This window comes from Amycolatopsis regifaucium, assembly GCF_001613935.1.
GTDB lineage: Bacteria > Actinomycetota > Actinomycetes > Mycobacteriales > Pseudonocardiaceae > Amycolatopsis > Amycolatopsis regifaucium.
This window is the reverse complement of the sequence record NZ_LQCI01000012.1, coordinates 115,343-172,137: the sequence shown is the minus strand read 5'-3', so window position 1 is coordinate 172,137 and position 56,795 is coordinate 115,343. Positions and strand designations below refer to the sequence as shown.

Below are 56,795 nucleotides of genomic sequence, written 5' to 3'. Positions count from 1 at the left end.
GGCGGATCCGCGGCAGCTTCCTCGACGCCGTGCTCGGCTACCTGGTGATGCTGATGTTCGCCTGGGCGCTGTCCTGGGTCGGCGCGTGGATCGGCCTTGTCGCGCGCAGCGTCGAGGTCGCGCAGAGCGCCGGGCTGATGTGGATGTTCCCGCTGAGCTTCATCTCGACGGCGTTCGTCCCGGCGGACAAACTGCCGGGCGTGCTGAAGACGATCGCCGACTGGAACCCGTTCACCGCGGTGATCAACTCGGCACGTGACCTGTTCGGGAACCGCTTCGGCGCGGCGCCAACGGGGTGGCCCGCCGAGCACGCTTCGCTGTACGCGATCCTGTGCTGCATCGCGATCATCGCGATCTTCGCGCCGCTGGCGACGGCCCAGTACAAGAAGGTCGCGAGCCGCTGAAAATATTTTCGGCGGCTGAACCATTTTTTCCGAACGAAATGTCGAACCGCCGTCGAGCCGCTCGACGCGCTGGTGAAGGCCGGGTAGAAACAGGCCCGCCAAGACACTGAGGAGCAACGATGCGGTTTCTGATGATGCACCGGCTCGACGAGAGCGCCCCGGAAGCCTGGAACCCGAGCAAGGAGTTCATCGAGCAGATGGGCGCCTTCATCCAGGACTCGTTCGAGAAGGGCATCCTGATCACGGCGGAGGGGGTGCACCCGTCGGAGAAGGGTGCGAAGGTCCGCAAGGTGCGCGGCGGCAAGATCACCGCGACCGACGGCCCGTTCACCGAGGCCAAGGAGGTCATCGGCGGGTTCGCGCTGATCAACGCCAAGGACCTGGCCGAAGCCGTCTCGTTCGCCGAGTCCTACGCCGCGCTGTTCGACGAGATCGAGGTCGAGATCCGGACGGTCGTCGAGGAAGAGGACATCGCCGCCTTCACCTCATGACCCCACGCGTTTAGTCCTCTGGATGCGAAGCGCATCCAGAGGACTAAACGCGGGTCGTCACTTGGTGATGGCCTTCTCGGCCTTCTTCGCCAGCTTCTCGGCGTGTTTCTCCGTCTTGGAGGCGGCCCGCTTGGCGCGCCAGCCGAGCGACGGCTTGCCCGCGGTGTCGGCGGCGGCCAGCAGCAGCCCTCCGGCGAGGCCGGCGTTCTTGATGAACTGGATCTGCTGCTGCTGACGCTCAGCGGGCTCCTGGATTTCCCAGAACCGGTGCGTGGCGAGCGTCGTCGGGACCAGACTGCCGAGCAGGAGCAGCGAGGCCAGCCGCGGCGCCCTGCCGGTGGCGAGCGCGAGTCCCGCGCCGACCTTCACCGCCGCGTCGATCCGGACCAGGGTGGCGGGGTCGCGCGGCACCGATTCCGGCAGCACGCCTTCCAGCTTGTCGAAGGACTCGGTGAAGAACGGCTCCGCGGCCTTCGCGTGGCCCTGGGTGTCCTTCAGCGCGCCGATCCCGCCGGAGATGAAGATCGCGGCGAGGAGCGGACGTGCGACGCGGCGGAGAATCACGGTCGTAGCCTTTCTGATCCGGACCCGGGACAGCAAACCTATCCCCAGTCTTCCCGTCCGCCAGGCCGCCGAACCGCCCTAACGGAGTATCCGTGAATATTTCTCTGACGCTAGAAAGCCCTAGATTTCGTTAGCGAACCCGATACGCCTTCGGCAGCTTGAACCCGCGGTCCGCCGCGACCTCCCGTAGCCGGTCCGGGTAGTCGGTGATGATGCCGTCCACGCCGTCGTCGATGAGCTTGTGCATCGTGGCCGGGTCGTCGATCGTCCAGGGCACGACCTTGATCCCCGCCCGGTGCGCCTCCGCGACCAGCGCCTTCGTGGTGAACGGCCGGTAGTCCGGGTCACCGACCTTGCCGCCCTGCGGATTGCCGTGCACCGGCGAGAGCGCGCTCGCGCCGAACGACTTCACCGCGCGGACGGGGCTGCCCCCGAAGTCGTCGATGTCGAGGCCGCCCAGCCACGGCGATTTGCCCGGCTGCCCGGCCTGAAGGAATTCCGGCTGGGTCAGCGCGACCACCGGAAGCCACGGCGCGACCTCGCGCAGCCGCATCAGCGTTCCCCAGTCGAAGCTCTGGACGGTGACGTTGTGCGCGAAACCCGAGCGCAGGATCTCGCGCACCGCCCGCTGGACGAACTGCTCACGCGGCGCCGTCTCGTGCGGGGCGGCGGCCTCGACCTTCGTCTCGATGTTGAACTTGATCCCCCAGGCGTGATGGTCACGCGCCAGCTGGAACAGCTCGGCGAGCGTCGGCATCCTGGCGCCGGGGGACAGCGTCTGGCCGGGGTGGGCAGGCTGGCGGATCGATCCGCAGTCCAACGTGCGGACCTGCGCGAACGTCAGATCCTTCACGTACTTCCCGACGTACGGATACGCCGGATCGCCCAGTGTCGCCGGGGCGGTGTCGCGGCATTTCGACGGCGTCGTCTTGCGGTCGTGAGTGATCACCTCGCGACCGTCCTTGGTGATCTGGAGGTCGAGTTCGAGGGTGGTCACCCCCAGTTCCATTCCCTTGCCGAACGACGCGAGCGTGCTCTCGACCGTGAGGCCGAGCCCGCCGCGGTGGGCCTGGATGTCGAAGGTGCGGCGGGGGTGCGCGTCGGCGACCCCGGCCGTGGTCAGGGTGAGCGCGGTGGCCATGACCAGCGCAAAGGTCTTCATGGCGGAACCATGACACAGCCGGGTGAACTTCGATTGACTTTGACGCAACGTCAACCTCTACCGTCGTGGACATGCCGAACGAGCAGGAGTGGTCGATCCAGGACATCGCCCGCTCGGCCGGGACCACGAGCCGCACGCTGCGCCACTACGGCGACATCGGGCTGCTCGAACCGAGCCGAGTGGGGAACAACGGATACCGCTACTACGACCAGCACGCGCTGGTGCGGCTGCAACGGATCCTGCTGCTTCGCGAGCTGGGGCTGAGCTTGCCCGCGATCGCCGAAGTGCTCGAAGGGGAGCAGGACACGGCAGCGGCGCTGCGCACCCACCTGAAGTGGCTGGAGCAGGAGCGACAGCGACTCGGACGGCAGATCGAATCGGTCAGGACGACCTTGAGGAAGACGGAGAGAGGTGAGCAACTGATGGCAACGGAAGTGTTCGACGGCTTCGACCACACGAAGCACGAGAAGGAGGTCACCGAACGCTGGGGCGCCGACGCCTACAAGCAGGGTGACCGGTGGTGGAAGTCGCTGAGCGCCGAGGACAAGAAGGCGCATCAGCAGGAGCAGAAGGACATCGCGGCCGCGTTCGGCGAGGCCCACGCCAAGGGGCTGCCGGTCGACGGCGACGAGGCCCAGGCGATCACGCGGCGGCTGTACGAATGGCTCCGGCCGGCCGTGCGGACGGTGTCGAAGGGCTACTTCGCCGGTCTCGGGCAGCTTTACGTCGACGACCCGCGCTACGGGCAGTACGACGAGAAGTACGGCACGGGCACCGCGGAGTACATCCGCGACGCGATGGCGGTTTACGCCGAGCGCAACCTGCGTGAGTAAGGACGAGGGACGGGGCTGCAGACCCGTCCGCTCGGAGCCACCAGGACGCTATGAAGGACGCTTTCATCGCAAAATTTGCGATGAAAGGCCCCTTCATCTCACGCCGGTCGGAGTAACCCGCGCGACACGCCTATCCCTCTATGGCGGAATATCGGCTCCACGCTAGAAACGCCGATAGCGTGGGAGAGTGGATCCCATCCGCAACCCCTTCGCCCCGGGCGCCGGTCAACGGCCGCCCGAGCTGGCCGGTCGTATGCGTGAGCTCCAGGCCTTCGAGGTCGTTCTCGAACGGGTGGCGCGCGGGAGACCGGAACGCAGCCTGATGCTCACCGGCCTGCGCGGCGTGGGGAAGACCGTGCTGCTGGGCGAACTGCGCTCGAAGGCCATCAAGCACGGCTGGGGCGCGGGCAAGATCGAAGCCCGCCCCGACACCGAACTCCGGCGGCCGCTTTCGGCCGCGTTGCACCGCGCTATCCGCGACCTCGCCGTGCGCCACCGCGCGCCGGACCGGGTCGAGCAGGTGCTGGGGGTGCTCAAGGCGTTCGCGCTGCGCGTCAACAAACCGGACGCGAAACTCCGTGACCGCTGGCAACCCGGCATCGACGTGCCCGCCGCACAAGGGCGCGCCGATTCCGGCGACATCGAGATCGACCTGGTCGAACTGTTCACCGAGGTCGCGGAACTGGCCGCCGACGTCGGCACCGGCGTCGCGCTGCTGATCGACGAGATCCAGGATCTGCTCCCCGAGGACGTCTCCGCGCTCTGCGCCGCCTGCCATGAGCTCTCACAGTCCGGGGCCCCGCTGGTCGTGGTCGGCGCGGGACTGCCGCACGTACCCGCCGTCCTTTCGGCGTCGAAGTCGTACTCGGAACGCCTCTTCCGCTACGCGCGCATCGACAGGCTCGAACGCGAAGACGCCGACCTCGCGGTGATGGCACCCATCGAACGCGAAGACGCGGGGATCGAGCCGGAGGCTTTGGACGCGCTGTTCGACGCGTCCGGTGGCTATCCGTACTTCATCCAGGCGTACGGCAAGGCCGCCTGGGACGCGGCCCCGGCCGATCCGATCACCGTGAAGGACGTCCAGGTCGCCGCGCCGGAAGCCGAATCGGAACTCGCTGTCGGCTTCTTCGGTTCCCGCTACGAGCGCGCGACACCCGCCGAACGCGAGTACCTGCTCGCGATGGCCGAGCTGACCCAAGGCCGGGACGAGGCCGCCGGGACCGCCGATGTGGCCGTCTACCTGGGGCGGAAACCGTCTTCGCTGTCTCCCGCGCGCGACAGCCTGATGAAGAAGGGGCTCGTGTACTCCGCCGAGCGCGGGCACATCGCCTTCACCGTCCCGCACTTCGGCCACTACCTGCTCGGCCGGGACTAATCCTCTCGGACCTTCTCTAGCTTTGGAGTTATAAAGCGGTAGAAAGCTCTACCGTCGGCTTCATCGCGCCCTCTTACGCCGTATGGCATGGACGCTAGAGAACGCCAGCGTTACCAAGAAGTGACCGGCGACACCAAATCTCTCCGGATTTTCCTTCCCGTTGCCGATGATTCATCGGCAAGTGTGCCAAGTCACCGGATAATCGTTGGCGTTCTTGTGAAAAAAGGCGCATACTAGGTGCACAGCCACTAAGACACAAGACCCTCAAGGGGATGACTTAAACCGATGAACAACATCGCCGCCAAGCTCCGTGCCCGTCGCGCCGAGGCTCGCACTCGCCGGGCCCTGAACCGGGCGATCGACACCGCGGCCACCGCGACCGTTCGTCAGGAGCTCATCGCTATCTCGCAGGCGCGTCACACACACATGCGCTGATTCGACGAAGCACCATGTGAGTGTCGCCCATTCGAGTGACCTACGACACATAGTGCGTGGGCTGTAACGCCGCGGAAAGCAGCGTCGATACCCACTACGACCCCGTGATGCTGGCGGACCCCCGACCTGGCAGCATCACGGGGTTTCCATATGTCCGGATCCTTTTCCTCGTGAACTTCTTTCCGTCACCGCATTGCCGCTAATCTTTGACCCAGTCAACGAATCTGTTGAGGTGGTCAAATGACCGGATCCGCGGCCCGCGTGGCGACCGTCCGGGCGTTCAACCGGTTGTACACCGGCGTGATCGGAGTCCTGGACGAAGGACCGGCCGACGCCGAGTACTCCCTGAGTGAAGCCAGGGTTCTCTTCGAACTCGCGCAGCAGGATTCGACTCAGGTCACCGATCTGCGCAAACGCCTCGATCTCGACGCGGGGTACGCGAGCAGGCTGCTCGGCAGGCTCGAAGGACGCGGCCTCCTCACTCGCGAACGCAGCGACGAGGACGCCCGTCGCCAGGTCATCAAGCTGACTGAGGACGGCCGGAAAGCCTTCGCCGTCCTCGACGCGCGCTCGGTGGACCGGATCGGTTCGCTGCTCGGCCGCTTCGGCGACGACGAGCAGGAGCGGCTGCTCGGCGCGATGGGCGCGATCACCTCGCTGGTCGGCGAACGCCGATCGAATCCCACGTTGGTCCTGCGCCCGCCCCGGCCCGGCGACTTCGGCTGGGTCGTCCACCGCCACGGCGCCCTCTACTCCCGCGAGTACGGCTGGGACGAACGCTTCGAAGCACTCGTCGCCCGGGTCGTCGCGGACTACGTCGACCGTCGTGGCGACCCTCGCCAGGCCGGGTGGATCGCGGAACTCGACGGAGAGCGGGTCGGCAGCGTCTTCTGCATGCCTGCCGAAGACGGGCGCACCGCGAAGCTCCGGCTGTTGCTCCTCGAACCGGCCGCCCGCGGACGTGGTGTCGGGAAACGCCTGGTCGCCGAATGCGTCGAGTTCGCGAGGGCGTCCGGCTACGCGGCGATCGAACTCTGGACGGTGTCGTTGCTGGATTCGGCGAGGGCGATCTATCAGAAGGCCGGTTTCCGGCTCGCCGAGGAGGAGACGATCCCCGGCTTCGGCTACGAGCTGACCGGGCAGACGTGGCGGCTGGAGTTGTGAGCCGCCGTTGTCCCGGACGGTGTCGATTTGCGGCGGGCTCGTTCGTCTAGGGACCATCGATCCCAGGGAGGACACCATGCCCCAGTACATCGGATTCATCCGCGCGACCAAGGATGCGCACGACCACCTCGGCCCCGACGAGGCGCAACGCGTCCTCGAGAACTACCTGGCGTGGGCCGACGAGCGGACGAAGGAGGGGCGGTTCGTCGGCGGCGGCGGGCTGTCGAAGAGCGGTCGGGTGCTGCGCGGTTCCGGCGGCACGGTCGGCGCGACCGACGGGCCGCACACCGAAGCCACCGAGATCGTCGGCGGCTACCAGGTCATCGAGGCCGACGACTTCGATCAGGCGGAGAAGATCTTCGCGACGCACCCGCACCTGCGGTTCGGGCCGATCGAGGTGCGCAAGGTCGGCGAACGCGGTTGTGAGGACTGACCGATGCCGAAGTTCGTCGGTCTGATGACCTTCCCGCGGCACGTCGAGTCCACGGGTGAACCCGCGGAGAACGGCATCGACCGGTACTTCGCGTGGCAGGAGGAACTGCGGGCGTCGGGCAGGCTGATCGCGGCCGCCGGGCTCGATCCGGAATCGCGGGTGGTGCGCGCCGGGACGATCACCGACGGGCCGTTCACCGAGGCGAGCGAGATCATCGCCGGGTATCTCGTGGTCGAGGCCAATGACCTCGACGAAGCGGCGAAGCTGTTCGAGACGCATCCGATCGCGGTGGACGGCGTCGGGATGTTCGTGGTCAGCGAGGTCACTCTCGATCTCGACACCCCGCGCGAAGAACACTTGAGCCGCTTTGGGTTGTCATGAGCCGCCCGGCCGGCGTGGTGGAGCATCTGTTCCGGCACAGCGCCGGGCGGATCGTCGCCACGCTGGCCAGGGCGCTCGGCTCCGAGCGGCTCGACCTCGCCGAGGAAGCCGTCGCGGACGCGCTGGAGCAGGCGTTGCGCAGCTGGCCGCAGTGCGGGGTGCCGGACAATCCGCAGGGCTGGCTGTTCCGGGCCGCGTGGAACCGGGCGATGGACGTCGTCCGGCGGGAGCGGACGTTGCGAGCGCTCCTGCCGCACCTGGTGGAACTCGACGGCTACGACGTCGACCGGCGTACGGACGACGAACTCGTGCTGATGCTGCTGTGCTGCCATCCCGCGCTGCCGACGGTCTCGCAGGTGGCGCTCACGCTGAAGACCGTCGGCGGGCTCGGAGTGAACGAGATCGCGGCGGCTCTGCTGACGAAACCCGCGACGGTCGCGCAACGGCTGGTGCGCGCGAAGAGGTGGCTGCGGCAATCCGGGAAGCCGCTCACCCTGCCGGGGCCGGACGCACTGGAGTCCAGAGTGGACAGTGTGCTGGCGGTGCTGTACCTGCTGTTCAACGAAGGCTACGACGCGACGACCGGTGAGGTCGCGGTGCGCGGGGAGCTGTGCGGTGAGGCGATCCGGCTGGGGCGGCTGCTGCTGGCCGAGCCGAAGACGGATCTGCCCAGGGTGCGGGCGCTGGTCTCGCTGATGCTGCTGCAGGCGAGCAGGCTGCCCGCGCGGGTCGACCGGGACGGCGATCTGCTGCTGCTCGACGAGCAGGACCGCGACCGCTGGGACCACCCGATGATCGCCGAGGGGACGCGGCTGTTCGGGCTGGCGTGCACCGGTCCGGAGACGTCGGCGTACCACGTCGAGGCGGCTATCGCGGTGTGCCACAGCACCGCTTCACCGCCCGATTGGCGCCGGATCGTCGGGCTGTACGACGACCTGCTGGCGCTGCGACCGTCGCCGGTGGCGCGGCTGAACCGGGCGATTGCACTGTCCATGGTGGACGGTGCCTTCGCCGGGATCGCCGAACTCGAAGCCCTCGAGGCGGACCTGCCGGATTACACCCTGCTGCCCGCCGTCCTCGGCGCACTGTGGCTGCGCGCCGGCGACCCGGCGCGCGCGGCCGGCCACTACCGGCGGGCGCTGGCGCTGCCGTGCTCGGAGCCGCAACGCCGTTTCCTCACCCGGCGCCTGGCGGGCTGCACCCCCTGACCCGTCAGGTAGGTCAGGCGCCCTCGACGCCCGTTCGGGGCGCGCTGGCCCGTCGAGGGGTCGATGGTTCCGTGAAGGCCTCCTTGACGGACTCTGAATACCTCAAGGACGCCTTCACAGACTTGAGAAACGGGTCCCAGCGAAGCGCGGAACCCATCCCCCACCCGTCCCAGGGGGGCGCGCCCCGCTCCAGCGTATCGGGAGGGGGTGTCGGAGAGCGGGATCGTGGGGGATCGGGGGCCGAGTTGTCCACAACGGCGGTGGGGTGTGGACAACCGGGAGAGCGTGCGGATCGGTGCCACACATCGCCGTAGGTTCGCACTCGCCGCGGCGGTCTTCGGGGTGTCGCTCGCGTTCCGGTCGGCCGACCACGCCGTCTGCGGGAACTTCCCCGCCGGGACGCACTTCGTCTGGCATCTGCTGAACGGTCTCGTGCTCTGCCTGACGGCGGACGCGGCCATGAGAAAGGCCGCGTCCCGGCAGGACGCGGCCCATTCCCAGAGCGGGAGCTAGTGGACGCCGATCTCGCGGAGATCTTTGTCGTGCTCGTCGGCGTGGTAGTCCTCGGGCTCGGTGGAGTCCGTGCCGTTGAAGACCTTCAGCTGCCGCGCGATCACCGTGAAGATCACCGCGACCAGCAGATTCGCCACCAGCGCCACAAATCCGACGTAGATCTGCAGCTGTGAGCCGCCGAACGGGTGCCAGCCGAAGATCGACAGGTTGCCCATCGACAGCGCCGAGCCGCCGAAGTGCGCCTTGCCCGTCGCCGCGTTCGGGATGCCGTACAGCATGATCAGGCCCCAGCCGATGCCGACGACCCAGCCGGCGATCAGGCCCCAGCGGTGGAACCACCGCGTGTAGAGCGAGATCGCCACCGCGGGCAGCGTCTGCAGGATCAGCACCCCGCCGATGAGCTGCAGGTCGATCGAGAACTGCGGGTCGATGAACAGGATGAACGCGACCGCGCCGAACTTCACGATCAGCGAAGCGAGCTTGGCCTGCTTCGCTTCCTGGCCCGGCGTCGCGTTCTTCTTGATGTACTCCTTGTAGATGTTGCGGGTCCACAGGTTGGCCGCCGCGATCGACATGATCGCCGCGGGCACCAGCGCGCCGATGCCGATCGCGGCGAACGCGATCCCGGCGAACCACGACGAGAACTGCGAGTCGAACAGCACCGGGACGACGGTGTTCGTGTCGGGTTTGCCGGTGGCGTTGTTGGTGATCGGTGAGACCGAGGCGCTGATCGCCACGTAACCGAGCAGCGCCAGCAGGCCGAGGACCAGCGAGTACGCCGGAAGCGCGACCATGTTCCGCTTGATCACGCTACGGCCTCGCGAGGCGAGCACGCTGGTGAGCGAGTGCGGGTACAGGAACAGCGCGAGCGCGGAACCGAGCGCCAGCGTGGCGTACTGCAGCTGGTTGTTGGCGGTGAGCAGGATGCCGTCCGCCGGGTTCTGCGTCTTGTCGAACTTCGCGTCCGCCGCGTCGAAGATCGCCGACCAGCCGCCGAGCTTCGAGGGCAGGTAGATGATCGCCACGATGATCACGAGGTAGATCAGGATGTCCTTGACGAACGCGATCAGCGCGGGCGCGCGCAGGCCGGACTGGTAGGTGTAGACCGCCAGGATGATGAAGGCGACCAGCAGGGGCAGGTGCCCGACGATGCCGGAGCCGTTGATCCCCATGGTCCGCAGCACGGCTTCGAGGCCGACGAGCTGCAGCGCGATGTACGGCATCGTCGCGATGATCCCGGTGATCGCGATCAGCAGTGCCAGCGTCGGCGAACCGAACCGGCCGCGGACGAAGTCGGCGGGTGTGACGTAGCCGCGAACGCGGGAGACCGACCACATGCGCAGCGCCGGCATCAGCACGATCGGATAGACGATGATCGTGTACGGCAGTGCGAACATGCCCATGGCGCCGGCGCTGAACATCAGCGCGGGGACGGCTACGAAGGTATAGGCCGTGTAGAGGTCACCGCCGAGCAGGAACCAGGTGATCCACGAACCGAACTTGCGGCCGCCGAGGCCCCATTCGTCGAGGTGGTCGAGGGTGTTGCCGGCCTTCCAGCGCGACGCGACGAAGCCGAGGACGGTGACCACCGCGAAGAGAATCGCGAAGATGATCAGCTCGGGCCACTGGATGTTCGTCACTTGAGGTCCCCCTCGTCGAGCTCGTCCACGGACAGCCGGTCGGGACGCTCACTGGTCGGCTTGTCCTTGGTCATCACGAAGACAATCCAGGTGCACAGGACGCCCACGGCCACGAACACGAATTGGAACCAGTAGAAGAACGGCATCCCGAACAGCCGAGGGCCGTCCGAATTGAACAACGACGTGATCAGCACCAGCAACGGGATGATCAGCAGGAGGTTCCAGGGGCTGAACTGAAAGCCCCGCACCTTCCCGTCTGCCTTACCTGACGCCATCGGACCTCACCTAACACTCCCGTAACCCCGGATGGTCCCGATGACCCTAGAACCTCTCCCCCACTTGGGTCACGCGCGTCCGATATCGATTTGATCAGCACCGTCGTCCCGACGAAGGGCGGTTGCCGCCCGCATCCCTGAGCGGATATCAATAGCCCGCAGTGGCGAACAGGAACTTCGCACGCAAGACCAAAGGGGCATCGGATGAAGAAACTCCGCTATGCGGTGGTGATCCCGGCTGTCGCCGGCACCATGCTGGCCGGGTTCACTCCTGCTTTCGCAGGACCGGAGGCGGCCACGCAGCAGCCTCTGAACTCCACCAACATTCCGGCGAAGTACGCGGGCCAGAAGCTGGACTGGCACAAGTGCACGGCCAATGAGCTGCCGTCGGCGCCGCCTCCGGGTGCCGAGAACATCGAGTGCGCCACCTACCTCGCGCCGCGCAACTGGTACAAGCCCGGCGAGAACATCGACCTCACGATCGCCGTCAGCCGGCTCGCCGCGACCAGCGGCAAGGCGACGGCCAGCGTCGTCACGAACCCGGGTGGCCCCGGTGCTCCGGGCCGTAACTTCCCGGCCCGTCTGCGTAACCAGACAAAGCTGCGCGCGAACCAGGAGATCATCGGTCTCGACCCGCGCGGCACCGGCAAGAGCACCAACATCACCTGCGGCAACGCGATCGGCACCGGCTCCGACCTCGACCCGCGCGACCGCAGCCGGGCGAACCTCAACCTGATCCTGGACGCCACCAAGTACGCGGCGGACTCGTGCCAGGTGAAGTCCGGCGAGCTGGGCCCGCTCATCAACACCGCGCAGACCATCCGCGACATCGACCTGCTGCGTGTCCTGCTGGGCCGCGACAAGATCAACTGGGTCGGCTACTCGGCGGGCACCTGGATGGGCGCGCACTACGCGCAGCAGTTCCCCACCCGGACCGGCAAGTTCCTGCTCGACTCGTCGACCGAGTTCACCACCACCTGGCAGAACTCCTTCGACGGGCAGCCGCTCGGCTTCGAGCGCCGCTGGCGCCAGGACTTCCTGCCGTGGATCGGCAAGTACGACAAGGTCTACGGCTTCGGCAAGACCGGCGAAGCCGCACGCCAGACCTACGAGAAGGTCCGCTTCGCGCTGACGCAGAACCCGGTCGAGGTGGATGGCGTCCCGGTTTCGGCCAACGCCCTCGACTCGACCATCGCGGGGTACCTCTACTCGAAGCGGAACTTCCCGGCGCTGGCCGACTACCTGGTCAACCTGAAGACGCTGACCGAGGGCACCTCGACCCAGCAGCAGAAGGCCACGGCCGCGCAGAAGGTCAAGGCGGAGACGGTGGACGGTGACGGCGTCATCGGCCCGCAGCCGCTGTTCGTCCCGACCGACGGCGACTCCTACAACGCCAGCTTCTGGACCATCCCCTGCAACGAGGGCCCGTGGTACGGCAACCGGAACAGCGTGATCCGGCAGTCGCAGAAGCTGATCGACAAGGACCTGCCGCTGCTCGGCGCGGGCTGGCTGATCCAGCCGTGCATCTTCTGGAAGAACAAGCCGGTCGACCTGCCGAAGCTCGACGGTGCCGGCGTCCCGCCGGTGTTGATCGTCCAGTCGGTGCACGACCCGGCGACCCCGATCGAGGGCGCGACCCGGGCGCACCGCGGCTTCGCCAACTCGCGGATGATCACGGTGACCGGTGAGGGTGACCACGGCATCTACGCCGGCGGCAACGCGGGTGTGGACAAGCTCGTGGAGGACTTCCTCGTCGACGGCAAGGTGCCGAACGACCAGAGCGTTCCCGGACTCCCACTTCCGGTGCCCGCGGGCGCCTGAAACCCCTAGGGATTGTGGCCCCGTCGAGTTTCGGCTCGGCGGGGCCCTTTCTTCGGCCGGTCCACAGACCTGTGCACAGAGTTATCCACAGGTTGGGGGTAACTCCGGCCAGCGGCGGTATTACTATTGGACGCATGGTGCGAGTGCCGTTGACGGACGAAGAGCGCGAACGCGGCGAGCGGCTGGGGCTGACGCTCCGGGACGCCCGCGCGTCGGCGTCGCGGAGCATGGTCGAGGTCGCCGCGGAGGCCGGGATCTCAGTGGAGACACTCCGGAAGATCGAGACCGGCCGGATCCCGACACCCGCCTTCTTCACGGTGACGGCGATCGCCGACGCCGTCGGAATGCCGCTGGACGTCCTCCGGGCGACGGTGGACGGAGCCTCTGAAGTCGCCGAAGCGAGTTAGGGGCGCAAGGTGGCCAGGGTGTGTGCCCGGTCGTTCAGGTAGAGAAAGCCGTCGATCGGCAGCTCGAAGCTGTTCAACAGGCTCTCCAAGGTGGCGAATTCGTCCACCCCGAGCCGCAGGTCCTCGTTCATCGCGTGCGCGATGAGGACGTCGGCCAGCTCCTCCCACTCACCCGACCAGTGCAAGGTCCGGTAGAACGCCAGGACGTCCGGCGCGACGCGGTCGGCGATCTGGTCGAGCAGGCTTTCGCCGAAGAAGCTGATGCGGCCCGCGGCGAGGTCGGCGACGGTCGGATTCGCCGGATCGGCCGCGGTATCGGGATTGCGGACCACGCCGGGGCCCGCGACCGGATAGCCCGTCTTGACGTTCCCGTTGTCCTCGACCAGCACGATCAGGTGCACGCCGTACCGCTCGCCCGCGCAGCGCCAGCGGCCGTTGTGCTGTCTGCGCCGAGGTTCGCTCGGATCGTTCGCGACGTCCTTGATCACCGCGATGATCTGCTCGTCGGTCCAGCCCGCGGGGAATTCGCTGGTCGCCCGCCGTCCCTTTCCCGGTGCGTGCCCGCCGCCCACTCGTGCTCCCTTCGTCGCCCCGAGGGTAACTCGCGTTCGGAGTATTCGAAGGGTCCGAACGCGGGAACGGGTGAGGTCAGGTGACGACGGAGAGCACTATCGAGCCGGCGATCAGCAAATCGGCGCCTCGCAGGGCCTGCAGTCCGGCGGCCCCGCCGCTGACGTCGTAGTTCATCGGCGGACGCGTCGCCGTCCTCAGCGCGGCGGCGACGGCGAGCGGGATCGCGAGCCACCCCGGCCACACCGGCGTCACCCCGAGGGTCAGCGTCACCAGGCCGAGCGACCCTCCCCAACCGAGGCCGAGTACAGCGATCACCAGGCCGTTGACCAGCCGCAACTCCCAGTCGGACGCACCGAGCCAGCGCCTGCGGCCGGGGTTGCGCCACAGGTCACCGAGCCCGCCGGCGAACGGCACGAGCGCCGCGTACGCGCCGAGCGCGAACAGCGGCGCCACCGGGACGGCTGGGAACGCCAGGTGCCCGACGCCGGTCAGGCACGCGATCACCACACTGGCCGCCGCGTAACGCAGACGGCCGAGCACCCCGGCCCACGCGAGCCGCAGTGCCGTCGGCCGCCGCAGCGAAAGCCACGGCACCGGCCTCGCTTCCGGGATCAGCAGCATGGGATCCATGAAGACCGCGGCCATCGCCCGCAGCAGCCGCGCGTTCCAGCCGTCGACGAGTTCCTGGCGCCCGACCCCGGACACCGGCTCGCCGCCGAAAGCCATCGCGACCGCGACGAGAAACAGCGCACCGGCGAGCGCTTCGACCGCGATCGGGCCCACTCCGGCGGCGGCCACCGCCAGCCCGGCCAGCGCGAGCACGACCGGGCCCGCCGTTTCCCCGCGGATCGCCGTCCGCCGTGCGGTGACCCCGGCCAGGATCGCCCCGGAAGCGGTCAACGCCGACATCGCGATCCAGACGTCCTTCGATCCGCCGCCGATCGCGGTGACCAGCGCCCCGGTGTAGCCGACCACCACGACCAGGCCCAGCCACAACGTCCACATCCGCTTCACGACGAGGCGGCGCCTGTCGACGCCGGCGAAGTCCATCCACGTCAGCGCCGCCGGTTCGGCCCAGACGAAACCACGGCGCAGCAGGCTTCGCCAGAAGATCGCGCACAGCACGATCAGGAGGCCGAACACCGCGGCAAAGTCCACAACGGACTGTCCAAAGAGGAAATGACGCAGCTTGGGCAGGTTCTGGAACGCGGTGAACAACGCACCGAACCCGAACAGTGCCAGGAAGGTCTGGTAGTCCCCGTTGAGCACTCCACCGAAGCGCTGCCGGCCCGGAACCCGCGTGGGGGCCTTGGTGCTCACCACAACTCGAGGGTGGAATCGGCCGCTTCGAGCAGCGGGGGATGGTGCGTGGCCACGACCACCGCCGCCCCCGCGCCGGTCGAACGCGCGATCAGCGAGGTCAGCCATTCCTTCCCGGCGACGTCGAGCGCTCGCTCGGGCTCGTCGAGCAGCAGTACGTCGTGCGGCCGTGCCGTCGCGCCGAGGAGCAGCAGGCGGCGGCGCTGCCCGGCGGAGAACTTGCCGGCGGTGACCTTCGCCCGCTCGGAAAGCCCCGCGTCCGCCAGCAGCTCGCCGAAATCGCCGAGATCGGCGCCGAACGAGCCCTCCAGCAGTTCGAGATGCTGGAGCGGAGACAGTTCGGCGAAGAAATCCGAGTCGTCGAACAGCACGGAAACCTTGCGACGGAAGGAAAGATCACGTTCATCGGGTTTTCCGCCCGCGACGACCACCCGACCCCGCTGCGGGGTCTGCGTTCCGTACAGGCAGCGCAGCAGGGTCGATTTCCCGACCCCGTTCGGCCCGACGATCACCGCGCATTCGCCCGCCTCGACCTCGAAATCGAGGCCGTCGAACAACCACTGCTCCCCGGCCTGGACACCGAGCCCGCGTACGTCGATCATCGGTCGCGCAACACCTCGATCACCCGCGCGAACGACTCCATGTTGTGCTCCAGCACGGTGAAGTAGGTGAAGCCGAAGCGTTCGCGATGAGCCAGGATCTGTTCGGCGATCTGCTCCGGCGTACCGATCAACGCCGTCGGCACTTCGGCGAGCTGCTCGACGGTCAACGATCCCTTCAGCGAATGGCGGACCTGCTCCAACCCGGTCTGCCGGTCTTCGACGACACCGATGAAATGCGAAAGGATGTTCAATTCGACTTCGCGGCCGTTCAGCTTTTCACGGACGAAATTCACCCGTTCTTCGATTTCCGCGGCATCCGCGGCGACGAGCGCGCCGCCGTCGGGAACCGCGGCCGTGCCGGTGAACCCGATGATGTCGGCGTGTTCGGCGGCAAGCGTGAGCAACCTGTCTCCACGCCCGGCGATCATCAACGGCGGGCCCGGTTTCTGCACGGTTTCCGGTTTGTGCGCTTCGTCCGCGTAGAGCCGTTTCAGCTCTTTGATGGTGTGTTCCAGGTGATCGACCCGCTTGCCCGCGCTGGGGAATTCCATCCCCGCCGCTTCGAACTCGGCCTTCACGTACCCCGCGCCGAGCCCGAGTTCCAGCCTGCCTTCGGTGAACTGATCCGTGCCCGTGACGTCGCGGGCGAGCAGCACCGGGTTGTAGAAGGCGGTGTTGATGACGAAGGTGTTGAGCCGCACCCGCTCGGTCACCTCGGCGGCGAGCACCAGCGCGGGAAAGGGCGGCGCCATGCCCAGATGATCGGCGGCACCGATGACGTCGAAACCGAGTTCCTCGGCCTTCCGACATTTCCCGACCCAGGCCGCGCGGCTCTCCGGGACGATCATGTTGACCCCGAATTTGAACATACGGCCACGTTACCCAGGCGGAAAGAAGAAGGCCTCATCCTCAGGAACGACCATGAGGATGAGGCCTTCTCCGGTGTTCTGGATCAGCCGAGACGCTGCTTCAGCCCGTCCAGTTCGTCACGCAACGACGACGGGACCTTGTCGCCGATCTTCTCGAACCACTCCTCGATGAGGGGCAGCTCCTGGCGCCACTCGTCGGCGGAGACGTCGAGCGCGGCCTGGATGTCGGCCAGCGGCTCCTTGAGGCCCTCGGTGTCGAGGTCCTCGGCGTTCGGCACGAAGCCGACCGGGGTCTCGATCGCGTTGCCCTTGCCTTCGACGCGGTCGATGACCCACTTCAGGATCCGCGAGTTCTCGCCGAAGCCCGGCCACAGGAAGCGGCCGTCGTCGCCACGACGGAACCAGTTGACGTAGAAGATCTTCGGCAGCTTGTTCGCGTCGGCGTTCTTGCCGAGGTCCAGCCAGTGCTTGAAGTAGTCACCGGCGTGGTAGCCGAGGAACGGCAGCATGGCCATCGGGTCGCGGCGCACGTTGCCGACCGCGCCGGCGGCGGCCGCGGTGGTCTCCGACGACATGGTGGCGCCCATGAACACGCCGTGCTGCCAGTCGCGGGCCTCGTTCACCAGGGGGACCGTGGTCTTGCGGCGGCCACCGAACAGGATCGCCGAGATCGGCACGCCCTTCGGGTCGTCCCACTCGGGCGCGAGGATCGGGCACTGCGACATCGGCGTGCAGTAGCGCGAGTTCGGGTGCGCGGCCTTCTCGTCCGACTCCGGCGTCCAGTCCTGCTTCTTCCAGGAGGTGGCGTGCGCGGGCTTCTCGCCCATGCCCTCCCACCAGACGTCGCCGTCGTCGGTGAGCGCCACGTTCGTGTAGACCGTGTTGCCCTTTTCGATGGTGCGCATCGCGTTGGGGTTGGTGTGCCAGTCGGTGCCCGGCGCGACGCCGAAGAACCCGAACTCGGGGTTCACCGCGTACAGGCGGCCGTCTTCACCGAACCGCATCCACGCGATGTCGTCACCGAGGGTCTCGGCGCGCCAGCCGGGGATGGTCGGCTGCAGCATGGCGAGGTTGGTCTTGCCGCAGGCGCTCGGGAACGCCGCCGCGACATAGTGGACCTTGTCCTCCGGCGAGATCAGCTTGAGGATCAGCATGTGCTCGGCCAGCCAGCCCTCGTCGCGGGCGATGACCGAGCCGATGCGCAGCGAGTAGCACTTCTTGCCGAGCAGCGAGTTGCCGCCGTAACCCGAGCCGTAGCTCCAGATCTCCCGGCTCTCCGGGAAGTGCGAGATGTACTTGGTGGTGTTGCACGGCCAGGAGACGTCCTTCTGGCCGGGCTCCAGCGGGGCGCCGACGGAGTGCAGCGCCGGGACGAACTCGCGTTCGGTGCCGTCCTCGGTGACGAACTTGTCCAGCGCGGCCTGACCGGCGCGGGTCATCACGCGCATGGAGGCGACGACGTAGGCGAAGTCGGTGATCTCGATGCCGAGCTTGGGGTCTTCGGCGCCGAGGGGACCCATGCAGAAGGGGATGACGTACATCGTGCGACCGCGCATGCACCCGCGGTACAGCTCGGTCATCGTGGCCTTCATCTCGGCCGGGTCCATCCAGTTGTTGGTGGGACCGGCGTCTTCTTCGTTCTCCGAACAGATGAAGGTGCGCTCTTCGACTCGGGCGACGTCATTCGGGTCGGAAGCGGCCCAGTACGAATTGGGCTTCGCGTCGAGCTGCACGAACGTGCCGGCGGCGACCAGTTCGGCGTTGATACGCGCGGCCTCTTCGTCGGACCCGTCGACCCACACCACTCGGTCCGGAGTGGTCAGCTCGGCGACCTCCCGGACCCAGGACAGGACGCCGGAGTGCGTCGTCGGCGCTTTATCCAGTCCAGGGATGGCGACTGCGGTCATCTCTACTCCTGACTTCCGACGGCAGAAGCCCACACCGGGAACGACGCTGTTCCGATGCGGGCTTCGATGCCGGCGACCGAATGGCTTCGCACACCGGCGGGAAGGCCGGTGTGCAGGTTTTGGGATTCCCCGAGAGTAGCCGGATGACCGGCAGGTAACCGAGAGCTGACCTGTCGGTTCTCTCACAAGAACGATAAGGGAATCGATTCAGTATCACCGGAATGGGCCATCCGCAAAAATTCTTCCGGTGATCGACAACACCACGGGCGGGCGAATCGGACATGAGAAAGCCCGGTACGAGATCTCGTACCGGACTGTTCTGTGACCAGGATTACACGAATCGACTCATCAAATGGACTGAACCACTCTGATATTGGTTTAGGCCATTTCAGGGTTTAGTTGGGACTGATCCACTGGCCGGTGGCGGAATCGATCTTCGCCACTCCTTCGAGTGTTTCGGTGCCCGCGCCACCCCAGGCCGCGTCGCCCGCCGGGTCGCCGACGGCGGCCGGAGTGCTCGCGAAAGCCGAGCCGATGTCCTCGTTGACCACTCCGCTGCTGGTCTCGGTCCACTGGCCGGGGCCGGTGTGCTCGTAGGTCTTCGAGTTGCCCGAAGCATCCGTCTCGACCGCGATGTCGGCCTTGCCGTCACCGTCCTTGTCGGTGAACGCGATCGTGCGGCCGTCCTCGGTCTGGATGACGGCGGTGTCGGGGGTGCCGTCACCGTCGGTGTCGATCGTGGGCGGGCCTACCTCGACGTCACCGTTGGGCATGTCGGCGTGCATGGTGCCGCTGGTACCCGCGTCGCTGCCGCTGTCGTCGCTGCCGCCCGCTTCGACCCAGGCTCCGGATGCCTCGTCGTAGACGGCTTCCTGGACGACCTTGCCGCTCTCGTCGAGCACCGCGTACTGGTCGGCGTCGCCGTCGCCGTCGGTGTCGACGAACGCCTGGCCGGTGCCGTCGTCGTGCTGGATGACGGCGGCGTCGTTCACGCCGTCCTTGTCGAGGTCGTAGTTGAGCTCGGCCTGGTACTCCTCGCCGTCAACGTGGACCGTGACGGCCTCCGTGGAGCCCGCCTCGGTGTCCGTGCCGCCGCTCTCGTCGACCCACATGGGATAACCCCCTCGTTGACCTGCCGGTGTGTCGAAGCTTATGACTCACCGTAGGCCCGTTCGGTTCCGGTCCACAACAGCGCCACCCGGCCGAGCGCCCGGACCAGCGCGTTTCGTCCTCTGGATGCGGTAGTTGCGCGCGCAAGTACCGCATTTAGAGGACGAAATGCAGTGGTCAGGCGTCGCGTAGTGACCGAATGCGACCGAGGAGTGCCTCGGCGCGGTCGCGGCCGTCGGAGACGTCCTTCAGGCGCTTCGCGACGACCGAGATCTTCTTCGCCCGTTCCTGCGCGCCCATCTTGATCGTCTTGTCGACTTCCTTCAGCTCCGCCTCGATCGCGTCGATGCGGCGGCCGAGGGCTTCGTCGAGCGCCATCGACAGCTGCTGTTCGGCCTCGATCAGCTGCTCCGCGACGAGCTGGTCCAACGTGGACCGAGCGTCGGCGATCGCCTCGACCAGCCACTGCTTCATGTGCTGCTTGTCGGACGCGTGTTTGCGGGTCCGCGCCATCCACCAGCCGGCGCCGAGGCCGATGATGATCGTGGCGGGCAGGATCACCGGGTTCAGGATCGCGACGCCCGCCAACGGCAGCGCGGCGACCTTTCCGGCGCCGAGACCGCCGGAAACCCCCATGAAGATGAGCAGTTTGTCCTCGGCCGTCGGCGGCTTCTTGTCCGGCGGGCGCAGCACGACCGGCGGGCCGCCCGCCCTGGCGAACTGGCCTCGGATGATGTCGAGTTCCTCGGCCGAGAACAGCTCCGAAAGCGCGACGTTCGTGACCTGGTTGAGCCGCTGGGAGAGCAGCATCGAGATCCGCTGCGACGTCGTCTGCAGCGCGATGTCCACCTGCTGCGGCAGCGCGGCGAGGGCGTCACGTTTCGCGCCGTCGATCTGCTGGCGGAAATGCGTCGACGCGTCGCGCATCTGCCTGCTGGTCTCGTGGCCGACCTCGACGCGGGTGCGCTGGATCTCCGCGCGCAGTTTCAGCTGCCAGCCACGGGTCGACGAGCGACGTTCGGTGGTGAGGTCGTCGCGGCGCCGGCGCAGCTGTTCCGCCTCGGCCTCACCGGCGGACAGCGCCCGGCTTTCCGCCTGCAGCTTCGCCTTGAGTTCGGCGAGCGCGCTCGACAACGCGCGCAGGGTGTTGGCCTCACCCAGCATCGCCGAGCGGCCGACCAGCATCTCCTGCAGCGCGCCCTGAAGCGCGGCGATCCCGGCCTTCTCCCGCAGCATCATGGCCATCTGCTCGTTCGGCGCCTTGGCCGCCGTCTCGAACATGCGCGCGGACACCGGGTGGAAGACCGCGTCGGCGAACCGGGGAGCGTGTTCGGCGAGCAGCCGCCGGTCGGCTTCGAGCACCTCGCGCCAGCCGCGGAACTGGTCGGTCTTGGTCAGCGCGAACAACACGGTCTCGACGCGCTCGCCCATGTCGTGCAGGAACTGCAGCTCCGGCGCGGTGAACGGGGAGGAGGCGTCCACGACGAACAGCAGCGCGGTGGCACCGGCCGCCGCCTCCTTCGCCAGCTCGCCGTGCAGCGAGTCGAGCCCGCCGACCCCTGGCGTGTCCACAATGGACACGCGTTCGAGCAGCGGTACCGGGCCGGAGACCTCGACGTAGCGCGGCGGGATCTGCCCTTCCGGTAGTTCGTGCGCGGCCGAGACCCAGTGGATCAGCTCGTTCAGGTTGATCGGCACCGGAGCCAGCTGCCCCGGATAACAGGCCTGCGCGGACCACTGCTGGGCGTGTTCGAAGACGAGATACGTCGCCGTGGCGACATCGGCGTCCACAGGGGACAGACCGGGCATGGAGAGGAGCGCGTTCACGAGCGAGCTCTTGCCGCGGTTGGTCTCGCCGACCACCACGACCGACGGCTTCTTCGGCCGCGCCTTCCGGATGTCCTCGACCCATTTCGCGGCCTGAGGATCGGCTTCACGGACGACGGTGAGCAGCTGCTCGCGCGTGCTCTTCACGACCGCCGGCAGGTTGGCCGCCGCGCTCGGAGCGGTCACTGGGCCTTCTTCGCGTAGACGATGACGATCGGCGCGCGCAGGACCCGGTCGTGATCGGCGAAGCCGACGACCTCGGTCTCCGCGACGAGCCCTTCCAGTGCCGGATCCTCCGTCGCGACCGCGCCACCGGCCTCGTGCACGGCGGGGTCGAACCGCTCGCCGTCCGGGCGCAGGGCACGGACGCCGATACCGGCGAGACCGTGTTCGAGCCGCTCGACGACGCCGCCACTACGGGCGCGGTCGAGGGCGTACAGGCAGAGCTGGATCAACGCCTGCCGGTCGGCGAGAGCCTGTTCGAGGTCGGCCGGACCTGTGGTCGTGGACTCCACATCGGTCTTCGACGCGGCTTCGACGGCCTCGGTTCCCTCGGCGGGCGAAGTCTCACCGTCGACTTCGGCGATGATCGCGGCGATACTCGCGGCCGGAATCTGACCGGTCGGCACATCGTCCGGATTCTCCACTTCGACCGCCTTCTTGCGCAGCCAGGCACCCACCCGCATCGACCCCCGTTACTGGCGTTCTCGAGCTGCCCGATCAGCTCGGAGAGATTTCACCAGTGTCGGCTACGGCCGCGCCCTCTGGGGGTGAAATCGGCAGAACGGGACGGAGGAATCTGGCGAGGATCAGCTTCAGCACCGCGATTTCCGCGGCCGGATCGAGATCGGGATCCAGGATCACCCGGGAAAGCGGCGCGTCGATCAACGCGGTGAGCCAGTCGGCGGCGACCTTCGGTTCGACGCCGGGATCGATTCGTCCCGCTTCGATCGCCCGCTCCACGAGGTCCAGGAGGCCGTCGCGCAGGAAGCGGTCGTTTCCCTGGATCAACCTGGCCAGTTCGGCGTCGCGGGCGCACTGCGCGGCGACCTCGAGGACGAGCTTGGCCGCGACGGGGTGCAGGAGCTGCTCGGAGACGTGCACCATGACGTGGAGGATCGCCTCCCAGTGATCCTCGAGCTCCCTCGCGGCGGCGAGCAGGGCCGTGGTCTCGTCGGCGTCCTGCTCGAAGATGCCGACGAAGACCGCGCGCTTGTTCGGGAAGTAGTGGAACAGGCTGCCGGTGCTGATCCCGGCGGCGCGGCAGATCTCCGCCGTCGTGGTCTTCTCGAAACCCTTCATCGCGAAGCAGCCCGCGGCGGCGTCGAGGATCGCGCGGCGCTTCGCCTCGTGCTTGACCGGGTCGACCGTCCTCATTTCACCGCCGGCGGCTCGTCTTGCCAGGGATAGCCGTACTCGCGGAACGCAGTGGCGACGGCTTGACGATCGACGTCGGCCTTCTCCCGAACCAGCTCTCGGCCGTCGGCGGCGAGCAGGACGAGTTCCTTGCCGTCGAGGAAAACGGCTTCGAGCTTGGCCTCAAAGGCACGGCTGCGGCCTTTCGTGGTCAGCGTGATCCGCGTCGGCGTCACCTTGACGATGAGCCGCTCGTGCGCCCAGACCGCGGCGAACAGCAGGCCGAGGACCAGGCCCGCGCCGATCCCGGCGACCACGCCCCACGGGTGAGGGATGTCCGAGACGAGCTGGAACGGGCCTTTGAAGGGAACCCAGCTCAGTGAGACCACCCAGTCCGCGATCGACTGGAGGAACCAGCCGATGGCGGCGCCCGCCAGCGGGCAGCCGAGCCAGGAGGCCGTGCGCAGCCACTGGGGCTCGTCGACGATCGTTTCCATGGGCTTCATTATTAGACCGAGCGCTCGGTTTATCAAACCGGGCCGCGTTTCGTCCTCTGAATGCGGTGGTTGCGCGTGCATGTACCGCATTCAGAGGACGAAACGCGGGGAGGGGGAAGGAGAGGGGGTCAGTCGCGGATTTGTTGCCAGATGAGGAAATACGCCCGGTGCACGACGTGCGCGACGCGGCTCTGGGCGGGTGTCGCACCGAAGGACGCGAAGGAACGCCACCAGCCGGCGCGCTCCAGGGCGTGCGCCGCCAGTTCGGCACGGGGGGCGCCCGGCTTGCCGAGCTGGGCACCGATATCGGCGTTGCTCCCGACGCGCAGAACCTCCTCCGACAGGTCCTCTGGCATGTCGACCGCGCCGGACGCGACCAGCGTGAGCGCTTCGAGCAGCCGCAGCTGGTGCGCTTCGGGCTTGGCGAGCAGGACCTCGATCGCGTCGTGGACGCGCTGCCGTTCGGCCGGGTCACCCGACGCGTGGGCCAGCGCGGTGACCGAAGCCAGCGCGGCGGCCGCCTTGATGCCGTCGGCGCGGGCGGCGAAGACGATGCTCAGGCGCTGCCGAACGGCTTCGAGCCCGGAGGCGTCGAGGAGCTTCCGGCGCAGCGAACCCGCGGTGATCTCGGGTTCCTTGCGGATCGCCTCGACCGCGTACCGGACGCCGAACAGGTCCAGCTTCTCCAGCAGCCGCAGCCGGGTGCCAGCCGCCACGTCGCATTCCCAGCTGGTGAAGATGTCCGCCGAGATCAGCATGGTCTCGAGGATGTCGTCGTCCATTTCGGCCAGCTGGCGCAGCGCCTCGGCGTCGCCGGAGGTGAACCCGCCGGACTCCGCCGATTCCGCGATCAGCCCGATCACCGGCAGCACGTCGGCGACGCGGGGCTTCAGCGTCGCGGCCTGCTTCTCCGACAGCAGCGTCGCGGCCTTCCACACGTCGCCGCCCGAACCTTCGACCGACTCGGGCGCGATGGTGTCCGCTTTGTTGAGCACCGCGATCGCGTTCACGGGACCGGCTTCGCGGCTCGCGGTCGCGGCGGTGAACGCGGCGAGCGCCTGCTGGTCGTCGGCGCGCACGCCCTGCGTGACCACGTAGAGCACGGCCTCGGCGCCCGCGACGGCGTTGCGCGAAGTGTCGTCCAACTCGTCGGAGCCCTCTTCGTCCTCATCTCCGTCGTCGGCCTTGCGGTGCTTCGCCGCGCCCAGCAGCTGCTCGGTCCGCGACACCGACGCCGCGTCGAGCGAGCCGAGGCCGGGGGTGTCGATGACGGTCATCCCCTGCAGGACCGCGTTGGTGAGGTACGCCTCGATATGCGAGACCTTGTCGATCTCGATGCCGAGCTCCGCCGGGATCATCCCGTCGGCGGCGAAGGGCAGCACCTGCTTGCGGCCGTCGTTGAAGACGATCTCGACGCGGTCGACCGTGCCGTACTGGAACCGGGTCACCAGCCGGGTGCACTCGCCGACGTCGGTCGGCGCGACCCGGCGGCCGATCAGGGCGTTGACCAGCGTGGACTTACCGGATTTGATCCGGCCCGCGACGGCGACCTGCAGCGGACCGCCCAGTCTGCGCAGCACCTCGGCGAAGCCGGCGGCGGTCCGCGCGGACACCTGCGGCTGCAGGCGATGGCAGAGGTTCGCCACCGACATCGACAGCGGACCGGCGAGCCGCCCCTGCTCCGTCGGTGACGTCACGGCGCCTGCCCCTCCCAGTCGTCGAGTCTGCCGAGTCGAATCGTGCCATGCCGCTCATCCTCGGGTCGCACCGAAGGTGGTACCGGCGAACGACGCGCGAGCGGTCCAGGCCGACATAGTGTTACCAGGTGCGACGGTTGAGCCTCTGGATGCGTGCCCACCCCATGGCGGGTGACAGTTTCATCGCCGTCGTCCTGTTGCTGACCGACCTGCTGGTCTACGTCGCGGCGACCGAGACGCCGGAAGTCCCCATGCCGCCCTGGTATGTGGCGTTGCCGCTGGACATCGCCATGGTGGTGCCGCTGGTCTTCCGCCGGAAGGCGACGCTGTGGTCGGCGTACCTGGTGCTGCTGATCGGCATCCCGCACGGCGCCCTGGAGCTGGGCGTGGCCAGCGGGCTGGCGTTGATGATCAGCATCTACTCGGTGCTGGTCTACGTCGGACGCAAACAAGGACTGCTGTACCTGGTGGCGACGCTCGTCACCTCGGGGATCCAGCTGTGGGTCGATCCGCCGGAGGACGTCTGGGTACTGGCGATCATCGGCGTCTTCGCCACCGCACTGTGCTGGACGCTCGGCGAGTTCGCCGGCGCGAGGCGTGCCTATCACGAGGAGGTGGAAGCCAGGTTGCATCTACTGGAGACGGAACGGGACCAGGCGACCAGGATCGCCGTCGGCGAGGAACGCGGACGGATCGCCCGTGAGCTGCACGACGTCGTCGCGCACGCGGTGAGTGTGATGGTCGTGCAGGCCGATGGCGCGTCCTACGCGGTCGACGGGAATCCCGAGATGGCGAAACGGGCCTTGCAGACGATTTCGGAGACCGGCCGCGGCGCGCTCGCCGAGCTGCGGCGGCTGCTGGACGTGCTCCGCAGCGACGGTGACGACGAACCGCGCGTGCCGCAGCCGGACGCCAGCGCGCTGACCGACCTCGCGGATCGCATCCGGCTGGCCGGGGTGCCGGTGACGCTGGCGATCGGCGCGAACGCGCTCGACGGCCTGCCCGCCGGTGTCTCGCTCGGTGTGTACCGGATCGTCCAGGAGTCGCTGACGAACACGCTCAAGCACGCCGGGCACGGCGCGCAGGCGGAGGTACGGGTGCGCCGGGAGGCGGACGTCATCGACGTCCTGGTCACCGACGACGGTGCCGGCCACGCCAAACAGCTCGTGCCCAGCGCGACGAAGGCCGCTCCACACGGAGCGCCTACCGGGCCGCGAAGGCTCACGGTCCCCGGCGGGAACGGTTTGATCGGAATGAAGGAACGGGCGAACGTCTTCGGCGGCACGCTGGAGGTCGGCCCCGCTCCCGGTGGAGGGTGGCAAGTGCACGCGAGGCTCCCGGTTAGGTTGGCGACGTGATCCGAGTGGTGGTCGTCGACGACCAGGAATTGATGCGCGTCGGGTTCCGGATGGTCCTGGGCGCGCAGGCCGACATCGATGTCGTCGGCGAGGCCGGGGACGGCGCGCAGGCCATCCGCCTCGCCGAGGAACTACGGCCGGACGTCGTGCTGATGGACGTCCGGATGCCGGTGCTGGACGGGGTCGAGGCGACGAAACGGATCGTCGAGGCCGGAACGGCGCGGGTGCTCGTCATGACGACGTTCGATCTGGATGAGTACGTCTATTCGGCGTTGCAGGGCGGGGCGAGCGGGTTCCTGTTGAAGGACACGCAGCCGGATCACCTGGTCTCGGCGCTGCGGGCGGTCGCTTCCGGCGATGCCGTGGTCTCGCCGTCGGTCACGCGGCGGTTGCTCGACCGGTTCGTCGGCGGCGGTGGGAAGCCGATGCGGGACGCGGTCGAACTCGACGTCCTCACCGAGCGCGAGCGGGAGGTACTCGTGCTGATCGCGAAGGGTCTTTCGAACCTTGAGATCGCCGAGACGCTGTTCCTGTCCGAAGCGACGGTGAAAACGCACGTCGGCCGGATCCTGTCGAAGCTGGATCTGCGGGACAGGGTGCAGGCCGTGGTGCTCGCCTACGAGACCGGTTTGGCGCGGCCCGGCGTCACCTGAGAACTTCTGCGGAAAAGTGGTCATTCGGTGAGCACTTTGCGGCGGATCCTTGTCTCCAGAGCCACTACCGAAGGAGAAGGAAATGCTGCGAGGACTCACCACCACCACGTTCTACGCCGACGACCTGTCCGCCGCGATCGAGTGGTACACCGACCTCTTCGGGATCGAGCCGTACTTCGTCCGCGACGGTCATGACGAGAAGCCGGCGTACGCGGAGTTCCGGATCGGCGATTACCAGCACGAGTTCGGGCTGCTCCGCAGCGACTACCGGCCCGCGCTCGCCCAGCCCGGCCCCGGCGGAGCGATCGCGAACTGGGCCGTCGACAACGTCGAAGACGCCTTCGCGAAGCTGCTCGACAAGGGCGCGAAGGAGTACGAGCCGGTCATCGAGCGCGGACCCGGTTTCGTGACCGCGGCGGTCGTCGACCCGTTCGGCAACGTCCTCGGCGTCATGTTCAACCAGCACTACCTGGACGTGCTGGCCGGGAAGAAGTAGCGCTCCCGGCCAGCACGCTCTCAGCGGTACAGGGTGTGCTCCGCCGTCTCCGGATCCTTGCCCGCGTCCCGGACTTCGGCCATCCACTTGCCGAAGTCGGGACGTGAGCCGTCGATGTCGGTCAGGCCGTATTCGTTCATCAGCGTCCACGACGCCAGCGTTTTGCCCGCGAACCGCGAGACCTCCGGATCGGTCGCCAGCTTCGCGACGCCACGGCCGAGCAGCGTCGGGGTCTCCGAGATGGCGAAGTCGACCGGCGCGGACTTGCCCACCGCGTCCCGCCACGTCTCTTCGGTGACCTTGAAGTAGTCGAGCATCGCCTCCGACCGCAGGAAGCCCGGCGTCACGGTCATGCCGACGCAGCCGTACTTCTTCAGTTCGGCCCCCAGCGCCCTGCCGATCGCGCGGATGCCGCACTTCGCGAGGAAGTACGGGATCCCCGCGCCGACGTACTCGTCGTGATCGCCGTCGGTGACCTCGATGACGAGACCACCCTCGGACTTCACGACCAGCGGGAGGAGCCGGTGCAGCGCGATCAGATGGGTGTCGAGCGCGTTGTGCACCAGAGTGAGCGCGTCGTCGAGACTGGAATCCCAGTACGCCCCATCGAAGTCCGCGTACTGATCGCCGCCCCAGACGTCGTCGACCAGTACGTCGATCCGGCCGTCCACTTCGGACTCGATCCGCGCCTTCAAGGCGTCCACATCGGACACCACGGTGAAGTCGGTCCGCACGGGGACACCCCTCCCGCCCGCCGCGTCGACGAGCTCCGAGGTGTCCTCGATCGTCTCCGACCGCTTCATCGGCGACTGGCGCTCGCGTGTCGAACGGCCGGTTACGAACACCGTCCAGCCGAGCCTGCCCAGTTCCACCGCGATCGCCCGGCCACAACCACGCGTCGCCCCCGTGACCACCGCTACTTTAGGATCCACTTCGCACACTTCCCTTCCACGCGGTCAACACCGCGTCCACGTCTTGCCCCACCCGGTCGACGAACCGGCCCTTCGGCCGGATCGACCAGTCCAGCGCGGCCCCGTTCGTCACCCCCAGCAGCACTCGCGCCGCACGGACGACACCCGGCGCACCCGGCAGGTCACGCGCCGCGACCCGCATCAGCCGTCGCAATTCCGCTTCCACCGCGGTGAAATGCTCGCCGAGCAGGGCACGGAGTTCCGGATCTCCGATGTCCACGCCCAGCTGCCCGAGGTGGTTCGCCGCCGTCTCCGGGGTGCCGAGACCCTCGTAGACCACGACGATTGCGGCCCGCAGGCCCTCGACGGGATCGGCCAGCTCGCCGCAGTCCCGCATCCGCTCGACGACGGTCCGCGTGTTCAACCGGCTCAACGCCTGCAACAGGCCGTTTTTGGAACCGAACCGCTGAGCGACCGAGCCGACCGCGACCCCGGCCTCCGCCGCCACCTGTGCCAGCGTGAAACCTGGGCCGACCATGCCGATCACGGTCTCCGCCGCCTTCAGCAGTCGTTCGTCGGTGATGGTGCGAGGCCTCGCCATGTAGTTATTGAACCACGGTTCATTAACCCTGGCGATTCAGGGTCGGCCTCAGGGGCATCACCGATCGCGTACATCTCCCGGAGACGGCAAGCTACCTCTCAGGTCGGGTACCAGGTTGGCACCTCAGGATGACGCGCTCGGCCACCCACATGGACCACGATTGTTTCGCAGTCGCCGAGGGGAGCAGACATGATCGAGGCAGTGGGCCTCACCAAGCGGTACGGCAAGACACTGGCGGTGAACAACCTTTCCTTCTCCGTCGCGGGTGGCGAGGTCACCGGATTCCTCGGCCCCAACGGGGCGGGCAAGTCGACGACCATGCGCATGATCCTGGGCCTGGACAACCCGACCGCGGGTTCGGTGCGCATCGGAGGCAAGCTCTACCGCGAGCTGAAGGACCCGCTGCGGACGGTCGGCGCCCTGCTGGACGCCAAGTGGGTGCACCCCAACCGGTCGGCGCGGGCGCATCTGCAGTGGATGGCGAGGTCGAACAAGATCCCGGCGGCCAGGGTCGACGAGGTACTCGAAATCGTCGGGCTCACCAGCGTCGCCGGAAAGCGCGCCGGCGGCTTCTCCCTCGGCATGTCGCAGCGACTGGGGATCGCGGCGGCGCTGCTGGGCGACCCGGAGGTCCTCCTCTTCGACGAGCCGGTCAACGGCCTCGACCCCGAGGGCATTCTCTGGATCCGGAAGTTCATGCACCGGCTGGCCGACGAAGGCCGCACCGTACTCGTTTCCTCACACCTGCTTTCGGAGATGGCGCTGACCGCGAGCCAACTGGTCGTGATCGGCAAGGGGCAGCTGATCTCCCAGTCCTCCACCGCGGACTTCATTTCGCGCGCCGCCGAGAACACGGTCAAGGTCCGTTCGCCGCGGCTGCCCGCGCTGAGCTCCGCGCTGACCAAGGCGAGCGCGCAGGTCACCGCCGTCGACAACGCGCTCATCGTGTCCGGAATGGACAGTGACAAGATCGGCGAGATCGCCGCGGCCAACCAGATCGTGCTGCACGAGCTCAGCCCGCAGACCGGCTCCCTGGAGCAGGCCTTCATGCAGATCACCGGCGATTCGGTCGAGTACCACACCGGTCTCGAAGCCGAAGCCGCCGAAGTGATCGCAGCCGCCCAGTAGCCGCTTACCTTCCGAGGAAAGAAAAGCCATGACTCTGCTCGCTGTGGAACGCATCAAGCTGTTCACCACACGCTCACCCTGGTGGTGCGCGCTGGCCGCACTGGCGGTCGTGATCGGCTTCGCCGCCATCGTCTCCAGTGCCGCACCCACCGGGGAACTCACCGAGGTCAGCTGGACCCAGTTCGGTTACGGCTTCGGCATGGCCGTGATCATGGTGTTCGCCGCGCTTTCGGTGACCACCGAATACCGCTTCGGCACCATTCGCACCACCTTCCAGGCCGTGCCGAACCGCACCTCGGCGCTGCTGGCCAAGACCGGCGTGGTCGCGGCCCTGTCGCTCGTGATCGGCGAGATCGCCGCGTTCGGCGCCTGGGGCCTCGCCTCGCTCATGCGGCCGGAAGACCTCATGCTGAACACCACCGCGGAATGGATCAATGTCGCCGGGGTGGGGGTGGTGTTCGCGCTCGCCTCGGTGATCGCGATCGCCGTCGGCATCCTGATCCGGCACAGTGCCGGCGCCATCTCACTCGTGCTGATCTACGCCCTCGCGGTGGAGAACCTGGTCCAGCTCATCCCGAAGATCGGCAAGGACATCTACGAGTGGATGCCGTTCCGCGTCGCCGACAGGTTCCTCACCGGTTCGGGTTCGAGCCCCGGCGCGGCGGAAGCGCCGTTGAGCCAAGCCGGGTCGCTGGCCTACTTCGCCGGTTTCGCGCTGGTGCTGCTGGTCATCTCGCTGGTCGCCGCGAACAAGCGCGACGCGTAAGGACTTCCGCAGGGGAGGAAACCGGTCGCTCGGCTCGGGGGAGCGAAGCGACCGGACGGGGAGAAAAAGGGGAACAAGGACCGGGCCGCCTTATCGGGGGGCAGCCCGGTCCTTTCCCGCGTAAGGTCGGAATCCACCGGAGGGAGGGGTGATGATCGAGGCCGCCGGGCTCACGAAACGCTACGGTGACAAGCTCGCCGTCGACGATCTTTCCTTCACCGCCCGAGCGGGCCGGGTGACCGGGTTCCTCGGCCCGAACGGGGCGGGCAAGTCCACCACCATGCGGATGATGCTCGGGCTCGACAACCCGACGTCGGGCTCGGTGACCATCGACGGCAAGCCCTACCGGGACTTGCATGACCCACTGCGGACGGTCGGCGGCATGATGGACGCCACCTGGCGCCACCCCGGCCGCACCGCCCGCGAGCACCTCCGCTGGATCGCCGCGACCAACGGCCTTCCCGACAAGCGAGTCGACGAGGTGCTCCGGCTGGTCGGCCTGGAATCGGTCGCCCGCAAACGGGCCGGGCAGTTCTCGCTCGGGATGTCGCAGCGGCTCGGAATCGCCACGGCGCTGCTGGGCGACCCCCGGGTGCTGCTGTTCGACGAACCGGTCAACGGGCTCGATCCCGAGGGCATCGTGTGGATCCGGAAGCTGATGCACGCGCTCGCCGCCGAGGGCCGCACCGTGTTCGTGTCCAGCCACCTGCTGCCGGAGATGGCGCAGACCGCGCAGGACCTCGTCGTGATCGGCCGGGGGAAGCTGATCTATCAGGGCACGATGGAGGACTTCATCGGCCGGGCGAAGGGCCTCGGCGTGCGGGTCCGCAGCCCGCAGCTGCCCGAATTGCGCACAGCGCTGACCGAGAAGGGCGCCGAATTCCGCGAGGACGCCGGCGCGCTCATCGTGTCCGAAATGGACAGCGACGACATCGGCGAACTCGCGTTCGCCGCGGGCGCGACCCTGCACGAGTTGAAGCCGCTCACCGGCTCGCTCGAACAGGCGTACATGCAGTTGACCGCCGGAGCCGTCGAATACCGCACCGGCCAGGTTACGGAGGTCGGCCGATGACCGCGGTGAACCTGCTCCGCGCCGAGCGGATCAAGCTGCTGAGCACCCGCGCACCCTGGTGGTGCGCGGGCATCGCGGTCGTGGTGGCGCTCGCCTACACCGCGTTGTTCTTCGGTTTCGTTCCGTTGGAGGGCCAGACAGGCGTCAACTCGACCCAGGTCGCCAGCGCGCTCGGCCGCACCGTGGTGCTCGTCCTCGCCATCCTCGCGGCGGCGACGGAGTTCAACTGGGGCACGATGAAACTCACCTTCCAGGCGGTGCCCTCGCGTGTGCCCGCGTTGCTGGCGAAGGGCGCCGTCGTCGGGGTGTTCTCGGGACTGATCGGGCTACTGGTGGGCTTCGGCTCGTGGGCGGTCGCGTATCTGATCAAACCGGCCGCCGACCTGGGCTTGGCTTCGGGAGCCGACTGGCGCGCGGTGGCAGGCCAGGGCCTGACCTTCGCGCTGACCGGGCTGCTCGGCGTCGGCCTCGGACTGCTGTTCCGCAACCCCGCGTTCGCACTCGGGTTCGCCTTGGCCTGGACACAGTTGCTCGAAGGCCTCGTCGTGCTGATTCCGCGCGTGGGCGACGACATCTACCAGTGGATGCCGTTCTTCGCGGCGAATCAATTTTCCGGCCCCGATCTGACGGTTTCGATGCTGAAACTCCAGCCGCCGATGGGACCGTGGGGCTATTTGGCTTATTTCGCTGGTATCTGTGTGCTTGTCTATACGGCCGGACTGATGATCACCCACCGCCGGGACGCGTGAGCTTTTACCGCCACCAAAGGAGTTAAGTCCACGTTAAGAGGATGTGGCTTCTCTCACAGGAAGCGGACATACTGTTCCTGACCGGGCGATGCTCGGGATGAGCCTATTTTCGGCTCTTCGGCCCCGGAGGTGATCCTTGACGGTGGATTCCGGTCAGGGAGTAGAACGCATGATCCCGAAAGCTCGCACGGAAAGCACGCAACCGAGGCTCGAGCCCATGCTCGACCTCGAATGGTCACAGGCGATCGAACTACCCCGCACGGTGGCGTCCGCGACCCGGCCGTCCGATATCCGCCGCGCCTGGGTGCACCGCGCGCCCGAAGAACTCGTTGTCTCGCTGTACCGCGCGTCCAGCGGAATGCACGGGGAAATTCCCGCACCGTGGTGGCTTCGCGCCGTCGTGGAAGGCAGACTCGAATCGCGGGAACTCGGTTTCCGCATCGAAGATCGCATCGCCGGCCTGCTCGGCAGGCGGCCGGGTTGGGAATTCGTCCCGTGGGCCGCGGACGGGGAATCCGGCTACTGGGAGTTCATGCCTTCCGAACGCGGAGCGTCCGGGCATTCGATCCCGACCACGGTGCTGAACACCAGCCGCCACGACGGCTGGATCGACGTTCTCCCCGCCCACTCCAGCACGACGCCGCAGCCGATCGCGGTCGCCGGATTCGCGGGTCTGCGCTCGCGGCTGGGGGAGTTCGAAGCGGTCCGGTAACCCCACGTTTAATGGGTGGGTGGAAAACGAGGACCAGCCACGGATGCGCAGCGTGGTCAGTTATGTCAAACGCGGCGGCCGGATGACCGTCGGGCAGCAGCGAGCGTGGGACGAGCTGTGGCCGTCGCTCGGCCGCACGGTCGGCGAACTGCCCGAAGGCCCGGTGGACTTCGACGACTGGTTCGGCAGGCGGGCCCCGGTCATGGTGGAGATCGGTTCGGGGATGGGCGAGACCACCTCCCAGCTCGCCGCGGCCGCGCCGGAACTCAACTACGTCGCGGTCGAGGTCTACGACCCCGGGCTCGGCCAGCTGATGTTGCGCGCCGAGAAGCTCGGGGTGAAGAACCTGCGGCTGATGCACGGGGACGCCGTCATCCTGCTGACCGAGCACGTCGAGCCGGGCACGCTGGCCGGGGTCCGGCTGTTCTTCCCGGACCCGTGGCCGAAGAAGCGGCACCACAAGCGGCGGATCGTGCAACCGGAGTTCGTCTCGCTGGTGGCCTCGCGGCTCGAACCGGGCGGCACGTTCCACCTGGCGACCGACTGGGAGAATTACGCGGAGCAGATGATGGAGGTCTGCTCGGCCGAGCCGCTCCTGCGCAACCGCCACGCCGACGAGCCCGGCGGCTGGGCCCCGCGCCCGGAGTGGCGCCCGATCACCAAGTTCGAGAACCGCGCCGACGTCGAGGGCCGGATTTCGCACGACTTGCTTTTCGAACGCGTCTGACCTGCCGGAAAGGGCCGGTCAGGACGTCCCCCGTCCTGACCGGCCCGTTCGCACACCCCGTGCCTCCGGAATGCCCCCTGCGCATCCCCGTGCCCGTTCGTCCCTCCCCCGACAGAGGGACGATCGGGTCACCCGGCTCGTGGGTGGAACCATCGACTCCACCCACGAGACCTGCTCGCCCAGGCGCCATGACGCCATTCGGGCGAACTTTTCACTCGTCGGCGAGTGGCTCCGACTGCACCCGCTTGAGCGCCGGGGTCGAGACGGATGCCCCGAGCAACGCCACCCCGATTCCCAGCACCACGGGCGCCAGCAGCCACGGGCTCAGCACGACCGGGTCCTTCTCGACCATGCTGTAGAGCCCCACGCCGACGCCTATCCCGACCACACCCGCGCCGATGGTGGCCACCATCGCGGGCAGGGCCGCCTCCATCCGCAGCGCCCTCGCCAGCACCCGGACCGGTGTCCCGGCCGCGATGAGTGCCCCGAAGGTGCGACGGCGGTCCATCACCGAACCGGCGGTCGCCACGGCCGCACTGCAGCCGGCGAGCACCCCGGCGGCGATCAGGCCGATGACGGTGACCCGGCGCAGGTCGGCCAGTTCCTGCTGCTGGCCGATCAGGTGCAGGCCACGGCTGCCGACCTCGACCCCCGGCGCCGCCCCGACCAGCGCCGTCCGCACGACCTCGCCGTTCGACGGAGTCGTCGGCACGACCACGTCGAGGTTCTCCGGGGTGACCCCGGCGGGCAGCAGGGCCGGGTCGATGACGATCGTGCGGAAAGTGTCCTCTTCGGCCCCGGAGAACACCCGCACCGGGACGTTCCCGAGCGGCACGCCTGCCTGGTTCCACTGCTGGCTCACGCGGTACTTCGACAGGTCGAGCGGGGACGTGCTGTAGACCGCCGGGCCCGGCCGGCAGGAACCGCCGATGTTCACCCGCAACAGGCTCTCGGCGTCCTCGCAGGTCATCACGAAGGCTCGGTTCAGCGTCTCGGAGCGGGTTCCCGCCTCGCCGGTGGCCAGGTAGACCTGGCCGACGGCGACGGCCTTGTCGGCGATCCCGTTGCGGGCGAGGGAGGCGTTGGTCTGGTCGACCATCTGCTGGGCGTGGGCCGCGTCCGCGTCGGCGTAGATGATGTTGTCCTTGAAGGTCCGTCCACCGCCCGCCATCGACTCGAACGACGGCAGCAGCGTGAGCGCCATCGAACCGGTGAAGACCGCGAGCACGACACCCGCCGTGGCGCGGTAAGCGCTCTTCGGGTCGTCGCGGAGTCTGCGGCCCGCCAGCAGCGAGGCCGGTTTGCGCCAGACACGGACGAACGTGCCGCCCACCGCGGACGTGACCCACGGTCCGATGATCGCGGCCGACCCGACCAGCAGGAACAGGCCGAACATCACCATCGGCAGGCTGGCTTGGTCCTGGCTCACCGCGAAGAGGAAGAAGGCGCCGGCCACCGGGACCGAGAGCAGACGCCACCAGTGCAGTGGTTTGCGAGCGTGCGCCGAAGCCGCGAACAGCGGTGTCTTCAGCACGCGACGGATGCCGAGCACCCCGGCGAAGACGACCAGCAGCGGGATCGCCACGGCGACCGCGACGGTCGAGCCGGTCGAAAGACCGAAGTCCGACGCGAGCCAGGTGCCACCACCCCACGGCACGAACGTCGCGAGGCCCTGTAACGCCGGTGCGACGAGGATGCCGAGCAACGCACCGACGATCGCGGACAACGCCGTCTCGCCGGCGACGATCTTCATCACCTGGCCGGGGGTCGCCCCTGCCAGCCGCAGCGCCGCCATCCGCACCTCACGCCGTGCGGCGGTGAGCCGGGCCGAAGACGCGACGAGCACCAGGCTCGGCACGAGCAGGACGATGACGCCGACCCAGGCGAGCAGTTCGAGCAGGGGGTCGGGCTCGGCCTGCTTGTTGGGAAAGCCGTCCGCGGCCTGCGCCGACTTCGGCATCGCGTCCGGGGTGTGGCCGACGACGGCGACCAGCTGCTCCGGATACATCAGCGAGTCCGGGCCGAGTGCGTTGACCAGTTTGCCGAAACGTTCCCCGAGCTGGGCCGACGGTGTCGACTGGATCAGTTTCCCGAGGGCGGGCGAAACGATCGCCTCGCCGGGGCCGGGCAGCTTCGGGATGCCCGGCGGCAGGCTGAGCATCGGCGAAGTGCCGGTCAGCGCGACGTCGACGCGGGTGATCTCACGGTCTCCGGCGTAGTCCTTGTTCGCCGCCATCAGCAGCGGCGCCGGACGCTGTGCCTCGCCCGAGTCGGAGTAGTAACTGTGGATGTCCTGCCAGATCGCCCGCTGCGAGCGGGCCTGCGTGGCACCCGGGAGGGAGGCCAGCAGGAGCACCAGACTGGTCGCGACGGCGACCCCGACCGCGGTGAGGATGGCCGACGTGCGGGTCCGGCGGTCGACCCGGAGCACCCGCATGGCCAGCTGGAAACTGTTCATTACGCGGCCAGCCTCGTCGCGATCAGGCCGTCGCGGATGGAGACGGTGCGCGGCATGGTCTCGGCGAGTTCGCGGTCGTGGGTCACCACGATCACGGCGGCACCGCTGTCGGCGGCCGCCGAGAGCAGGGCGTCCATGGTGGCGCGGCCGGTGCGGGTGTCGAGGGCGCCGGTCGGCTCGTCGGCGAAGATCACCTTCGGCCGGTGCGTCAGCGCCCGCGCGATCGCGACACGCTGCGCCTCACCACCGGAAAGCTCACCGGGACGGCGCTTCTCCTTGCCGGCGAGGCCGAGTTTCGCCAGCCATTCGCGGCCGGCCTCGATGGATTCCTTACGGCCCTTGCCACCGAGCAGCGAAGGCAACGCGACGTTCTCCTCGGCGCTCAATTCGGCGACGAGCATTCCGGACTGGAACACGAAGCCGAACTCGGTGCGCCGCAATTCGCTGCGCTTGCGCTCGTTGAGCTGGTCGACCCGTTGACCGGCGAGGAAGATCTGCCCCGAGTCGGCGCGGAGGATCCCGGCGAGCACGTGCAGCAGGGAGGTCTTGCCCGAGCCGGAGGGCCCGACGATGGCGACCGCGTCACCCGCCTGGATGTCGATGTCGATCCCGGCCAGCGCGTACTGCGTGCCGTACCGCTTCACCAGTCCACGCCCGGCGAGTACCGGCTGCCCTGTCCACTGTGGATCTTCCACCGTGATTCTCCCTAGTCAGTCACTTGGTGTTCCGCTTCGGGGAAGAGCTTCGCTTCGAAGGGCCTGTGTCCACTTCGGGCAGACGGCCAGTGCTGATCACGCGCGCATCGGCCGATCGGCCGACCCACGTCGGGCCGGTCGGCCAAGGTGCGGACGGCGGCGGATCCTCTACCGTCACGGTGTGACAGCAGGTCCAGCCCAGAACAGGTTTTACGCACGCGCGGTCTCGCTCGTGCGGCGTATCGGCATTCCCGCGGCCGTGCTCCTGGCCGCGCTCGGTTTCGACCTGCTCTTCATCACCGACGCCGCGTTCGACAACACGGGTCCCCGAGGCATCGACCTTCTGCTGTTCCCCGGCATCTTCGCGATGGTGTTCTGCGCGCTCTGGGCGCAGAGACGGGCGGCCGTCGCCGCTGTCGCCGCGTCGGTCGTGCTGGTGGCCTACACACTGGTCGTCCGGTATTTCGACATCCCGACCTACTCGAGCGTCCTCGCCCATCTGTCCATCACCGAGGTGGTGGCCGGGGTGGAGGTGCTGTTCTACGCGGCGCGCCGGACGCGGCCGGGGGTCGCGTTCGCCGTGATCAGCGGACTGGTGCTGGCGACCCTGACCGCGGTTTCGGGCCGGTACTACTACGGCAGCCCGTTGAACAGCACTATGGCGCAGGCGATGCTGTTCGGCGGCATCCTGCTCGGCGGCACGCTGGCCTTCGCGATTCCCGGACGCGATCGTACGGCGCATCCGAACCGCTACGAGAACCTGCAGAAGATCAACAAGATGGTGATGGGCCAGTGGCCGCTCATCGGCATGCTGGGCTTCGCGCTGATCCTGGAGTTCGGCTTCACCTACGCCAGCGGAGCCCACGGCTTCCCCATCCTGATCTGCTCGATCGTCGCCGCGGTCATCGCGGTCGCCGCCCCGCGACGGCCTGCCGACGCGATGGTCGGACTCACCGCCGTCATGCTGCTGTCCGCACTGGTGACGCCGTTCCTCCGGCTCGGCTACGAATACGCGACGCCGGGTGGCGTGCCGGGGACGCAGGTCGTCGCGGGAATGGGCGCGATCGTCACGCTGGTGCGAGCGGTCGGGCTCGGCAACGCCATGCCACGGCTCGCGGGGATGACCGGGGTGGTGGTGATCGCCTGCGTTCTCAACACCAGACGGCCGAGTCCCCGGCTGATGACCGATCCCGACGACATCGCCGGATTCGCGATCGCCGGTCTGCTGCTGCTCGGCATCTCGGTGGCGGTCGGCCTCGCGCTGCGGTCACGGGATTCGGAGCGCACCCAGGTCATCCAGTCGGCGATCAGCGACGCGCAGACGTCGGAGCGGATGGCGCTCGCGCGGGAACTGCACGACGTCGTCGCCCACCACGTGACCGGGATCGTCGTGCAGGCGCAGGCGGCGAAGCTGATGGGCGAGAAGAATCCGCAGATCGCGGTCGAGGCGATGGGCCGGATCGAGGACGCCGGGGTGGAGGCGCTCGCGGCGATGCGGCGGCTCGTGCGGAGCATGCGCGGCGACGCTCCGGCCGGGAGCAGCGAGTTCAGCGAACAGGCCACCACCGATCTCGCCGCCGACCTGCGGACGCTGATCGAACGGTCGAACCACGGCGTGGAGACGTCGATGAAGCTGGAACTGCCGTCGAACGTGCCGCATGAGGTCGGGCGGTCGGCGTTGCGGCTGGTGCAGGAGTCACTGACGAACATCGGCAAGCACGCGTCCGGCGCGAAAGAGGCGCTGGTCATCGCCGAGGTGGTCGAAAACGAACTGCACCTCCAGGTGACCGACGACGGACGCGAGCCCCAGGGCCGTCCGGCGGGCGGGTCGGGCGGCTACGGTCTGATCGGCATGCGCGAACGCGTCGCCCTGCTGCACGGCCGGCTCTCCGCCGGGCGCGCGCCGGGCGGCGGCTGGCGCGTCGAAGCGTGGCTACCACTTGAAGGAGAAGAGTGATCCGGGTACTGATCGCCGACGACCAGGACATGGTGCGGATCGGCTTCCGGATGATCCTGGACGCGCAGGACGACATCGAGGTCGTCGCCGACGTGGCGGACGGCGTCTCGGCGGTCGCGAAGGCGCGTGAACTGCGGCCGGACGTCTGCCTGCTGGACATCCGCATGCCGGGGATCGACGGGCTCGAGGTCACCAAGCAGCTGGCGGGACCGGACGTCACCGATCCGCTGAAGGTGGTGGTGGTCACGACGTTCGACCTGGACGAGTACGTGCACACCGCGTTGCGGAACGGCGCGAGCGGGTTCCTGTTGAAGGACGCCGGGCCCGCGCTGCTGATCGAGGCGGTGCGCGCGGCCGCGCGCGGTGACGCGCTGGTCTCGCCGCAGATCACCGTCCGGCTGCTGAAGCATTTCGACGGCGGGACGGTGAAACGCGACGTCAGCCCGCCTTCGGAGCCGCTGACGGCGCGGGAACTGGACGTGGTCAAGGCGGCCGCGAAGGGCCTGACGAATACCGAGATCGGCGCCGAGCTGTTCCTGTCGCTGTCGACGGTGAAGACGCATCTGGCGTCTGTGCAGGGGAAGATCGGTGCGCGGAACCGGGTGGAGATCGCCGCGTGGGCGTGGCGGAGCGGCGTAGTGGACTGAGCTGAGTGTGGGTGCAGGCGACCAAGGTCTCTTGATCTTTTGGAGTCGCGCCCTTTTGGCCGAAGGCCCCGCTGTCTCGGCGGCAGGGCGCCGACAAGAAGTCCGTGACATCGATGACCAGCCACGCCCTGGCGACGAGATAGCGGTCGGCGCGATAGAAGGTTCAGTCCGTAAACTCTTTTCATGCAACGCCGTTTCCACGCTCCTGTCGTTCTCCCCGCCGACCCCGCTTGCTCGTTGCTGCGTGACGCCGTGGTCGACGTGGACGAGACGGGGCGTATCACCCATGTCGGTCCCGCATCCGGGGCTCCCGAAACGTCCGCTCCCGTGACCCGGTTGAGCGGTATCCTCCTGCCCGGTCTGGTCAACGCGCACGCGCACAGCCCGATGACCCTGCTGCGCGGGATGGGCGGCGACCTGCCGCTGCTGCGGTGGCTGACCGAAATCATCTGGCCGACCGAGGCGAAGCTGAAGCCCGCCGACATCCGCACGGGCATGCTGCTCGGCTCGGTCGAGATGCTGCGGCACGGCGTCACGACCAGCGCGGAGATGTACTTCGAAGGCGAACAGCTCGCCGACGCGGTGCTCGCCACCGGTGGCCGCGTGCTGCTGGGCCCGCCGATCATGGAGCTGCCGGGGATGGACTGGCGCGCGATGCTCAAGGGCATCGAACGCTGGATCGACACCGACGGCCTCCGGTTCGGCCCCGGTGAGCGGATCGAAGTCGGCTACGGACCGCACTCGGCGTACATGCTGAACGAAGACGCACTGCGCGCGACCGCGGAATCGGCGGCCGAGCGCGGCGCGCTGGTGCAGATCCACGTGGCGGAGGCGGCGCTCGAAGACGTCAAGCAGCGTGAAGAGCACGGCTCGGTGCCCGCGCTGCTGGAGAAGGTCGGAATGCTGCGGGGCCGAACGCTGGCCGCGCACGCCATCCACCTGTCCGACGAGGACATCGCGCTGTTCGCCGCGCGCGGCGTCGGGGTCGCGCACTGCCCGGGCTCGAACGCGAAGCTCGCTTCGGGTATCGCGCGGGTCACGGAGCTGCGGAAGGCCGGTGTCGCCGTCGGGCTGGGCACGGACGGCCCGGCGTCGAACGACGACATCGACCTGTGGGAGGAGCTGCAGCTCTCGGCGATGTTCGCGCGGCTCGCGACCGGCGAGTCGACGGTGCTGACCGCGGCCGACGCGTTCCTGCTCGGCACCCGCGGTGGCGCGGACGCGCTGGGCCGAGCCGACATCGGCGCGCTGGAAACCGGCCGGTGGGCGGACATGGTGCACGTCGACCTGGACGACCCGGCCTTCGCGGCGGGCATCGACGTCCCGGACGAACAGCTGCTCTCGAACCTGGTGTGGGCCGCGGGCTCACGCCGGGTGCGCGACGTGTGGGTGGCGGGCGAGCAGGTCGTCGGCGACGGCGAATCCCTGCGGGTGGACCGCGCGCAGGTGCAGGCCGAAGTCGCCGAAACCTCGGCGCGGCTGCGCTCTTAACTCACCTACGCAGCCCCCCACCCGTCCCAGGGGGCGGCCCCGAGGCCAGTCTATCGGGGGTCGCTGCTGGGAAGGGGCGGAAAGGGCTGAGTGAGGCGGAGTTGCCCACAACGGTGAGGGGCTGTGGACAACTGGGGGCGGCTGGATCGGCTGGGATTTCCGAGGTCGGAAAGGCCTCCTTTGGGACGATGAGCGTCTCGAAGGAGGCCCTTGCGACACCCAGCGCTCCCGGCGCGGAGCACCCGGATCGAAAGGTTGCGAAGCGAGGCGAGAAAGTGAGCTATCGGTTCGTGGCGCGAAAGCCCCGATTTCGAGAGTACGTACTGGGTTTATGTCCGAAAGCGGACAGCTTCCGACACGTCTAGACCAGTCCGCGTGGCCGAAGGGTCACCTCGGTCGGATGCGCGTCGCCGGTGGCGGTGACGGCGGACAACACGGCGGCGGCGACGGATTCGGGACGCAGGAAGCGTGCCGGCTCGTACTCGCCCCCTTCGTCGGCGACGATCGCCTGCTGCATCTCGGTGTCCGTGCGACCGGGGTAGATCGACGTCACCCGCAGGGTGGACTCCTCTTCGCGCAACGCGTCGGCGAAGGCGCGGACGGCGAACTTGCTCGCCGCGTAGGGACCCCACCCGGGACGCGCGTTCTGCCCCGCGCCGGAGTTGATCACGACGACGTGCCCGTTCGCGGCGCGCAACGCGGGCAGCAGCTGCCTGGTCAGCGTGACCACGCCGAGCACGTTGACCTCGAAGTTCGCCCGCCAGTCGGCGTCGGTCGCGGTCTCGACCGTGCCGAGCCGCGCGACACCGGCCGAGTGGACCAGCACGTCCAGCTCGCCGAATTCGGCTGTCGCCGCTTCCAGCGTCTCGGCGTCAGTCAGGTCGACCGGCCACGGCTTCGCGCCGGGCAGCGTTCCGGCGAGTTCGCCGAGTGCGTCGGCGTCGCGGCCGCCGAGCAGTACGCGGTGGGTGGGGGCGAGCGCGCGGGCGGTCGCGGCGCCGATTCCGCGGGTGGCGCCGGTGACGAGGGCGAGGGGAAGATCAGCCATGGCGGCCACGCTAGTCACCGGCAGACGACCGGCGTCGACGCCACCCGGGGGAACCGCACGGAGCCCCGCGCGAACGACCCGACGAGGTTGTCCACGAACCGTCCCCCCGTCAGCGGATCCCGCACCGACGCGTCGATCGCCACGAGCTCCGGGCAGCTGAGCGCGAGTCGCGCGGCGGCGACGTCCTCGGCGCGAACCGGCCCACCCTCGGGGATCGGCAGTCGCGCCGAGTTCGCCAGTTCCCACACCGGGGGCAGCCATTTCTGGTGCCCGGCGCGGCCGTTGGGCAGCGACGTCGAATGCGCGGCGAACGGGTTGGCGAGGCCGTAGCCGTCGCGTAGCCGCATATCGAGCGGGATCAGCAGGCCGAGCGCACCCATGCTGTCCGCCGCGACGGTCACATACGGCCTGTCCGTCGGGTACGCGTACCAGCTCCTCGTCGAGTAATCCTGGATCAGCACCGCCGGACCTCGCACTCCGCGGACGGCGTCCAGCACCGTCCGCATCGACGGATGGTCGGCGTAGTCCTTGGCGAGGATCGGATGTTCGTGCCCGGTCGCCCGCGACCAGTAGGCCCGCTCGTCGGTGACGCCGACGGCGTGCGGCGCGGCGGAATACGACGGACGGAGCGACCCCGCGGCCACGAGCGCCCAGAACCCGACACCGACCAGAAGTACCGCCGTCACCCTGGTCACGGGCACGGCCAGCACCGGCAGCACCAGGCAGAACAGCGCCGGGAGCAGCATGCGCCCGTGCATGAAGTCCCCGCCGACCCTCATCACGTACAGCGAAAGCAGGACGGCGCCGACGAGGGGAACCGCTGCCAGCGTCACGAAGGTTCTGTCCATAGTGGACACCAAGGTCAGAACGGCGGCGGCGAGCAGGAGCACCGGGACAAGGAGCCAATACGGCTGGGCGAGGTCGGAGAGGTATGCCCAGCCGCGAGCCCAGTTCGACTCCGCGGCCTCCTTGACCAACGCGGTGTTCGGAGTCAGCAGGCCGTAGTAGCCCATCCGGAACACCTGATACGCCAACGGGAGCGCGGCCGCGGCGGCCAGCAGACCCACCGCGCGACGTCGGCCTGGCTTCAGGAGCACGAGCAACGCAAGCAACGCGACACCGCTGAAGAGCGCGAGATCCGGCCGCACCAACGGCCCCAGGCCGGCGACGGCCGCGACCGGCCAGGCGCGCGGTCCCTCTACTGTGGACACACGACGGACAAGCAGCCACCACGTGCCGCCCAGCCACAAGGTGATCAGGCCGGTCTCCAGCCCGGACGTCGCGAAGTCACGGAACGGCGGCAGCGCGCAGACCACCAGTGCCCCGGCGGGGGCGAGGCCGTGGAAGGCCAGCGGCTGGTAGAGCCGCCGGGCGCCGTCCAGGCCGAAGAACAGCCCGGCGACCGAGAAGAGCAGCCCGGTCACCACGGAGAACCACTCCAGCGGCACTCCCGGGATCAGGCCGAGCACGCTCAGGATGGCTGTCCACAACGGACTGGTGTTGGTCTCGACCCGTTCGCCGATGTTGAACACCGGCCCGTTGCCCGCGAGGATCTGGCGGACCGTCCGCAGCACGATCAGGCCGTCGTCGCTCATCCAGCGGCGACGCCAGGCGAGGTCGGCGTAGACCACCAGCACCAGGCCGAACCCGAGCCAAGTCCAGGTCGACGGTCGCCGGAACCAGGCACGTGAAGGCCACGCGGGCGTGCTTTCGCTCGCCGTCGTACTCGTCTGCGTCATGGCCCCGCCCGGCTCGGTTGCGTCCGCAGGGAATCAGGTCCGCGGCCCACGAGTCAAACCGCGACGGCGAGCAGGCACGCCTGCGGCCACTTCTTGCCGGCCAGCTCCAGCCGCGCGGTGACCTCCAATCCCGACTGGCCGAGCGACTCGGCGATACGGTCCGGTCGCAGCAGGTAGGCGTCGTAGGTGACCGGGTGGCCGTACGCCGTCTCAGGGCTCAGGCGCTCGTCGCCGACGTGGAAGCCGATCAGGAGCTGCCCACCGGCCACCAGCGTCCGACGGAACTCGGCGAACACGGCCGGAAGGGTCTCCGGTGGCAGATGGAAGATCGACCACCAGGCGACGAGCCCGCTAAGCGTGCCGTCGGGGACGTCGAGCGCGGTCATCGAGCCGACCTCGAACCGCAGGTACGGGTACTGACGACGGGCGATCTCGATCATCTTGGGCGACAAGTCGACACCGGAGACGTCGAGGCCGAGCGAGGCCAGGTGGGCGGTGACATGGCCCGGCCCGCAGCCGACGTCGGCGACCGGGCCGCGGACCTGCTCGGCGAATCCGGACAGCATCGCGCGGCTGATCGGCTCCTGGTCGAACAGCGGCCTGACCAGCGTCACGTAGTCCTCGGCGACGGTGTCGTAGGACTCGCGGATGGTGTCGAGATGTGAGGTCACGGTCGGCGACGGTAGCGGCACCCACCGACAGTTACGGCTCGATCAGCCCGGCATCCCTGGTGAGATCCTCCGGCGCCCCCGATTCGGTCACCGGTGTGCAGCCGGTCGCGGGGTCCGCGGCCGAATCGGTGCCGTTGTACTGCGCCGCGGCCGACCGGGTCAGCTGCCGGGAACCGGCGTCGAAGCACACCTGGTACGAGCCCGCGGGTACGCCCTCGAAGGCGTACCGCCCGTCCGGCCCGGTCACGACCTCGCCGACCACCTTCGCGGAAGCGTCCTTCAACGTCACCTTCACCTCAGGGACGCCGATCTCGTCGCGGCTCTGCAATCCGTCCTTGTCCTTGTCCAACCAGACGAAGTCGCCCAGTTTGTTCACGGGCGCGACGAGGCCCGCGGCGAGCGTCAGATCCTGGCGTTTTTTGGGGCCGACCGTGGTCGTCGCGGTGCACCCGTTCGCCGGATCGGCGTCGGAGTCCTTCGCGTCATCGCCCGCGTCCTTCGCCGTGAAGGCGTGGCCCGCGAACTCGGGCGGAAGCGCGCCGATGTCGAAGCAGACCTGGTAGATGCCGTCTTTCAGCTTGGCGAAGCGGTATTTGCCGGCGGCGTCCGTCGTGAGTGTGCCGAGCGCCGTGCCCGAAGCGTCCTTCAACGTCACCTTCACCCCGGCGACACCCGGCTCGCCGGCGTCCTGCAGGCCGTTCCGGTCGAGGTCGGTCCAGACGAACTCCCCGATCTCGTCGATCGCGGGCGGCGGGGTGACCTTGATGGTCGTCGTCGCGGTCTTCTTCGGCAGCGTGCCGCCCGAATGCTTCGCGCCGGAGACGGTCACGGTACCGACGCGGCCGTTGTCGGCCTCGGTGACGTTCGCGTGGTCGCAGGTGATCGTCGTGGACTTGCCGCCGTCGAGGCTCGCGATCGGCGCGGGCTTCACGTCGCAATACGGGTCGTCGACCTTGATGCCGGTCAGGGCCTCGGTGCCGTCGTTGGTCAGCGTGAACCGGAAGTTCGCGGTGGTGCCCGCCTCGATGGTGGCGGTGCCGCCCCAGGCGCCACTGGCCGGATCCCGCACCTCCGCCTTCACCGACAACGAGGCGACCCGCAGGTGGACGCAGTCCCACATGACCCAATTGCGGTCGGTGGCGGCGAAGAACTTGACCGAAGTGGCCGTCGGCGGCGCTGTCGACGGCGGGAAGTCCTGGCGGGCGAGTTTCCCGTCGGCCTCGACGGCGTGCTCGACCTTGCGCTTGTTCTCCAGGACGACTTTGTTCGCCGCGTTGTAGAACCGCAGTCCCGTTTCCTGCACGGCGTCCGCGCGACGGAGGTTGCCGTCGTTCGTGCCGGTCCAGTCGGTGAGCGTGTAGACGGCGCCGGGCACGAACTTCAACGCCGCGTAGGCGGTGCTGACCAGCTTGTCCGGCGTCGCGATCAGCGCGTACTTGCCGCCGTCCTGCTGGTAGCCGCCCGCCGTCGACAGCCGTGGCTGTTCGCTCTTCGGCGTCCCGGCGGGCACCGGGGCCGCCGGGTTGAACGTGTACCCGGCGGGTGGGCTGCCCTCCTCCACGCTCGGGTTCGGCGCGACGCCGCCGGTGCAGCCGGACGGGACGGCCGGAGCCTGCGCCCGCGCGGGAAAAGCCCCCGTACCCAGCAGAAGCGCGCCAGCCGTCATCAACACCAGTGCCCTTTTCACCGGGCCGAAGCTAGCGAGCGCGGGACCGTTCCGTAATCGCTGAACGGTGTCGACCAGCGCCCCGATCAGGCAGAACGTGCCTTGCCGAGAGTGATCGGGGCGCCGGCCGCCGCTACTTGACGCCGATGCGGCCGACCTGGCCCCAGCGACCCTTCTTCCACACCGAAACGATCGACGGCCGCGGCTGCGTCGCGCCGCCGTCCGGCCAGTGCGACGTCGGGTTCGCGGAGGAGGGCGCGTCCTCGCCGGGGTGCTGCACGGCGACGAGCACCAGGTGATCGGTCACCACCGGGCCACAGCATTCCGCGCCGACCGGGACGGACAGGAACTGCTTGACGTGGCCGCGCTCCGGACCGTCGACCGGCACCGAGAACAGGCCGTCGTTGGCGCCGAGCGCGTTGCCGTCGGTGGAGATCCACAGGTTCCCGTGCCGGTCGAACGCGACGTTGTCCGGGCAGGAGATCGGGCTGACCTGGTCCTTCGGGAAGCCGCCGAAGTAGGTGTCCGCCGTCTTCGGGTCACCACAGACCAGCAGCAGCCGCCAGGAGAACTTCGTCGACGCGGCGTCGCCGCCCTCCTCGTCCCACTCCAGGATGTGCCCGTTGCGGTTGTTCGGCCGCGGGTTCGCCTCGTCGACGTTCGCCTTGCCGGCCGGGCCACGCTGGCTGTTGTTGGTCAGCGCCGCGTAGATCCGGCCGTTGACCGGGTTCGGCTGGATGTCCTCGGGACGGTCCATTTTGGTCGGCTGGACCTTGTCCGCCGCCTGACGGGTGAAGACGTAGATCTCTTCGGCGGTGAATCCGTCCACAAAGGACTTGGTGCCGGAGGCCAGCGGGATCCACTCGCCGACGCCGTCGAATTCGCCGTCCGCGGGGAGTTTGCCGGTGCCGTCGATCTCGGCGGCGGGGCTGTCACCGGTGAACCGGCCGACGTACAGCGTGCCTTCGTCGAGCAGCGCCGAGTTGTGGCGGCGCGCATGCGCGCTGTCGCCCGGCTTGTACTTGCCCTTCGAGACGAACTTGTAGATGTACTCGAATCGCTCGTCGTCACCGGAGTAGACGGCGACACGGCCGTCCTTGGTGATCTTGACGTTCGCGGCCTCGTGCTTGAACCGGCCGAGCGCGGTGTGCTTGACCGGCGTCGAGTTCGGGTCGTTCGGGTCGATCTCGACGACCCAGCCGAACCGGTTGGCCTCGTTGGGCTCCTGCGCGAGGTCCCAGCGCTTGTCGTACCGCTCCCACTTCCGCGTGGTGGCGGTACCGGAGAAGCCGTACCGCTTCAGGCGGGCGGACGCGACCGGGTCGGTGACCTTGTCCGCGTTGGCGAAGTACTGGTTGACGTTCTCCTCACCGGAAAGCACGGTGCCCCAAGGGGTCACGCCGCCGGCGCAGTTGTTCTGCGTGCCGAGCACCTTGCGGCCGCTCGGGTCCGCGGAGGTCTTGAGGAACTTCGAACCGGCGGCCGGGCCACGCACCTCGAAGGGGGTGTTCAGCGTGATGCGGCGGTTGTACCGGCTCGGCGTGACGTGCAGCGCGCCGCCGATCGGGTCACGGAAGGTCTGGACCACCGAAAGACCGTGTGCCGCCCAGGCGATCTTGACCTGTTCCTCGGTCGGGTTGGCCGGGTCGTACTGGTCGGCCGGGAACATGTGGACCTCGGTGGTGTACTCGTGGTTCACCACCAGCAGGTTGCGGATGCCCAGCGGGTCCTGCGGGATCAGGCCGACGAAGTCGCAGTTGTAGCCGAACTGCTTGGCCTGCGCGGCGGCGGTCTGCTTGGCGAAGTCGAACTTCGGCGCGCCCGCTTCGACCGCGTCACCCCAGCGGATGACGACGCGCTGGTCGTAACCCTCGGGGATGGTGACGGCGTCGAGCTTGTTCGGCGGCACCGCCTCGAAGTCGGTGCCGGGCACCGGACGACCGGGGCGGCCCGGCTTGCCGTGACCCGCGGCCGCGACGTCGGCGGGTTCGGCGGCGGCGGTGCCGGACAGCGCGGCGAAGCCACCCGCGGCGGCGGCCAGCACGGCACCGGCCTTCAGCGCGCCACGACGGGACAGCAGGTCCTTGACCACGTCGCCGAAGTATTCGTTCTCCGAAGCGTTGGGCTCGGGGTGGGCGCACGCGTTGCCGCAGCGGTACTCACAGGTGACCGCGGAGCGGCCGCCGGGATGAGAGGTGATCAACGGCAGGAGCCGCCGAGGCTCGAAGGACACTGGGCCTCCATGGTTCGCGGTGGGTTCACGTAATCCGGTCAGGGGAACGCCGTGACGGTAAGCGACCAAAACGATCCAGTCCCGACCAGCAGATGAACAGCGCGCGAACGAGCGATGGCGCGCTGCCGGGACCGGCCGCGCGCCATCGACGAAAAGTACTGCTGGAACGTTGCTTACCGACTAAGAACCGATGTCACACAGCCCGTGACGACCGGGTTTCCACACCGCCACCACCGAGGGTCGCGGCTGGCTTTCACCGCCGTCCGGCCAATGCGAGGCCGGTTTGTCGGCGCTGGCGCCGTCCACTTCACCCGGATGCTGGACACAGACCGTGACGATCTTCTCTTCGACGATCGGCCCACAGGTCTCCGCGCCGCGCGGAACGGTGAGGAACAGCTTCAGCTCACCGCGGTTGCGCCCCTCCAGCGGCACCGAGTACAGGCCGTCGTTGATGCCCAGCGCGCCCGCCGAGTCGGTGGAGATCCACAGATTGCCGTGCTTGTCGAAGGCCACGTTGTCCGGGCTGGAGATCGGCGAGACCTGATCCTTGGGGAAGCCCGCGAAGTAGGTGTCCGGAGAGGCCGGGTCACCGCACACCAGGAACAGCCGCCAGCTGAACGTCAGCGCGAGCGCGTCCCCGCGGTGCTCCTCGAACTCCAGCACTTGACCGTGCTTGTTGTTGAGCCGGGGATTGGGCTCGGTGGCGCCTTCCTTGCCGGGGTTGCCGCGCTGGACGTTGTTGCTCAGCGCGCAGTAGATCCGGCCGGTGTACGGATGCGCCTGGATGTCCTCCGGGCGGTCCATCTTGGTGGCGCCGACCCGGTCGGCCGCCTCACGGGTGAACACGTACACCTCTTCGGCGGTCATTCCGTCCACAAAGGACTTCTTGCCGGAGGCGAGCGGGATCCATTCGCCGACGCCGTCGAACTCGCCGTCGCTCGGCAGTTTCCCGGTGCCGTCGATCTCGGCGGTCGGGCTGTCGCCGGTGAACCGGCCGACGTAGAGCGTGCCGTCGTCGAGCAGGGTCATGTTGTGCCGCCGGGCGTGGCGGCTGTCGCCCGGCTTCATCCGGCCCTTGGAGATGAACTTGTAGATGTACTCGAACCGCTCGTCGTCACCGGAGTAGGCGACCACGCGGCCGTCCTTGGCGACGCGGATGTTCGCCGTCTCGTGCTTGAACCGGCCGAGATGCGTGTGCTTGACCGGGGTGCTGTCCGGATCGTTCGGGTCCAGTTCGATCACCCAGCCGAAGCGGTGGGCCTCGTTCGGTTCCCTGGCGATGTCCCAGCGCGCGTCGAACCGCTCCCACTTCCGGGTGGTCGCGGTGCCGTTGATGCCGTAGCGCGCGTACCGCTTGCGCGCCACGGGATCGGTGACCGTGTCGGCGTTCCCGAAGTACTGGTTGATGTTCTCCTCGCCGGAGAGGATCGTGCCCCACGGCGTGACGCCGCCGGCGCAGTTGTTCATCGTGCCCAGCACGACCGTGCCGGTCGGGTCGGCTGCGGTTTTGAGCAGCGCGCTGCCCGCCGCCGGGCCTGCCACCTTGAACGGCGTGTGCAACGTGATGCGCCGGTTGTAGCGGGACATCCTCGGCCGCAGGTGCCCGGTGTCCCGTCCGCGCGTCACCTGGACGACGGTCAGCCCGTGTGCCGCCCACGCGATCTTGACCTGTTCCTCGGTCGGATTGTTCCGGTCGTACCCGCGGAACATGAACTCTTCCGACGTGTACTCGTGGTTCGTCACCAGGAGCGCGGAAAGGCCGGAATGGTCCAGGGGAAGCAGCGCGGCGAAGTCGCAGTTGTAGCCGAACTGCTTCGTCTGCGCCGCGGCCGTCTGGTTGTCGAAGTCGAACTCCGGCGCGCCGGGCAGCACGGCGTCGCCCCAGCGGATCACGATGCCCTGCTGATAACCCTCGGGCACCACGACGGCGTCGAGTGTGTTCGGCTGTACTCGCTGGTAGTCGGTGCCGGGCGGCGGCTTCGGACGGCCCTCGGGAGTGGCGGAAGCGGGTGCGGCGAGCGCGAGCGGGGTGCCCGCGGCCAGTGCGACGACGGCGGTCGCCTTCAGCGCGCCACGGCGGCTCACCGCGCCGAGCACGTCGGCGAACGTGGGGTTGTCCGAGGTGTTGGGCGCGTCGTGGAAGCACGCGTCGCCACAGCGGTAAGTACAGGTCACTGACGCCCGGCTCGGTGAGTGGCCGGCCAGCAACGGAAGGAACTTCACGCGGACCTCCGGATCTGCAGTTCGGGAGGTCGACGCTAAGGCACCGGACCAACGAGAGGAAACCCCTCGTTGGTCCGGCGTTCACCTTTTGTTCCGATTTACATCTCTTCGCCCACGAGGACCGCTTCGGCCGGGATGGTGTGCGGGTCGGGGGTCTTCTCGCGGATCGTCAGCAGGGCACCGGCGAGCACGCACAGGACCGCGGCGATCACGAAGGGCGCCTGCTTGGCCCCGAACCACTCCGCCAGGTGACCGACGACGGTCGCGGCGACCGCGCCGCCGAGCCACCGGCAGAAGTTGTACCCGGCACTCGCGACCGGACGCGGAGCGCCGCTGATCGACATGGCCGTCCCGGTGAAGAGCGTGTTGAGCAGCCCGGACACCAGACCGGACAGCACGATGCCGACGACCAGCACCGGCTTGCTCGGGATCGCCATGATCAGCAGCAGGACCGCGTAGCCGAAGACGGCGACCACGGTCGCGTGCCGTTCACCGAGTTTCGCGGCGAGCTTCGGCGCCAGCACCACCCCCGCGACGGCCACCGAAAGGCCCCAGCCGCAGAAGATCAGGCCGACGGCGACTGCACTCCACTCCAGCACGAACGGGGACCAGGCCAGCACCACGAAGAACGCGGCCGTGTAGAGCGCGGAACCGATCGAGGTGCGCAGCAGCCCGGCGTGCTTCAACGCGCGGAACGGGTCGAGCAGGCGGATCTTCGGCCGCTTTTCCTTGGCGTCGCCGGTCAGGAAGATCGAGCACAGCACGAGTCCGCACAGCATCAGCAGTGACGTGCCGAGGAACGGGCCACGCCAGGAGATGCTGCCCAGCAGGGCGCCCAGCAGCGGGCCGACCGCGAGCCCGACCCCGAGCGCGGCCTCGTAGAGCAGGATCGCGCCCGCCTGTCCGCCGGTCGCGGCGCCGACGATGACCGAGAGCGCGGTGGCGATGAAGAAGGCGTTGCCGAGTCCCCAGATCGCGCGCAGCCCGATGAGCTGCTCGATCGAGCCGGACGCGGCGCACAACGCGGTGGCGACGACGACCAGGGTCAGCCCGACGACCACGGTCCGCTTGGCGCCGAACCGGGCGCTCATCGCGCCGGTCACCAGCATCGCGACCGCCTGGACGCCGAGGTAGCTGGAGAACAGCAGGGTCACCTCGGACGGCGTCGCGTGCAGGCCTTCGGCGATCGACAACAGGATCGGGTCGACCAGCCCGATCCCCATGAACGCGATGACCGCGGCGAACGCGGTGATCCATACCTGTTTGGGCTGCCCCTTGACGGCGTCCAACAGGCTCGAGTGGTGCTCAGCGTTCATCGCGGATCAGTTCCTCCTTCTTCTTGTCTTCTTGCAGCAACCTGGTGAGGGCGGGGAGCGCGGCTTCGATCGCGGCGCGGTCGGACTCGTCCAGTTCGATCAGCCGCTCACGAAGGAATTCCTCCCTGGCGACGACCAACTGCCGATGGAACCGCTGCCCCACTTCGGTGACCTCGACGAGCACTGCCCGGCCGTCGGCGGGATCCGGGCGGCGGCTGAGCAGACCGAGCCGTTCGAGACGGCGTACGACGTCGGTCATCGTCGGCATCCGGACCCGCTCCAGCTCGGCGAGCGCGCTCATCCGGCGCGGCCCGCCGTTCAGCAGTTCCGACAGCACCGAACCCTGGGTGAGGGTGAGCTGCACCTGCGGGGTTTCCCGGCGGACGAGGTAGTACAGCCGGAAGACCAGCGGGCGGAGCCGGTGCGCGAGGTCGGCGGCTTTCGTGGTCACTTAGCCATGCTAACTAAAATTACTGAGCATGGCTAAGTAATCTGCCGCACAAGATCTCCCGCGACGTTCTAGGGTTGTGGTGTGGAAGCGGTGATCTTCGATCTCGACGGTGTCCTGGTGGATTCGGAAACGATGTGGGACGAGGTCCGACGGGCGGTCGCGTACGAGTTCCACGGCACCTGGCGTGACGAATCGACCAGGGCGATGCAGGGGATGAGCACCCCGGAATGGGCCGCCTACCTCGCGCACGACCTCGGCGTCCGGCTTCGGCCGGCGGACGTCGCTCAGGTGGTGATCGAGCGGATGGCGCGCCGGTACGCGGAGAGGCCGCCGATCATCCCGGGCGGGCCGGACGTCGTCCGCGAGGTCGCGAAGGACTGGCCGGTGGCGATCGCGAGTTCGTCGCCGCCGCTGCTGATCAAGGCGTTCCTGGACATCACGCGGCTACCGGTGCCGACGGCGGTGTCGTCGGAGCAGGTCGGCGCGGGAAAACCGGCGCCCGACGTGTATCTGAAGGCGGCCGAGCTGCTGGGCGTGGAGCCGAAGAACTGCGCGGCCGTCGAAGACACGACGAATGGGCTTCGCGCCGCGCTGGCCGCGGGGATGACGGTGTACGCGGTGCCGAATCCGCACTTCCCGCCGGATCCTGCGGTGCTGCAGCAGACGACGGTGATCGAGAAGATCACGGACCTTCCGGCGGCGCTTCAGAAGGGCTGACGGGCGGGGCTCACCGATGCAATGAAGGGGCCTTTCATTGCAAAATTTGCAATGAAAGGCCCCTTCATGTCGCGCTACTGGAGGGTCACGCCTCGCCGGCGATGAACTTTTCGACCTCGTCGCGCGCGGTGGAGTCGTCGTACTGCTCCGGCGGCGACTTCATGAAGTAGGAAGAAGCCGACAGGATCGGGCCGCCGATACCGCGGTCCTTCGCGATCTTCGCGGCGCGCACGGCGTCGATGATGATGCCCGCCGAGTTCGGCGAGTCCCACACCTCGAGCTTGTACTCCAGGTTCAGCGGCACGTCGCCGAAGGCGCGGCCCTCGAGCCGGACGTAGGCCCACTTGCGGTCGTCGAGCCACTGCACGTAGTCCGACGGGCCGATGTGGACGTTGCCCTTGCCGAGTTCGCGGTCGACCTGCGAAGTGACCGACTGGGTCTTCGAGATCTTCTTGGACTCGAGCCGCTCGAGCTCCTTCATGTTCAGGAAGTCCATGTTCCCGCCCACGTTGAGCTGCATCGTCCGGTCGAGCTGGACACCGCGGTCCTCGAACAGCTTCGCCAGCACGCGGTGCGTGATGGTGGCGCCGACCTGGGACTTGATGTCGTCACCGACGATCGGCACGCCCGCCGCGCGGAACTTCTCGGCCCACTCGGGGTCGGAGGCGATGAACACGGGCAGCGCGTTGACGAACGCCACTCCCGCGTCGATGCACGCCTGCGCGTAGAACTTGTCAGCCTCTTCGGAACCCACGGGCAGGTAAGAGACGAGCACGTCGACCTCGGCCTCGCGCAGTGCCGCGACGACGTCGACAGGAGTCTCGTCGGACTCTTCGATGGTCTCGCGGTAGAAGCGGCCGAGCCCGTCGTAGGTGTGGCCGCGCTGCACGGTGACGCCCAGCGGCGGCACATCGGCGATCTTGATGGTGTTGTTCTCGCTCGCGAAGATCGCCTCGGACAGATCGCGGCTGACCTTCTTGGCGTCCACGTCGAACGCGGCGACGAACTCGATGTCGCGGACGTGGTACTCACCGAACACGACGTGCATCAACCCGGGCACGCGAGTGCCGGCATCTGCGTCGCGGTAGTACTGAACGCCCTGGACCAGCGAGGCCGCACAGTTGCCGACGCCCACGATGGCCACCCGAACGCGGCGGTTCTCGCCCATGCCGGTTTCTCCTTCATTCGTCCAACAGTTGTAGGTAGTGCTCAGCGGGGCCGGAGAGCGCCTCAGGTCTCCGGTCCGCGCTGCTCGGCCTGTTCGTGCGCGATCAGCTCGTTGAGCCAGCGCACCTCCCGTTCACTGGACTCCAGCCCGAGCCGGTGCAGCTCACGGGTGTAGCGGTCGATTTTCTCCTCGGCCCGCGCCATTGCCGCCCGAAGTCCTTCTCGGCGTTCCTCGACCCGACGACGGCGGCCTTCCAGGATTCGCATCCTGACGTCGGCCGGTGTCCTCGAAAAGAACGCCAGGTGGACGCCGAAGCCTTCGTCGTCCCACGTCTGCGGCCCGGCGTCGCCGAGCAGTTCGGCGAACCGCTCCTTGCCCTCGGCGGTGAGCTTGTACACACGCTTGCCCCGGCGTGCCCACGCCCGGTCTTCCACCTCTTCGAGCTCCTCGACGAGGTAACCGGCGCGAAGCAGCCGACGCAGTGTCGGGTACAGCGAGCCGTACGAGAACGTCCGGAACATCCCGAGCGTCTCGTGCAAACGTTTGCGCAGCACGTAACCGTGCATGGGGGTCTCGTGCAGCAGCCCCAAGATCGCGAGCTCGAGCACACCGCACCCCCTTCCGGGAACAAACCGCGACCGGTCACGTTGGCCACCGAGACCGGCTCGGTCAACCTACCGGCCCACTATATCGCGCCGATACATCGAAGTGGTGTAGCTAACCCGATCAGGGCACTCGCCAACCGGACGAAATTCACCGGAGAGTTATCGAATTCCCGGCGTGTCCGGATGCGCGAACGCCGTCCGGCCGAGAACGGGACGTGGACCACACAGCAAGAGCCCGTACTCTGTTGGCGTGCGAAACCAGCGGCAGGTCGTGGACTACGCCTTACAGCGGCGCGCGCTGCTGAAGGGCGTCCACTCCGGACGGGTCGGCACATACGACGTCTGCGACGCGGGTCCGTACCTCCTGCGGGCCGCGAAATTCCACGGACGACCAGGTGAGCAGGACTGCCCGGTCTGTCATCGGGAGGAACTGACCCTGGTGTCCTGGGTCTACGGCGACGAGCTGAAGCACGTCGCCGGATCTGCCAAGACGCCGGAAGAACTGGTGCGGATGGATGGGCTCTTCGCGGAGTTCACCGTCTACGAGGTCGAGGTCTGCCGGAGCTGTCACTGGAACCACCTGGTGCGCTCCTACGTCCTCGGAACAGGAGATCCGGGAAGCACCCGGCCACGGACCCGGTCGCAGAGGACAGCGGGTCGGTGACAGGTATCGAAATCGCAGTTGAGCACAGAGCGGCGTACCCCGAAGCGCCGGTCTGGGAGGCCCATTCGTGAACGACGAACGCAACCGCTCCTGGCCTGGCCAGGAGCCTGATGCACCTCGCCGTGCCCAATGGCCGGGCGAAGAGGACGGACCCGGCTGGCCGGGCGAGGAACCCCCGCGCCGTCCCCAGCGCCGGACACCCCCCAACGGCGGCCCCCGCTCGGCCGCACCTCGGTCCCCGCGGCCACGTTCCTCGGACCCACACCCTTCCGATCCTCAATGGCCCGGCGGTGACGGTGGCGGTCCGGAGTGGCCCTCCGACGACGAACCCCGCCGCCCCGCACCCCGCGCCAACGGCATGCCCCCGCGCAGGCCGGGCCCCCCGCCGCCCGGTGGTCGTTCCGCCGGAGCCCAGCGTTCCCAGCAGGGTGCCGCCGGTCACCGGCCGCCTCCGCCCGGCAACCGCCGTCCTCCCGCTCCGCCGCCCGCCGAGCAGGCGACCGCGCTGGTCCGCCCGGTCGAGCCGGATCCGTACGAGCGTGAACCGGACCTCATCACGCACCACGCCCACAACGGCACCGAAGACCCGTACGACGATCGCTATGACGATCGTCACGAAAGCACACCGCTCGGGGCCGAGGGTGACGAGCCGTACGACGAAGAGCCCGCCGAGGACGAAGACGGCGACAAGAACAAGACCCTCACGCCGAAGCAGCGCAAGAAGCGCCGTTGGAAGATCATCCGACGGGTGCTCTACGCGATGTTCGGCCTGTTCGTGGTGGTCCCGGCGATCGCGTTCGTCATCACCTACTTCCTGGTGGACGTCCCGTCGCAGGAAAGCGTCGCGAGTCTGCAGAGCCAGCCGATCACGCTGACGTATGCCGACGGCAGCCCGATGGGGAAGATCGCGCCCGCCAGCGGCGGCAGCCGGTACCTGCTGAAGCCGGGTGAGATCCCGGACGTGGTGAAGCACGCCGTGTACGCCGCCGAGGACTCGTCGTTCGAA

Annotated in this window: 56 protein-coding genes (2 of these 56 running past the window's edge); 27 read left to right on the top strand and 29 right to left on the bottom strand. The window is 68.2% G+C overall.

Going from position 1 to position 56,795, the window contains the following annotated elements; translation table 11 throughout:
• Both AVL48_RS15260 and AVL48_RS15255 read left to right on the top strand, forming a co-directional pair.
• On the top strand, positions 1–404 hold the 3' portion of the coding sequence (locus tag AVL48_RS15260) for an ABC transporter permease (protein WP_061981752.1). The gene continues 400 nt to the left of window position 1, outside the view; only the last 404 of its 804 coding nucleotides appear in the window; its start codon lies beyond the left edge, outside the window; it ends in the stop codon at positions 402–404.
• Between the two features lie 119 nt (positions 405–523).
• Positions 524–895: a YciI family protein gene (locus AVL48_RS15255; protein WP_082857647.1), complete on the top strand. Its 372-nt coding sequence runs from the start codon at positions 524–526 to the stop codon at positions 893–895.
• Between the two features lie 57 nt (positions 896–952).
• Here AVL48_RS15255 and AVL48_RS15250 read toward each other — a convergent pair whose 3' ends face one another.
• Both AVL48_RS15250 and AVL48_RS15245 read right to left on the bottom strand, forming a co-directional pair.
• Positions 953–1,459 carry a DoxX family membrane protein gene (locus AVL48_RS15250; protein WP_061981751.1) on the bottom strand — a complete coding sequence of 169 codons (507 nt, stop codon included), beginning with the start codon at positions 1,457–1,459 and terminating at the stop codon, positions 953–955.
• Positions 1,460–1,589: 130 nt separating this feature from the next.
• Positions 1,590–2,621, bottom strand: coding sequence for a glycerophosphodiester phosphodiesterase family protein (locus tag AVL48_RS15245; RefSeq protein WP_061981750.1), 1,032 nt, complete (start codon positions 2,619–2,621; stop codon positions 1,590–1,592).
• A 71-nt stretch (positions 2,622–2,692) separates the two neighbouring features.
• On the opposite strand from AVL48_RS15245, the gene AVL48_RS15240 reads away from it, so the two are divergent.
• From AVL48_RS15240 to AVL48_RS15210, 8 genes are all read left to right on the top strand, one after another.
• Positions 2,693–3,454 (top strand): MerR family transcriptional regulator, encoded by a 762-nt coding sequence (locus tag AVL48_RS15240; RefSeq protein WP_061981986.1) that lies wholly within the window; start codon positions 2,693–2,695, stop codon positions 3,452–3,454.
• Positions 3,455–3,641: 187 nt separating this feature from the next.
• Positions 3,642–4,832, top strand: a complete 1,191-nt coding sequence (locus tag AVL48_RS15235; RefSeq protein ID WP_061981749.1) for an ATP-binding protein — start codon at positions 3,642–3,644, stop codon at positions 4,830–4,832.
• A gap of 285 nt (positions 4,833–5,117) precedes the next feature.
• On the top strand, positions 5,118–5,267 hold the full coding sequence (locus AVL48_RS39545) for a hypothetical protein (protein WP_007032374.1): 150 nt from the start codon (positions 5,118–5,120) through the stop codon (positions 5,265–5,267).
• A 240-nt stretch (positions 5,268–5,507) separates the two neighbouring features.
• Positions 5,508–6,431 (top strand): bifunctional helix-turn-helix transcriptional regulator/GNAT family N-acetyltransferase, encoded by a 924-nt coding sequence (locus tag AVL48_RS15230; RefSeq protein WP_061981748.1) that lies wholly within the window; start codon positions 5,508–5,510, stop codon positions 6,429–6,431.
• Between the two features lie 76 nt (positions 6,432–6,507).
• Positions 6,508–6,864: a YciI family protein gene (locus AVL48_RS15225; protein ID WP_061981747.1), complete on the top strand. Its 357-nt coding sequence runs from the start codon at positions 6,508–6,510 to the stop codon at positions 6,862–6,864.
• 3 nt (positions 6,865–6,867) lie between these two features.
• Positions 6,868–7,245, top strand: coding sequence for a YciI family protein (locus AVL48_RS15220; RefSeq protein WP_061981746.1), 378 nt, complete (start codon positions 6,868–6,870; stop codon positions 7,243–7,245).
• Positions 7,242–8,453, top strand: a complete 1,212-nt coding sequence (locus AVL48_RS15215; protein WP_061981745.1) for an RNA polymerase sigma factor — start codon at positions 7,242–7,244, stop codon at positions 8,451–8,453. Before AVL48_RS15220 ends, AVL48_RS15215 begins: the two co-directional genes overlap by 4 nt.
• A 267-nt stretch (positions 8,454–8,720) precedes the next feature.
• Entirely contained in the window at positions 8,721–8,966 is a 246-nt protein-coding gene (locus AVL48_RS15210; protein ID WP_061981744.1) for a hypothetical protein, read from the top strand.
• Here the strand turns inward: AVL48_RS15210 and mctP are convergent.
• Together mctP and AVL48_RS15200 are read right to left on the bottom strand one after the other, a co-directional pair.
• Positions 8,963–10,606, bottom strand: a complete 1,644-nt coding sequence (mctP, locus tag AVL48_RS15205) for a monocarboxylate uptake permease MctP (RefSeq protein ID WP_061981743.1) — start codon at positions 10,604–10,606, stop codon at positions 8,963–8,965. The two genes, AVL48_RS15210 and mctP, sit on opposite strands and share 4 nt — an antisense overlap.
• The gene (locus tag AVL48_RS15200) at positions 10,603–10,881 is read right to left on the bottom strand and encodes a DUF3311 domain-containing protein (protein ID WP_061981742.1); all 279 of its coding nucleotides are present in this window, start codon (positions 10,879–10,881) and stop codon (positions 10,603–10,605) included. Before AVL48_RS15200 ends, mctP begins: the two co-directional genes overlap by 4 nt.
• A 204-nt stretch (positions 10,882–11,085) precedes the next feature.
• Here AVL48_RS15200 and AVL48_RS15195 point away from each other — a divergent pair, with 204 nt between their 5' ends.
• Positions 11,086–12,702 (top strand): alpha/beta hydrolase, encoded by a 1,617-nt coding sequence (locus AVL48_RS15195; RefSeq protein WP_061981741.1) that lies wholly within the window; start codon positions 11,086–11,088, stop codon positions 12,700–12,702.
• A gap of 134 nt (positions 12,703–12,836) precedes the next feature.
• Complete coding sequence (locus AVL48_RS15190) at positions 12,837–13,109, top strand: helix-turn-helix domain-containing protein (RefSeq protein ID WP_061981740.1); 273 nt, start codon at positions 12,837–12,839, stop codon at positions 13,107–13,109.
• On the opposite strand, the gene AVL48_RS15185 is transcribed toward AVL48_RS15190, so the two are convergent.
• The 11 genes from AVL48_RS15185 to AVL48_RS15135 form a co-directional block, all read right to left on the bottom strand.
• Positions 13,106–13,681 (bottom strand): EndoU domain-containing protein, encoded by a 576-nt coding sequence (locus AVL48_RS15185; protein ID WP_061981739.1) that lies wholly within the window; start codon positions 13,679–13,681, stop codon positions 13,106–13,108. The two genes, AVL48_RS15190 and AVL48_RS15185, sit on opposite strands and share 4 nt — an antisense overlap.
• A 76-nt stretch (positions 13,682–13,757) precedes the next feature.
• A complete protein-coding gene (locus AVL48_RS15180; protein ID WP_061981738.1) occupies positions 13,758–15,005 on the bottom strand; it encodes a DUF6297 family protein in 1,248 nt (415 codons plus the stop codon).
• Positions 14,999–15,604, bottom strand: coding sequence for an ABC transporter ATP-binding protein (locus tag AVL48_RS15175; RefSeq protein ID WP_061981737.1), 606 nt, complete (start codon positions 15,602–15,604; stop codon positions 14,999–15,001). The genes AVL48_RS15180 and AVL48_RS15175 overlap by 7 nt, the downstream gene beginning before the upstream one ends.
• A complete protein-coding gene (locus tag AVL48_RS15170) occupies positions 15,601–16,473 on the bottom strand; it encodes an LLM class F420-dependent oxidoreductase (RefSeq protein WP_074038277.1) in 873 nt (290 codons plus the stop codon). Before AVL48_RS15170 ends, AVL48_RS15175 begins: the two co-directional genes overlap by 4 nt.
• Positions 16,474–16,556: 83 nt before the next feature.
• A complete protein-coding gene (locus AVL48_RS15165; RefSeq protein WP_061981736.1) occupies positions 16,557–18,380 on the bottom strand; it encodes a phosphoenolpyruvate carboxykinase (GTP) in 1,824 nt (607 codons plus the stop codon).
• A 395-nt stretch (positions 18,381–18,775) separates the two neighbouring features.
• Entirely contained in the window at positions 18,776–19,492 is a 717-nt protein-coding gene (locus AVL48_RS15160; protein WP_061981735.1) for a DUF6802 family protein, read from the bottom strand.
• Between the two features lie 175 nt (positions 19,493–19,667).
• The gene (locus AVL48_RS15155; protein ID WP_061981734.1) at positions 19,668–21,503 is read right to left on the bottom strand and encodes a dynamin family protein; all 1,836 of its coding nucleotides are present in this window, start codon (positions 21,501–21,503) and stop codon (positions 19,668–19,670) included.
• Positions 21,500–22,003: a nucleotide exchange factor GrpE gene (gene grpE / locus AVL48_RS15150; RefSeq protein ID WP_177242326.1), complete on the bottom strand. Its 504-nt coding sequence runs from the start codon at positions 22,001–22,003 to the stop codon at positions 21,500–21,502. Before grpE ends, AVL48_RS15155 begins: the two co-directional genes overlap by 4 nt.
• Positions 22,004–22,037: 34 nt before the next feature.
• Positions 22,038–22,694, bottom strand: coding sequence for a TetR/AcrR family transcriptional regulator (locus tag AVL48_RS15145; protein ID WP_061981733.1), 657 nt, complete (start codon positions 22,692–22,694; stop codon positions 22,038–22,040).
• Complete coding sequence (locus tag AVL48_RS15140; protein ID WP_061981732.1) at positions 22,691–23,170, bottom strand: YqeB family protein; 480 nt, start codon at positions 23,168–23,170, stop codon at positions 22,691–22,693. Before AVL48_RS15140 ends, AVL48_RS15145 begins: the two co-directional genes overlap by 4 nt.
• Positions 23,171–23,298: 128 nt before the next feature.
• The gene (locus AVL48_RS15135) at positions 23,299–24,867 is read right to left on the bottom strand and encodes a dynamin family protein (protein WP_061981731.1); all 1,569 of its coding nucleotides are present in this window, start codon (positions 24,865–24,867) and stop codon (positions 23,299–23,301) included.
• A gap of 164 nt (positions 24,868–25,031) precedes the next feature.
• On the opposite strand from AVL48_RS15135, the gene AVL48_RS15130 reads away from it, so the two are divergent.
• From AVL48_RS15130 to AVL48_RS15120, 3 genes are all read left to right on the top strand, one after another.
• Positions 25,032–26,225: a sensor histidine kinase gene (locus AVL48_RS15130; protein WP_061981730.1), complete on the top strand. Its 1,194-nt coding sequence runs from the start codon at positions 25,032–25,034 to the stop codon at positions 26,223–26,225.
• Positions 26,222–26,878, top strand: coding sequence for a response regulator (locus tag AVL48_RS15125; protein ID WP_061981729.1), 657 nt, complete (start codon positions 26,222–26,224; stop codon positions 26,876–26,878). Before AVL48_RS15130 ends, AVL48_RS15125 begins: the two co-directional genes overlap by 4 nt.
• An 82-nt stretch (positions 26,879–26,960) precedes the next feature.
• Positions 26,961–27,374 carry a VOC family protein gene (locus AVL48_RS15120; protein WP_061981728.1) on the top strand — a complete coding sequence of 138 codons (414 nt, stop codon included), beginning with the start codon at positions 26,961–26,963 and terminating at the stop codon, positions 27,372–27,374.
• Positions 27,375–27,394: 20 nt separating this feature from the next.
• Here AVL48_RS15120 and AVL48_RS15115 read toward each other — a convergent pair whose 3' ends face one another.
• Positions 27,395–28,306 (bottom strand): SDR family NAD(P)-dependent oxidoreductase, encoded by a 912-nt coding sequence (locus tag AVL48_RS15115; protein WP_061981727.1) that lies wholly within the window; start codon positions 28,304–28,306, stop codon positions 27,395–27,397.
• On the bottom strand, positions 28,296–28,886 hold the full coding sequence (locus AVL48_RS15110) for a TetR/AcrR family transcriptional regulator (RefSeq protein ID WP_061981726.1): 591 nt from the start codon (positions 28,884–28,886) through the stop codon (positions 28,296–28,298). The genes AVL48_RS15115 and AVL48_RS15110 overlap by 11 nt, the downstream gene beginning before the upstream one ends.
• A 189-nt stretch (positions 28,887–29,075) precedes the next feature.
• Between AVL48_RS15110 and AVL48_RS15105 the strand changes: the two genes are divergently transcribed.
• From AVL48_RS15105 to trmB, 6 genes are all read left to right on the top strand, one after another.
• Complete coding sequence (locus tag AVL48_RS15105; RefSeq protein WP_061981725.1) at positions 29,076–30,014, top strand: ABC transporter ATP-binding protein; 939 nt, start codon at positions 29,076–29,078, stop codon at positions 30,012–30,014.
• A gap of 28 nt (positions 30,015–30,042) precedes the next feature.
• A complete protein-coding gene (locus AVL48_RS15100) occupies positions 30,043–30,780 on the top strand; it encodes an ABC transporter permease (RefSeq protein ID WP_061981724.1) in 738 nt (245 codons plus the stop codon).
• Positions 30,781–30,931: 151 nt separating this feature from the next.
• A complete protein-coding gene (locus AVL48_RS15095) occupies positions 30,932–31,852 on the top strand; it encodes an ABC transporter ATP-binding protein (RefSeq protein ID WP_061981723.1) in 921 nt (306 codons plus the stop codon).
• Complete coding sequence (locus AVL48_RS15090) at positions 31,849–32,601, top strand: ABC transporter permease (protein WP_061981722.1); 753 nt, start codon at positions 31,849–31,851, stop codon at positions 32,599–32,601. Before AVL48_RS15095 ends, AVL48_RS15090 begins: the two co-directional genes overlap by 4 nt.
• A 169-nt stretch (positions 32,602–32,770) precedes the next feature.
• Entirely contained in the window at positions 32,771–33,313 is a 543-nt protein-coding gene (locus tag AVL48_RS15085) for a hypothetical protein (RefSeq protein ID WP_061981721.1), read from the top strand.
• A 43-nt stretch (positions 33,314–33,356) separates the two neighbouring features.
• Entirely contained in the window at positions 33,357–34,040 is a 684-nt protein-coding gene (trmB, locus tag AVL48_RS15080; RefSeq protein ID WP_061981720.1) for a tRNA (guanosine(46)-N7)-methyltransferase TrmB, read from the top strand.
• 211 nt (positions 34,041–34,251) lie between these two features.
• Here trmB and AVL48_RS15075 read toward each other — a convergent pair whose 3' ends face one another.
• Together AVL48_RS15075 and AVL48_RS15070 are read right to left on the bottom strand one after the other, a co-directional pair.
• Positions 34,252–36,498 (bottom strand): FtsX-like permease family protein, encoded by a 2,247-nt coding sequence (locus AVL48_RS15075; protein WP_061981719.1) that lies wholly within the window; start codon positions 36,496–36,498, stop codon positions 34,252–34,254.
• Positions 36,498–37,193, bottom strand: coding sequence for an ABC transporter ATP-binding protein (locus AVL48_RS15070; RefSeq protein WP_061981718.1), 696 nt, complete (start codon positions 37,191–37,193; stop codon positions 36,498–36,500). The genes AVL48_RS15075 and AVL48_RS15070 overlap by 1 nt, the downstream gene beginning before the upstream one ends.
• Positions 37,194–37,374: 181 nt before the next feature.
• Between AVL48_RS15070 and AVL48_RS15065 the strand changes: the two genes are divergently transcribed.
• The 3 genes from AVL48_RS15065 (at position 37,375) to AVL48_RS15055 (ending at position 41,288) form a co-directional block, all read left to right on the top strand.
• Positions 37,375–39,150: a sensor histidine kinase gene (locus AVL48_RS15065; protein ID WP_061981717.1), complete on the top strand. Its 1,776-nt coding sequence runs from the start codon at positions 37,375–37,377 to the stop codon at positions 39,148–39,150.
• A complete protein-coding gene (locus AVL48_RS15060) occupies positions 39,147–39,797 on the top strand; it encodes a response regulator (protein WP_061981716.1) in 651 nt (216 codons plus the stop codon). Before AVL48_RS15065 ends, AVL48_RS15060 begins: the two co-directional genes overlap by 4 nt.
• A 183-nt stretch (positions 39,798–39,980) precedes the next feature.
• Positions 39,981–41,288, top strand: a complete 1,308-nt coding sequence (locus AVL48_RS15055) for an amidohydrolase family protein (protein WP_061981715.1) — start codon at positions 39,981–39,983, stop codon at positions 41,286–41,288.
• 361 nt (positions 41,289–41,649) lie between these two features.
• On the opposite strand, the gene AVL48_RS15050 is transcribed toward AVL48_RS15055, so the two are convergent.
• The 8 genes from AVL48_RS15050 to AVL48_RS15015 all read right to left on the bottom strand — a co-directional run bounded on the left by AVL48_RS15050 (position 41,650) and on the right by AVL48_RS15015 (position 52,635).
• Positions 41,650–42,336 carry an SDR family oxidoreductase gene (locus tag AVL48_RS15050; RefSeq protein ID WP_061981714.1) on the bottom strand — a complete coding sequence of 229 codons (687 nt, stop codon included), beginning with the start codon at positions 42,334–42,336 and terminating at the stop codon, positions 41,650–41,652.
• Positions 42,337–42,350: 14 nt separating this feature from the next.
• Positions 42,351–44,075, bottom strand: coding sequence for an arabinofuranosyltransferase AftB family protein (locus AVL48_RS15045; RefSeq protein WP_061981713.1), 1,725 nt, complete (start codon positions 44,073–44,075; stop codon positions 42,351–42,353).
• Between the two features lie 53 nt (positions 44,076–44,128).
• Positions 44,129–44,746 (bottom strand): class I SAM-dependent DNA methyltransferase, encoded by a 618-nt coding sequence (locus AVL48_RS15040; protein WP_061981983.1) that lies wholly within the window; start codon positions 44,744–44,746, stop codon positions 44,129–44,131.
• Positions 44,747–44,777: 31 nt separating this feature from the next.
• Positions 44,778–46,418: a DUF7850 domain-containing protein gene (locus AVL48_RS15035; RefSeq protein ID WP_061981712.1), complete on the bottom strand. Its 1,641-nt coding sequence runs from the start codon at positions 46,416–46,418 to the stop codon at positions 44,778–44,780.
• Positions 46,419–46,545: 127 nt separating this feature from the next.
• Complete coding sequence (locus AVL48_RS15030; RefSeq protein ID WP_061981711.1) at positions 46,546–48,645, bottom strand: PhoX family protein; 2,100 nt, start codon at positions 48,643–48,645, stop codon at positions 46,546–46,548.
• Positions 48,646–48,825: 180 nt separating this feature from the next.
• Positions 48,826–50,868: a PhoX family protein gene (locus AVL48_RS15025; protein WP_061981710.1), complete on the bottom strand. Its 2,043-nt coding sequence runs from the start codon at positions 50,866–50,868 to the stop codon at positions 48,826–48,828.
• Positions 50,869–50,966: 98 nt separating this feature from the next.
• Complete coding sequence (locus tag AVL48_RS15020; protein WP_061981709.1) at positions 50,967–52,184, bottom strand: MFS transporter; 1,218 nt, start codon at positions 52,182–52,184, stop codon at positions 50,967–50,969.
• Positions 52,174–52,635, bottom strand: a complete 462-nt coding sequence (locus tag AVL48_RS15015) for a MarR family winged helix-turn-helix transcriptional regulator (RefSeq protein ID WP_061981708.1) — start codon at positions 52,633–52,635, stop codon at positions 52,174–52,176. Before AVL48_RS15015 ends, AVL48_RS15020 begins: the two co-directional genes overlap by 11 nt.
• An 81-nt stretch (positions 52,636–52,716) precedes the next feature.
• Between AVL48_RS15015 and AVL48_RS15010 the strand changes: the two genes are divergently transcribed.
• Positions 52,717–53,352: an HAD family hydrolase gene (locus AVL48_RS15010; protein ID WP_061981707.1), complete on the top strand. Its 636-nt coding sequence runs from the start codon at positions 52,717–52,719 to the stop codon at positions 53,350–53,352.
• 85 nt (positions 53,353–53,437) lie between these two features.
• Here AVL48_RS15010 and AVL48_RS15005 read toward each other — a convergent pair whose 3' ends face one another.
• A complete protein-coding gene (locus tag AVL48_RS15005; RefSeq protein ID WP_061981706.1) occupies positions 53,438–54,520 on the bottom strand; it encodes an inositol-3-phosphate synthase in 1,083 nt (360 codons plus the stop codon).
• A 62-nt stretch (positions 54,521–54,582) separates the two neighbouring features.
• Complete coding sequence (locus tag AVL48_RS15000) at positions 54,583–55,128, bottom strand: PadR family transcriptional regulator (RefSeq protein WP_061981705.1); 546 nt, start codon at positions 55,126–55,128, stop codon at positions 54,583–54,585.
• A gap of 247 nt (positions 55,129–55,375) precedes the next feature.
• Between AVL48_RS15000 and AVL48_RS14995 the strand changes: the two genes are divergently transcribed.
• Together AVL48_RS14995 and AVL48_RS14990 are read left to right on the top strand one after the other, a co-directional pair.
• A complete protein-coding gene (locus AVL48_RS14995; protein WP_061981704.1) occupies positions 55,376–55,789 on the top strand; it encodes a DUF5318 domain-containing protein in 414 nt (137 codons plus the stop codon).
• Between the two features lie 505 nt (positions 55,790–56,294).
• Positions 56,295–56,795, top strand: the 5' portion of a protein-coding gene (locus AVL48_RS14990; RefSeq protein ID WP_082857659.1) for a transglycosylase domain-containing protein. Its footprint extends 1,881 nt past the window's final position; the window shows 501 of its 2,382 coding nt (coding positions 1–501); its start codon is at positions 56,295–56,297; the stop codon falls past the right edge of the window.

What these genes read in the sequence shown, in the direction of transcription:
- AVL48_RS15130 (WP_061981730.1), top strand. Translation starts at nt 25,032, where the DNA reads ATGGCGGGTGACAGTTTCATCGCCGTCGTCCTGTTGCTGACCGACCTG.
- AVL48_RS15170 (WP_074038277.1), bottom strand. Translation starts at nt 16,473, where the DNA reads ATGTTCAAATTCGGGGTCAACATGATCGTCCCGGAGAGCCGCGCGGCC.
- AVL48_RS15085 (WP_061981721.1), top strand. Translation starts at nt 32,771, where the DNA reads ATGATCCCGAAAGCTCGCACGGAAAGCACGCAACCGAGGCTCGAGCCC.
- AVL48_RS15105 (WP_061981725.1), top strand. Translation starts at nt 29,076, where the DNA reads ATGATCGAGGCAGTGGGCCTCACCAAGCGGTACGGCAAGACACTGGCG.
- AVL48_RS15140 (WP_061981732.1), bottom strand. Translation starts at nt 23,170, where the DNA reads ATGGAAACGATCGTCGACGAGCCCCAGTGGCTGCGCACGGCCTCCTGG.
- AVL48_RS15255 (WP_082857647.1), top strand. Translation starts at nt 524, where the DNA reads ATGCGGTTTCTGATGATGCACCGGCTCGACGAGAGCGCCCCGGAAGCC.
- AVL48_RS15165 (WP_061981736.1), bottom strand. Translation starts at nt 18,380, where the DNA reads ATGACCGCAGTCGCCATCCCTGGACTGGATAAAGCGCCGACGACGCAC.
- AVL48_RS15195 (WP_061981741.1), top strand. Translation starts at nt 11,086, where the DNA reads ATGAAGAAACTCCGCTATGCGGTGGTGATCCCGGCTGTCGCCGGCACC.
- AVL48_RS15090 (WP_061981722.1), top strand. Translation starts at nt 31,849, where the DNA reads ATGACCGCGGTGAACCTGCTCCGCGCCGAGCGGATCAAGCTGCTGAGC.
- trmB (WP_061981720.1), top strand. Translation starts at nt 33,357, where the DNA reads ATGCGCAGCGTGGTCAGTTATGTCAAACGCGGCGGCCGGATGACCGTC.
- AVL48_RS15145 (WP_061981733.1), bottom strand. Translation starts at nt 22,694, where the DNA reads ATGAGGACGGTCGACCCGGTCAAGCACGAGGCGAAGCGCCGCGCGATC.
- AVL48_RS15075 (WP_061981719.1), bottom strand. Translation starts at nt 36,498, where the DNA reads ATGAACAGTTTCCAGCTGGCCATGCGGGTGCTCCGGGTCGACCGCCGG.
- AVL48_RS15095 (WP_061981723.1), top strand. Translation starts at nt 30,932, where the DNA reads ATGATCGAGGCCGCCGGGCTCACGAAACGCTACGGTGACAAGCTCGCC.
- AVL48_RS15100 (WP_061981724.1), top strand. Translation starts at nt 30,043, where the DNA reads ATGACTCTGCTCGCTGTGGAACGCATCAAGCTGTTCACCACACGCTCA.
- AVL48_RS15190 (WP_061981740.1), top strand. Translation starts at nt 12,837, where the DNA reads ATGGTGCGAGTGCCGTTGACGGACGAAGAGCGCGAACGCGGCGAGCGG.
- AVL48_RS39545 (WP_007032374.1), top strand. Translation starts at nt 5,118, where the DNA reads ATGAACAACATCGCCGCCAAGCTCCGTGCCCGTCGCGCCGAGGCTCGC.
- AVL48_RS15245 (WP_061981750.1), bottom strand. Translation starts at nt 2,621, where the DNA reads ATGAAGACCTTTGCGCTGGTCATGGCCACCGCGCTCACCCTGACCACG.
- AVL48_RS15110 (WP_061981726.1), bottom strand. Translation starts at nt 28,886, where the DNA reads ATGGCGAGGCCTCGCACCATCACCGACGAACGACTGCTGAAGGCGGCG.
- AVL48_RS15005 (WP_061981706.1), bottom strand. Translation starts at nt 54,520, where the DNA reads ATGGGCGAGAACCGCCGCGTTCGGGTGGCCATCGTGGGCGTCGGCAAC.
- AVL48_RS15120 (WP_061981728.1), top strand. Translation starts at nt 26,961, where the DNA reads ATGCTGCGAGGACTCACCACCACCACGTTCTACGCCGACGACCTGTCC.
- AVL48_RS15175 (WP_061981737.1), bottom strand. Translation starts at nt 15,604, where the DNA reads ATGATCGACGTACGCGGGCTCGGTGTCCAGGCCGGGGAGCAGTGGTTG.
- AVL48_RS15240 (WP_061981986.1), top strand. Translation starts at nt 2,693, where the DNA reads ATGCCGAACGAGCAGGAGTGGTCGATCCAGGACATCGCCCGCTCGGCC.
- AVL48_RS15045 (WP_061981713.1), bottom strand. Translation starts at nt 44,075, where the DNA reads ATGACGCAGACGAGTACGACGGCGAGCGAAAGCACGCCCGCGTGGCCT.
- AVL48_RS15160 (WP_061981735.1), bottom strand. Translation starts at nt 19,492, where the DNA reads ATGTGGGTCGACGAGAGCGGCGGCACGGACACCGAGGCGGGCTCCACG.
- AVL48_RS15220 (WP_061981746.1), top strand. Translation starts at nt 6,868, where the DNA reads ATGCCGAAGTTCGTCGGTCTGATGACCTTCCCGCGGCACGTCGAGTCC.
- AVL48_RS15225 (WP_061981747.1), top strand. Translation starts at nt 6,508, where the DNA reads ATGCCCCAGTACATCGGATTCATCCGCGCGACCAAGGATGCGCACGAC.
- AVL48_RS15230 (WP_061981748.1), top strand. Translation starts at nt 5,508, where the DNA reads ATGACCGGATCCGCGGCCCGCGTGGCGACCGTCCGGGCGTTCAACCGG.
- AVL48_RS15020 (WP_061981709.1), bottom strand. Translation starts at nt 52,184, where the DNA reads ATGAACGCTGAGCACCACTCGAGCCTGTTGGACGCCGTCAAGGGGCAG.
- AVL48_RS15200 (WP_061981742.1), bottom strand. Translation starts at nt 10,881, where the DNA reads ATGGCGTCAGGTAAGGCAGACGGGAAGGTGCGGGGCTTTCAGTTCAGC.
- AVL48_RS15215 (WP_061981745.1), top strand. Translation starts at nt 7,242, where the DNA reads ATGAGCCGCCCGGCCGGCGTGGTGGAGCATCTGTTCCGGCACAGCGCC.
- AVL48_RS15055 (WP_061981715.1), top strand. Translation starts at nt 39,981, where the DNA reads ATGCAACGCCGTTTCCACGCTCCTGTCGTTCTCCCCGCCGACCCCGCT.
- AVL48_RS15050 (WP_061981714.1), bottom strand. Translation starts at nt 42,336, where the DNA reads ATGGCTGATCTTCCCCTCGCCCTCGTCACCGGCGCCACCCGCGGAATC.
- grpE (WP_177242326.1), bottom strand. Translation starts at nt 22,003, where the DNA reads ATGCGGGTGGGTGCCTGGCTGCGCAAGAAGGCGGTCGAAGTGGAGAAT.